Annotated in this window: 60 protein-coding genes and 1 pseudogene (1 of these 61 running past the window's edge); 38 read left to right on the plus strand and 23 right to left on the minus strand. The window is 58.0% G+C overall.

Annotation, left to right across the window (positions count from 1 at the left end; all coding sequences use genetic code 11):
• The coding region (locus ACESMW_RS02935) for an alpha/beta hydrolase (RefSeq protein ID WP_372985585.1) at positions 1 to 746 on the plus strand (746 nt) is incomplete at its 5' end.
• A gap of 24 nt (positions 747 to 770) precedes the next feature.
• On the opposite strand, the gene ACESMW_RS02940 is transcribed toward ACESMW_RS02935, so the two are convergent.
• Positions 771 to 1,391 (minus strand): TetR/AcrR family transcriptional regulator, encoded by a 621-nt coding sequence (locus ACESMW_RS02940; protein WP_372985586.1) that lies wholly within the window; start codon positions 1,389 to 1,391, stop codon positions 771 to 773.
• A 222-nt stretch (positions 1,392 to 1,613) separates the two neighbouring features.
• On the opposite strand from ACESMW_RS02940, the gene ACESMW_RS02945 reads away from it, so the two are divergent.
• The 3 genes from ACESMW_RS02945 to ACESMW_RS02955 all read left to right on the plus strand — a co-directional run bounded on the left by ACESMW_RS02945 (position 1,614) and on the right by ACESMW_RS02955 (position 3,534).
• Positions 1,614 to 2,720 carry a class I SAM-dependent methyltransferase gene (locus tag ACESMW_RS02945; protein WP_372985587.1) on the plus strand — a complete coding sequence of 369 codons (1,107 nt, stop codon included), beginning with the start codon at positions 1,614 to 1,616 and terminating at the stop codon, positions 2,718 to 2,720.
• A 93-nt stretch (positions 2,721 to 2,813) separates the two neighbouring features.
• On the plus strand, positions 2,814 to 3,248 hold the full coding sequence (locus ACESMW_RS02950; protein WP_372985588.1) for a DUF4399 domain-containing protein: 435 nt from the start codon (positions 2,814 to 2,816) through the stop codon (positions 3,246 to 3,248).
• Between the two features lie 121 nt (positions 3,249 to 3,369).
• Positions 3,370 to 3,534, plus strand: a complete 165-nt coding sequence (locus tag ACESMW_RS02955; RefSeq protein WP_175497224.1) for a hypothetical protein — start codon at positions 3,370 to 3,372, stop codon at positions 3,532 to 3,534.
• 118 nt (positions 3,535 to 3,652) lie between these two features.
• Here the strand turns inward: ACESMW_RS02955 and ACESMW_RS02960 are convergent, their stop codons facing one another.
• Entirely contained in the window at positions 3,653 to 3,859 is a 207-nt protein-coding gene (locus ACESMW_RS02960; protein ID WP_372985589.1) for a cold-shock protein, read from the minus strand.
• Between the two features lie 260 nt (positions 3,860 to 4,119).
• Between ACESMW_RS02960 and ACESMW_RS02965 the strand changes: the two genes are divergently transcribed.
• The gene (locus ACESMW_RS02965) at positions 4,120 to 4,497 is read left to right on the plus strand and encodes a nuclear transport factor 2 family protein (RefSeq protein WP_372985590.1); all 378 of its coding nucleotides are present in this window, start codon (positions 4,120 to 4,122) and stop codon (positions 4,495 to 4,497) included.
• 65 nt (positions 4,498 to 4,562) lie between these two features.
• On the opposite strand, the gene ACESMW_RS02970 is transcribed toward ACESMW_RS02965, so the two are convergent.
• Both ACESMW_RS02970 and ACESMW_RS02975 read right to left on the minus strand, forming a co-directional pair.
• Positions 4,563 to 5,054 (minus strand): hypothetical protein, encoded by a 492-nt coding sequence (locus ACESMW_RS02970; RefSeq protein ID WP_372985591.1) that lies wholly within the window; start codon positions 5,052 to 5,054, stop codon positions 4,563 to 4,565.
• Between the two features lie 2 nt (positions 5,055 to 5,056).
• Entirely contained in the window at positions 5,057 to 5,380 is a 324-nt protein-coding gene (locus tag ACESMW_RS02975) for a YqjD family protein (protein ID WP_372985592.1), read from the minus strand.
• A gap of 334 nt (positions 5,381 to 5,714) precedes the next feature.
• Here ACESMW_RS02975 and ACESMW_RS02980 point away from each other — a divergent pair, with 334 nt between their 5' ends.
• From ACESMW_RS02980 to ACESMW_RS02990, 3 genes are read left to right on the plus strand one after another with little or no spacing between them, the layout of a single operon-like run.
• Positions 5,715 to 6,728 carry a DctP family TRAP transporter solute-binding subunit gene (locus ACESMW_RS02980; RefSeq protein WP_372985593.1) on the plus strand — a complete coding sequence of 338 codons (1,014 nt, stop codon included), beginning with the start codon at positions 5,715 to 5,717 and terminating at the stop codon, positions 6,726 to 6,728.
• 59 nt (positions 6,729 to 6,787) lie between these two features.
• Positions 6,788 to 7,282: a TRAP transporter small permease gene (locus ACESMW_RS02985; protein ID WP_372985594.1), complete on the plus strand. Its 495-nt coding sequence runs from the start codon at positions 6,788 to 6,790 to the stop codon at positions 7,280 to 7,282.
• Positions 7,272 to 8,576, plus strand: a complete 1,305-nt coding sequence (locus ACESMW_RS02990) for a TRAP transporter large permease (RefSeq protein WP_343811412.1) — start codon at positions 7,272 to 7,274, stop codon at positions 8,574 to 8,576. Before ACESMW_RS02985 ends, ACESMW_RS02990 begins: the two co-directional genes overlap by 11 nt.
• A gap of 124 nt (positions 8,577 to 8,700) precedes the next feature.
• Here the strand turns inward: ACESMW_RS02990 and ACESMW_RS02995 are convergent, their stop codons facing one another.
• The gene (locus tag ACESMW_RS02995) at positions 8,701 to 9,579 is read right to left on the minus strand and encodes a patatin-like phospholipase family protein (RefSeq protein WP_372985595.1); all 879 of its coding nucleotides are present in this window, start codon (positions 9,577 to 9,579) and stop codon (positions 8,701 to 8,703) included.
• A gap of 247 nt (positions 9,580 to 9,826) precedes the next feature.
• Between ACESMW_RS02995 and ACESMW_RS03000 the strand changes: the two genes are divergently transcribed.
• Entirely contained in the window at positions 9,827 to 10,117 is a 291-nt protein-coding gene (locus tag ACESMW_RS03000; RefSeq protein ID WP_372985596.1) for a type VI secretion system PAAR protein, read from the plus strand.
• 14 nt (positions 10,118 to 10,131) lie between these two features.
• On the opposite strand, the gene ACESMW_RS03005 is transcribed toward ACESMW_RS03000, so the two are convergent.
• Positions 10,132 to 10,713 (minus strand): DUF2845 domain-containing protein, encoded by a 582-nt coding sequence (locus ACESMW_RS03005; RefSeq protein WP_372985597.1) that lies wholly within the window; start codon positions 10,711 to 10,713, stop codon positions 10,132 to 10,134.
• Between the two features lie 283 nt (positions 10,714 to 10,996).
• On the opposite strand from ACESMW_RS03005, the gene ACESMW_RS03010 reads away from it, so the two are divergent.
• The 8 genes from ACESMW_RS03010 to ACESMW_RS03045 all read left to right on the plus strand — a co-directional run bounded on the left by ACESMW_RS03010 (position 10,997) and on the right by ACESMW_RS03045 (position 16,081).
• Positions 10,997 to 11,965: a CsgG/HfaB family protein gene (locus ACESMW_RS03010; RefSeq protein ID WP_372985598.1), complete on the plus strand. Its 969-nt coding sequence runs from the start codon at positions 10,997 to 10,999 to the stop codon at positions 11,963 to 11,965.
• The gene (locus tag ACESMW_RS03015) at positions 11,962 to 12,282 is read left to right on the plus strand and encodes a hypothetical protein (RefSeq protein WP_372985599.1); all 321 of its coding nucleotides are present in this window, start codon (positions 11,962 to 11,964) and stop codon (positions 12,280 to 12,282) included. The genes ACESMW_RS03010 and ACESMW_RS03015 overlap by 4 nt, the downstream gene beginning before the upstream one ends.
• Entirely contained in the window at positions 12,275 to 12,622 is a 348-nt protein-coding gene (locus ACESMW_RS03020) for a DUF4810 domain-containing protein (protein ID WP_372985600.1), read from the plus strand. Before ACESMW_RS03015 ends, ACESMW_RS03020 begins: the two co-directional genes overlap by 8 nt.
• Positions 12,619 to 13,287: a DUF799 domain-containing protein gene (locus ACESMW_RS03025; RefSeq protein WP_372985601.1), complete on the plus strand. Its 669-nt coding sequence runs from the start codon at positions 12,619 to 12,621 to the stop codon at positions 13,285 to 13,287. Before ACESMW_RS03020 ends, ACESMW_RS03025 begins: the two co-directional genes overlap by 4 nt.
• A 367-nt stretch (positions 13,288 to 13,654) precedes the next feature.
• The gene (locus ACESMW_RS03030) at positions 13,655 to 13,978 is read left to right on the plus strand and encodes a hypothetical protein (RefSeq protein ID WP_372985602.1); all 324 of its coding nucleotides are present in this window, start codon (positions 13,655 to 13,657) and stop codon (positions 13,976 to 13,978) included.
• 113 nt (positions 13,979 to 14,091) lie between these two features.
• Positions 14,092 to 14,547: a GatB/YqeY domain-containing protein gene (locus ACESMW_RS03035; protein ID WP_372985603.1), complete on the plus strand. Its 456-nt coding sequence runs from the start codon at positions 14,092 to 14,094 to the stop codon at positions 14,545 to 14,547.
• A gap of 81 nt (positions 14,548 to 14,628) precedes the next feature.
• The gene (locus ACESMW_RS03040) at positions 14,629 to 15,324 is read left to right on the plus strand and encodes a VWA domain-containing protein (protein ID WP_372985604.1); all 696 of its coding nucleotides are present in this window, start codon (positions 14,629 to 14,631) and stop codon (positions 15,322 to 15,324) included.
• Positions 15,325 to 15,370: 46 nt separating this feature from the next.
• Positions 15,371 to 16,081, plus strand: coding sequence for a DnaJ domain-containing protein (locus tag ACESMW_RS03045; RefSeq protein WP_372985605.1), 711 nt, complete (start codon positions 15,371 to 15,373; stop codon positions 16,079 to 16,081).
• A 150-nt stretch (positions 16,082 to 16,231) separates the two neighbouring features.
• On the opposite strand, the gene ACESMW_RS03050 is transcribed toward ACESMW_RS03045, so the two are convergent.
• Positions 16,232 to 17,569, minus strand: a complete 1,338-nt coding sequence (locus ACESMW_RS03050) for a PEP-CTERM sorting domain-containing protein (protein ID WP_372985606.1) — start codon at positions 17,567 to 17,569, stop codon at positions 16,232 to 16,234.
• Positions 17,570 to 17,943: 374 nt separating this feature from the next.
• On the opposite strand from ACESMW_RS03050, the gene ACESMW_RS03055 reads away from it, so the two are divergent.
• From ACESMW_RS03055 to ACESMW_RS03070, 4 genes are all read left to right on the plus strand, one after another.
• Positions 17,944 to 18,402, plus strand: coding sequence for a DUF4112 domain-containing protein (locus ACESMW_RS03055; RefSeq protein ID WP_372985607.1), 459 nt, complete (start codon positions 17,944 to 17,946; stop codon positions 18,400 to 18,402).
• Between the two features lie 63 nt (positions 18,403 to 18,465).
• Positions 18,466 to 18,855, plus strand: a complete 390-nt coding sequence (locus ACESMW_RS03060) for a DUF2750 domain-containing protein (protein WP_372985608.1) — start codon at positions 18,466 to 18,468, stop codon at positions 18,853 to 18,855.
• Between the two features lie 55 nt (positions 18,856 to 18,910).
• Complete coding sequence (locus ACESMW_RS03065) at positions 18,911 to 19,558, plus strand: DsbA family oxidoreductase (protein ID WP_372985609.1); 648 nt, start codon at positions 18,911 to 18,913, stop codon at positions 19,556 to 19,558.
• Between the two features lie 95 nt (positions 19,559 to 19,653).
• Positions 19,654 to 20,958: an MFS transporter gene (locus tag ACESMW_RS03070; RefSeq protein WP_372985610.1), complete on the plus strand. Its 1,305-nt coding sequence runs from the start codon at positions 19,654 to 19,656 to the stop codon at positions 20,956 to 20,958.
• Positions 20,959 to 21,120: 162 nt separating this feature from the next.
• On the opposite strand, the gene ACESMW_RS03075 is transcribed toward ACESMW_RS03070, so the two are convergent.
• Positions 21,121 to 21,465 (minus strand): hypothetical protein, encoded by a 345-nt coding sequence (locus ACESMW_RS03075; protein ID WP_372985611.1) that lies wholly within the window; start codon positions 21,463 to 21,465, stop codon positions 21,121 to 21,123.
• A 286-nt stretch (positions 21,466 to 21,751) separates the two neighbouring features.
• Entirely contained in the window at positions 21,752 to 22,375 is a 624-nt protein-coding gene (gene ycaC, locus ACESMW_RS03080) for an isochorismate family cysteine hydrolase YcaC (RefSeq protein ID WP_372985612.1), read from the minus strand.
• A gap of 144 nt (positions 22,376 to 22,519) precedes the next feature.
• Between ycaC and ACESMW_RS03085 the strand changes: the two genes are divergently transcribed.
• Positions 22,520 to 23,428 carry a LysR family transcriptional regulator gene (locus ACESMW_RS03085; RefSeq protein WP_372985613.1) on the plus strand — a complete coding sequence of 303 codons (909 nt, stop codon included), beginning with the start codon at positions 22,520 to 22,522 and terminating at the stop codon, positions 23,426 to 23,428.
• Here ACESMW_RS03085 and ACESMW_RS03090 read toward each other — a convergent pair whose 3' ends face one another.
• Positions 23,429 to 24,166: a maleate cis-trans isomerase gene (locus ACESMW_RS03090; protein WP_372985614.1), complete on the minus strand. Its 738-nt coding sequence runs from the start codon at positions 24,164 to 24,166 to the stop codon at positions 23,429 to 23,431.
• Between the two features lie 157 nt (positions 24,167 to 24,323).
• On the opposite strand from ACESMW_RS03090, the gene ACESMW_RS03095 reads away from it, so the two are divergent.
• Positions 24,324 to 24,710 (plus strand): hypothetical protein, encoded by a 387-nt coding sequence (locus tag ACESMW_RS03095; RefSeq protein WP_372985615.1) that lies wholly within the window; start codon positions 24,324 to 24,326, stop codon positions 24,708 to 24,710.
• Here the strand turns inward: ACESMW_RS03095 and ACESMW_RS03100 are convergent.
• From ACESMW_RS03100 to ACESMW_RS03140, 9 genes and pseudogenes are all read right to left on the minus strand, one after another.
• On the minus strand, positions 24,691 to 24,894 hold the full coding sequence (locus ACESMW_RS03100; protein WP_372985616.1) for a DUF3185 family protein: 204 nt from the start codon (positions 24,892 to 24,894) through the stop codon (positions 24,691 to 24,693). The genes ACESMW_RS03095 and ACESMW_RS03100 overlap by 20 nt on opposite strands.
• A gap of 91 nt (positions 24,895 to 24,985) precedes the next feature.
• A complete protein-coding gene (arcC, locus tag ACESMW_RS03105; RefSeq protein ID WP_372985617.1) occupies positions 24,986 to 25,891 on the minus strand; it encodes a carbamate kinase in 906 nt (301 codons plus the stop codon).
• Positions 25,892 to 25,906: 15 nt separating this feature from the next.
• Positions 25,907 to 26,908 carry an ornithine carbamoyltransferase gene (gene argF / locus ACESMW_RS03110; protein ID WP_372985618.1) on the minus strand — a complete coding sequence of 334 codons (1,002 nt, stop codon included), beginning with the start codon at positions 26,906 to 26,908 and terminating at the stop codon, positions 25,907 to 25,909.
• 18 nt (positions 26,909 to 26,926) lie between these two features.
• Positions 26,927 to 28,156 (minus strand): arginine deiminase, encoded by a 1,230-nt coding sequence (locus tag ACESMW_RS03115; protein WP_372985619.1) that lies wholly within the window; start codon positions 28,154 to 28,156, stop codon positions 26,927 to 26,929.
• A gap of 23 nt (positions 28,157 to 28,179) precedes the next feature.
• Complete coding sequence (locus ACESMW_RS03120; protein ID WP_372985620.1) at positions 28,180 to 29,625, minus strand: YfcC family protein; 1,446 nt, start codon at positions 29,623 to 29,625, stop codon at positions 28,180 to 28,182.
• A gap of 77 nt (positions 29,626 to 29,702) precedes the next feature.
• Positions 29,703 to 30,116, minus strand: coding sequence for an alternative ribosome rescue aminoacyl-tRNA hydrolase ArfB (arfB, locus tag ACESMW_RS03125; protein WP_372985621.1), 414 nt, complete (start codon positions 30,114 to 30,116; stop codon positions 29,703 to 29,705).
• Positions 30,117 to 30,182: 66 nt separating this feature from the next.
• Positions 30,183 to 30,842, minus strand: coding sequence for a hypothetical protein (locus ACESMW_RS03130; RefSeq protein ID WP_372985622.1), 660 nt, complete (start codon positions 30,840 to 30,842; stop codon positions 30,183 to 30,185).
• A 98-nt stretch (positions 30,843 to 30,940) separates the two neighbouring features.
• A complete protein-coding gene (locus ACESMW_RS03135; RefSeq protein ID WP_372985623.1) occupies positions 30,941 to 32,374 on the minus strand; it encodes an ATP-binding protein in 1,434 nt (477 codons plus the stop codon).
• Positions 32,371 to 33,097 (minus strand): annotated as a pseudogene (locus tag ACESMW_RS03140) (response regulator). Before ACESMW_RS03140 ends, ACESMW_RS03135 begins: the two are co-directional and overlap by 4 nt.
• A 218-nt stretch (positions 33,098 to 33,315) precedes the next feature.
• Between ACESMW_RS03140 and ACESMW_RS03145 the strand changes: the two are divergent.
• The 3 genes from ACESMW_RS03145 to ACESMW_RS03155 all read left to right on the plus strand — a co-directional run bounded on the left by ACESMW_RS03145 (position 33,316) and on the right by ACESMW_RS03155 (position 35,454).
• Positions 33,316 to 33,660 carry a hypothetical protein gene (locus tag ACESMW_RS03145; RefSeq protein ID WP_372985624.1) on the plus strand — a complete coding sequence of 115 codons (345 nt, stop codon included), beginning with the start codon at positions 33,316 to 33,318 and terminating at the stop codon, positions 33,658 to 33,660.
• A gap of 64 nt (positions 33,661 to 33,724) precedes the next feature.
• Positions 33,725 to 34,249 (plus strand): cytochrome b, encoded by a 525-nt coding sequence (locus ACESMW_RS03150; RefSeq protein ID WP_372985625.1) that lies wholly within the window; start codon positions 33,725 to 33,727, stop codon positions 34,247 to 34,249.
• 95 nt (positions 34,250 to 34,344) lie between these two features.
• Positions 34,345 to 35,454 (plus strand): histone deacetylase, encoded by a 1,110-nt coding sequence (locus ACESMW_RS03155; RefSeq protein ID WP_372985626.1) that lies wholly within the window; start codon positions 34,345 to 34,347, stop codon positions 35,452 to 35,454.
• 69 nt (positions 35,455 to 35,523) lie between these two features.
• Here ACESMW_RS03155 and ACESMW_RS03160 read toward each other — a convergent pair whose 3' ends face one another.
• Complete coding sequence (locus ACESMW_RS03160; RefSeq protein ID WP_372985627.1) at positions 35,524 to 38,052, minus strand: chemotaxis protein CheB; 2,529 nt, start codon at positions 38,050 to 38,052, stop codon at positions 35,524 to 35,526.
• Positions 38,052 to 38,669 (minus strand): PAS domain S-box protein, encoded by a 618-nt coding sequence (locus tag ACESMW_RS03165; RefSeq protein WP_372985628.1) that lies wholly within the window; start codon positions 38,667 to 38,669, stop codon positions 38,052 to 38,054. The genes ACESMW_RS03160 and ACESMW_RS03165 overlap by 1 nt, the downstream gene beginning before the upstream one ends.
• Before the next feature lie 252 nt (positions 38,670 to 38,921).
• On the opposite strand from ACESMW_RS03165, the gene ACESMW_RS03170 reads away from it, so the two are divergent.
• Genes ACESMW_RS03170 through ACESMW_RS03180 form a run of 3 tightly spaced genes read left to right on the plus strand, consistent with a single transcriptional unit; the run spans position 38,922 to position 41,549 of the window.
• Positions 38,922 to 39,323: a DUF4398 domain-containing protein gene (locus ACESMW_RS03170; RefSeq protein WP_372985629.1), complete on the plus strand. Its 402-nt coding sequence runs from the start codon at positions 38,922 to 38,924 to the stop codon at positions 39,321 to 39,323.
• A complete protein-coding gene (locus ACESMW_RS03175) occupies positions 39,320 to 40,174 on the plus strand; it encodes an OmpA family protein (RefSeq protein ID WP_372985630.1) in 855 nt (284 codons plus the stop codon). Before ACESMW_RS03170 ends, ACESMW_RS03175 begins: the two co-directional genes overlap by 4 nt.
• 4 nt (positions 40,175 to 40,178) lie before the next feature.
• Positions 40,179 to 41,549, plus strand: coding sequence for a diguanylate cyclase domain-containing protein (locus tag ACESMW_RS03180; RefSeq protein WP_372985631.1), 1,371 nt, complete (start codon positions 40,179 to 40,181; stop codon positions 41,547 to 41,549).
• Here ACESMW_RS03180 and ACESMW_RS03185 read toward each other — a convergent pair.
• Positions 41,546 to 42,268 (minus strand): Crp/Fnr family transcriptional regulator, encoded by a 723-nt coding sequence (locus ACESMW_RS03185; RefSeq protein WP_372985632.1) that lies wholly within the window; start codon positions 42,266 to 42,268, stop codon positions 41,546 to 41,548. The two genes, ACESMW_RS03180 and ACESMW_RS03185, sit on opposite strands and share 4 nt — an antisense overlap.
• Positions 42,269 to 42,411: 143 nt before the next feature.
• On the opposite strand from ACESMW_RS03185, the gene ACESMW_RS03190 reads away from it, so the two are divergent.
• Positions 42,412 to 43,419 (plus strand): Acg family FMN-binding oxidoreductase, encoded by a 1,008-nt coding sequence (locus tag ACESMW_RS03190; RefSeq protein ID WP_372985633.1) that lies wholly within the window; start codon positions 42,412 to 42,414, stop codon positions 43,417 to 43,419.
• Between the two features lie 3 nt (positions 43,420 to 43,422).
• Here the strand turns inward: ACESMW_RS03190 and ACESMW_RS03195 are convergent, their stop codons facing one another.
• The gene (locus tag ACESMW_RS03195) at positions 43,423 to 44,616 is read right to left on the minus strand and encodes a multidrug effflux MFS transporter (RefSeq protein WP_372985634.1); all 1,194 of its coding nucleotides are present in this window, start codon (positions 44,614 to 44,616) and stop codon (positions 43,423 to 43,425) included.
• A 159-nt stretch (positions 44,617 to 44,775) separates the two neighbouring features.
• Between ACESMW_RS03195 and ACESMW_RS03200 the strand changes: the two genes are divergently transcribed.
• The 8 genes from ACESMW_RS03200 to yeiP form a co-directional block, all read left to right on the plus strand.
• Positions 44,776 to 47,358 carry a DUF2339 domain-containing protein gene (locus ACESMW_RS03200; protein WP_372985635.1) on the plus strand — a complete coding sequence of 861 codons (2,583 nt, stop codon included), beginning with the start codon at positions 44,776 to 44,778 and terminating at the stop codon, positions 47,356 to 47,358.
• A 37-nt stretch (positions 47,359 to 47,395) separates the two neighbouring features.
• Complete coding sequence (locus ACESMW_RS03205; protein ID WP_372985636.1) at positions 47,396 to 48,445, plus strand: mechanosensitive ion channel family protein; 1,050 nt, start codon at positions 47,396 to 47,398, stop codon at positions 48,443 to 48,445.
• Positions 48,446 to 48,801: 356 nt separating this feature from the next.
• Positions 48,802 to 49,266 (plus strand): fibronectin type III domain-containing protein, encoded by a 465-nt coding sequence (locus ACESMW_RS03210; RefSeq protein ID WP_372985637.1) that lies wholly within the window; start codon positions 48,802 to 48,804, stop codon positions 49,264 to 49,266.
• Positions 49,267 to 49,397: 131 nt separating this feature from the next.
• A complete protein-coding gene (locus ACESMW_RS03215; RefSeq protein ID WP_372985638.1) occupies positions 49,398 to 50,096 on the plus strand; it encodes a crotonase/enoyl-CoA hydratase family protein in 699 nt (232 codons plus the stop codon).
• A gap of 357 nt (positions 50,097 to 50,453) precedes the next feature.
• Positions 50,454 to 52,850 carry a M48 family metalloprotease gene (locus ACESMW_RS03220; RefSeq protein ID WP_372985639.1) on the plus strand — a complete coding sequence of 799 codons (2,397 nt, stop codon included), beginning with the start codon at positions 50,454 to 50,456 and terminating at the stop codon, positions 52,848 to 52,850.
• 142 nt (positions 52,851 to 52,992) lie between these two features.
• Positions 52,993 to 53,628 (plus strand): DUF1326 domain-containing protein, encoded by a 636-nt coding sequence (locus ACESMW_RS03225; RefSeq protein ID WP_372985640.1) that lies wholly within the window; start codon positions 52,993 to 52,995, stop codon positions 53,626 to 53,628.
• Positions 53,629 to 53,643: 15 nt separating this feature from the next.
• Entirely contained in the window at positions 53,644 to 54,408 is a 765-nt protein-coding gene (locus tag ACESMW_RS03230; protein WP_372985641.1) for a DUF2182 domain-containing protein, read from the plus strand.
• A gap of 76 nt (positions 54,409 to 54,484) precedes the next feature.
• Positions 54,485 to 54,824 carry the 5' portion of an elongation factor P-like protein YeiP gene (gene yeiP / locus ACESMW_RS03235; protein ID WP_372985642.1) on the plus strand. 227 nt of this gene lie beyond the right edge of the window, so only the first 340 of its 567 coding nucleotides appear in the window; it begins with the start codon at positions 54,485 to 54,487; its stop codon lies off the right edge, out of view.

Raw genomic sequence — 54,824 nt, forward strand, 5'->3', positions numbered from 1 at the left:
AAGAAGCCTTCTGCAAGGCGGGCTATGCGGTCTTTGCCTTTGACTACCGCCATTTTGGGGACAGTGATGGCCAGCCACGCCAGACCCTGAGCCCCAGCAAGGAAGTGGCGGACTGGCTGGCGGCACTGGATTTTGCGCGGCAGCTGGATCGTGTCGATGGAAGCCGAATTTGCCTGTGGGGTACGTCTTTTTCTGGCGGGCTTGTAATTGCTGTCGCAGCGCAGGATGGCAACGTGCAGTGCATTATCTCCCAATGCCCGATGATGGATGGTCTGGCCTCTTTGCTGGGTGTAATCGGTTATGCCGGCATCATGCAGGCGATGCGCCTGACTTGGCACGGAACGGTCGACTGGATTCGTCGTGGGCTGGGGATGTCTCCCCGCTACATCGCCTCGGCGGGCCGCCCCGGGGAGTTGGGCATGATGACGGCGGAGGATTGCCAGGAGGGTTATGTGCCCCTGTTGGCCGATAATGCGTCAAACTACGTTGCTGCGGGCGTAAGTTACACGATTCCGCTTTTCCGGCCCACCCGTTTGGCCAGCAAAGTCACCTGTCCGGCCCTGGTGCTGATCTGTGATCGCGATACGGTCGCCCCGGCGAAAGCTGCGGCCAAAGCGGCCGAAAAAATGCCGAGCGCGGAAGTAAGGCATTATCCAGTCGGGCATTTTGATGTGTATCGGGGTGACGCCTTGGCCCAGTCCATAAAGGATCAGCTTGAGTTTCTTGGGCGGCGGCTGCCGGTGTGAGTGGCACGCCTCAGGAACGCCCTGCTACCGCGAGGCGCCTGGCTCGAACAATAGCTTGATATAACTTCGAAGCAGCATCAGTTGGTGGGGCAGAAGGGCCCGCTCTCCGGTCGCCCGGCCCAGAACAAGGCCTCCCTCGATGACCGTTGACACCATGTCTGCCAACGCATCCGGGTCGATGGTATCCCGGGGTTCGTAGCGTTCGTAGATCAGGTCTATCAACGTGCGAAACCGCGCTCGCCAACTCAGGACAATTCGCCTGTTCAGTTCCCGAACATCTCGATCAAACAGGCTTTCCTGATAACAGTAGGTTGCCACCAGGCAGCCAGGATATTCATGGGGCAGGTCCTCCATGATCTCCGCCAGCAACTTCAACCCCACCAGAAATCCCTGCAAAGGGTCCTCAGCCAGTTCCCGGCCACGGGCAAACACGTCATCCAGCAGGGCATCCTCACGCGCCATATAGCGCAACAGCAATGCGTGGGCCAACGCGTTCTTGTTGGAAAAATGGTAAAGGAAGCCACTCTTGGTTATACCGGCCTCGGCAATCACTTCTTCAATGGAGGTTGCACCAAAGCCCTTCCTCAGGACGGATTTTTCGGTGATGTCCAGCAACCGATCACGGGTAGCCTGACCTTTTTCCATCTGCCTCCTCCGGGAAACCATACCCTGAGTATGGTTTCCGTGCGGGAACCCCGACCGCCAGTGCCCAAAGGCACGCTTAAGGCTCAGTATGTCATTGTTTTAAAACGACCTGGAACTTCCAGGCAAAACCATACCATGTGCTCTCTGGTTGCTTTTCGCCTCCAGGTACATCCTGTTCTTAACGGGAAACACCCCGTTAACACTAATAAGGAGGATAGCACCATGATAAGCAACGCAGAGACTCTCACTTATGACATCACCGAAACAGATCAAGCGGTGGTAGAGGCATTCGGCGACCGCATGGTTGAGACACTGAACGCGGGTGCGCTGGCTCTGATGGTCTCGGTCGGCCACCGAACCGGACTGTTTGACACCATGGCCGAGATGCCCGCCGCAACCAGTGCTCAGATTGCCGAAAAGGCTGGACTGGACGAGCGCTACGTCAGGGAAAGGCTCGGAGCGATGACTGTCGGCAACATTGTCGAGAATGATCCCGCAGGAAACACCTACTACCTGCCCAGGGAACACGCTGCCAGCCTGTGCCGGAAGTCACCGACAGACAATATAGCGGTGTTTGCCCAGTATATTCCGCTGCTTGGCTCGGTGGAGGATGACATCGTTCACTGCTTTCGCAATGGAGGGGGCGTCCCCTATGATCGTTTCGAGCGGTTCCACGAGGTTATGGCCGAGGACAGCGGTCAGTCCGTTGTTCCCGCCCTGGAAACGGATATCCTCCCGCTCGTGCCAGGCCTTGTTGAACGTCTGGATCGAGGCATTCGGGTGCTTGACGTTGGTTGTGGCAGGGGGCGGGCACTGAACAAGCTGGCCAGGCTCTTCCCGAACAGCCAGTTTACCGGGTACGACATATCCGGGGATGCCATCCGGTATGCCAGCCAGGAAGCCAGGGCACTCGGGAACGACAACACAACCTTCCAGGTATTTGACGTCAGTGACCTTGAACACAGCGATCGGCCCGGCACTTATCATCTGATCACCACCTTCGATGCCGTGCACGATCAGAGGGACCCTCTGGCAGTGTTGCGGGGCATCCGCAAAGCGCTCGCTGACGACGGTGTTTATCTGGCCCAGGACATCAAGGGGTCGAGCCATCATCACAGTGACCGGGACCACCCGATCGGCCCGTTGCTTTACACCGTTTCCTGCATGCACTGCATGACGGTTTCCCTGGCACAGGGTGGCGAGGGCCTGGGGGCCATGTGGGGGAGGGAGAAAGCGTTGGAGTATTTTCGTGAAGCGGGCTTTCGGAGTATCGACGTGCATGAGCTCGCACATGACTTCCAGAACTACTGGTATGTATGCCGCCCCTGAGCTGTTTATCAGCCAGGTTGATGTAAAGCGCCAGCAAGATTCTGAAGTGTGTCCTACAATTGAAAGACAGTCCGCTGATTCAAGGAGTGAGTCATGAGCATGATCAACAGCACACAACGATTGGTCCTATCTTCAGTTCTTGCTGCCACGCTGGTTGCCGGGGCCCACGCCGCGACGCCTGCGCCCGAAGGGGCGGCGGTGTACTTTGTAACGCCAACTGATGGGCAGACCGTAAGTTCGCCGGTGACAGTGAGGTTCGGCCTGGAGGGTATGGGTGTGGCTCCGGCGGGTGTGGAGCGCGAGCGCACCGGCCACCATCACCTGCTTGTGGATGTAGATGATATGCCGGCGATGGATCAACCGGTTCCTGCAGATGAGCGCCATATTCATTTTGGCGGCGGGCAAACCCAGACTACGGTGGAGTTGTCGCCGGGCGAGCATACCCTGCAGCTACTGGTGGGTGATCATCAGCACGTACCCCACGAGCCACCTGTGATGTCCGAGAAAATTACCATCACGGTAGAGTAATGGCGTGCCCCGCGCCCGTGTATTTGTTGGTTTGGGTTGTTTTCAGCAATTTTTCCCGGTTTCGGGTATTATGGACGATTAATATTGGCGAATAAGCCAGGATTTAACTTGGGGAAATATGATGAGCAAGAAACCTCAAAAATCTACATTAACTTCTGCGCAGATTGAGGAGCAGACTGCTGCTTTTATAAAGTCCGGCGGGTCTGTTGAGTATGTGGATAAAGGTAAAAGTGGGCAGTTTTCCACTACAGGTTCAAAGCAGATCAACCTGAAAAGTGGTCAATGATTTCTCGGAAGCCGGGGCAGGTTGGGGGATTAAATCTGTCCTGTTTTTATTCGGCTTTCGGTATTCAATAAAAAAGGCAGCCTGAGGCTGCCTTTTTTCATCACGTATTGGCTGTTATTTACAGGCCAATTACGTTCTCTGCCTGTGGGCCTTTCTGGCCCTGGGTCACGCTGAACTCAACTTCCTGACCTTCGGCCAGAGTTTTGAAGCCGCTACCCTGAATAGAGCTGTAGTGAACAAAGACGTCTGAGCCGCCTTCACGAGTAATAAAGCCAAAACCTTTTGCTTCGTTGAAGAACTTAACGTTGCCGGTAATTGTAGACATAAATAGATATCCTGAAATTAATCATTAATGTGCCGTCAAAAGATCGTTGTGATCTTCGATCAGCGATATGCGGGAAACAAAAAACGTGCAGGATCAAAAACAGGACAAGAGGTGTGACAACACAAAAGGTCTTATTCGTGAAATGCTTTGCTAAATCTTTCCAACGACATAGACAGTACGCTAATTAAGAGGCCCTGCATAGCAAAGTTTTAATTGTTTTCTGCTATACAAGGGAGAGGGATCTTGTTGGGAGCTTGTTCATGCAGCCGAAAGAGATTGTGGCTCAGTTCATCGCGGATATCCGTGCCCAGCGGCTGGATGAGGCAAAGGCCTTGCTGGCTGCCGAGGGTTTTGAATATGTGGGGCCGAACATGCGTTTCCTGAGCCGGGACGACATGCTGGCCTACCAGTTCGGTATGTTCGCCATTCAGAAAGATCTGGTCCTCCGGCAGCTCAGTGCCGACGGTGAGCATGTGTTTGCGATCCTCGATTACCGTACCTACTTCGAGCCGATCGGGGACGTGCGTCTTGCGGTCTGGTTTCGTGTGCGGGAAGGCAAAATCCAGTGCGTTGAAACTTTCTATAATGCGGCCGTGATTGAAAACATGCTGGGCGGGAGCTTGCCGTCAGCGGAGTGAAAAAAAGGCTCTGGACAGTGGGGCATAGTGGCGGGCAATCATCATCAGCACGGACCAGCGGCTCCCTATTGCCGGGTGGTCTCGCCACCCTGGGAGGCTTGGTCCGTCGATTCCTCCCCGTCCTGCGAGTCGGTCCGTTTCATGAGCTCCATGCCGCCCTGCATCAAAAGGGTTTTGAGCCGGGGGTCGGAGGTCTCAGCGACGCCAACCGCAAACGCTGTCAGGGCCGATTCCAGCGGATTTTCCCGGATGAACTCCCGCAGCTTATCGAGGCCGGAAGTCGTTCCGGCACTTTTCCGCTTGCCACGTTTTGCCGGGGAGCTGCTGGCGGTCATCCGCCAGAAGAAGGCGGCGAGAAGGAGAACACAGCCGGAACCAACCACCGCCATGGCCGTGGCCTGACCCAGGTATGGAGAAAGTGCCATGATGGCGGCCTGGATCAGGAGGTAAAATCCGGTAATCAGAAGGGCGGTAAGCAAGACCAGTCCGAGAATGAATCCTGTGATTGCCGCAACAGCTTTGCGAACCGCACCCTTGACCTGTGCTGAATCAAGCATGGTCAGCGATCGAGCAACTTGCCAACGAGAACACCCACCAGGAACATGATTATGATACTGAGGAACGGCCGCTCCTCTATCTTGTGCTCAACCTCGTTAACAGCCCTGTCACCGGCATCCTTTGCCCGGTGCAGTGCGTCGTTACCCGTTTTTTTGACCTGATCAAATGCCTCACGACTTTCCCGGCGGATTTCGTCCCGAAGACTGCTGATATTGTTTTTCTGACCCTCGGTTAAGGCGTGTGTCAGATTGGCCAGATCTTCCCGAAGCTGCTGCAGATCCTTCTGAACCTGCTTGTACTCTTCCTGACTGGATTTGGCTTCCATTTTCCATCTCCTGATCCAATGGATGTAGCGATAAAAACGCGCTCCGATAATCAGGGCATCTCTTCCATACAACTCCATGGCGGGAACTATCACGTGCCGATCGGAGATTCCTTCATAAGCGTAGCACAACGCTTTTCTTTAGCACGGGAGGGTGCAGCAGTTGGAAATGCGCGGGGTGATTTGTTTTTTAGTAGCTTACTACTACGATTGATAGAATCGTCGCGAGCAGTCGTATTCGTTGCCTCCCGCCGGTGCCATTTCTATAATCGCTGGGCGGTCCGCTGCCTGATTGCCGTTTGGCGATCTGAACAACTCCAATAAGAAGGAAATCGCTATGTCGAAACGTCGCACACTTCTGGCTGCCGCTGTGGCGGCTACGTTCCTGTTCAGTGGTGCTTCCCACGCCGAGTACAAGGATGAATACACCGTCTCAACAGTTCTCCCGTCTGCCTTTCCCTGGGGCCAGGCTGCTGACAAGTGGGTGGAGTTGGTGAAAGAGCGCTCTGACGGGCGCATCAATATGAAGATTTACAGCAACTCCCAGCTGGTCTCCGGCGATCAGACCAAGGAGTTTTCTGCCATGCGTTCCGGGCTGATCGATATGGCGGTCGGTTCTACCATCAACTGGTCGCCCCAGGTGCCGGAACTGAACCTGTTCTCCCTGCCGTTCCTGATGCCCGATTATGCCGCCATTGATGCCATTACCCAGGGCAAGGCGGGCGAGGCGATCTTTGCCGCCATCAAGAAACGCGGCGTGACCCCGCTGGCCTGGGGTGAGAACGGTTTCCGCGAGTTGTCCAATTCCAAGCTGACCATTGATGAGCCGGCTGATCTGGACGGGCTGAAAATCCGCGTTGTGGGTTCTCCGCTGTTTCAGGATACCTTTACTGCTCTGGGCGCCAACCCCACCCAGATGAGCTGGGCCGATGCCAAGCCGGCACTGACCACCGGTGCCGTGGATGGCCAGGAAAACCCGCTGTCGGTCTTTGACGTGGCACGTATCGACCAGGTTGGCCAGAAATACCTGACCCGCTGGCATTACATGGCGGATCCGCTCGTGTTTGCCGTCAGCAACCAGGTGTGGGACCAGTTCTCCGCGGAAGATCAGGAATTGCTGAAGCAGGCGGCGATTGATGCCGGCCAGTGGGAAATTGAGAAATCCCGTGGCGAAGTGGACGCGACTCTGGCCGCCATCAAGGAGCGTGGCGTGGAAGTCACCGAGTTGACGCCGGAGCAGCGCGAAGCCTTCAAAGAGGCTACGAAGTCCGTCTATGAGAAATGGACGTCGCGGATTGGTGAAGATCTCATCAAGCAGGCACAGGAAGCTGTTGCCAACCGCAACCAGTAAGTCAGACCTGCCCCGCGCCCGCCACCGTTGGCGGGCGCTTGTTCCATAACGGAGTTTCCATGCCGTCCCGTTCTCCCAAGTTTCGCCCTGAGGCCTGGCTGGCCACCATTGCCCTGATTGCGATCTGCGGGATTAGTCTGGGCAACGTGATCGTCCGCTACGCCACGGATGCGTCGTTCGCCTTCACCGAGGAGTTCTCGGTGTTTTGTCTGGTGGTGCTCACCTTTGCGGGGGCGGCGGTGGCCGCGCGCCATAACCAGCACATCCGCATCGAACTGATTGAGCACTACCTCCCGCCGTGGGCACGCCGGGTGGTTTTTGTGCTGCAATGGCTGGCTGGTGTGACCGTTGTGGGCATTATGACCTGGTACGGCAGCACGTTCGCCTGGCAGGAATACCAGTGGGAGTCCCTTTCGCCAGGGCTGGGGCTGCCCAACTGGATCTATGTGATCTGGCTGCCGCTGTTGTCGGTGGCCATCATCATCCGCATGACCCAGAACATGATCGACCGCCTGCGGGGCAAGACAGATCCGGAGGCGATTCATGAGTCCTGATCTGTTGATGATTGCCAGCTTCCTGCTGGCCTTGATCATGGGCGTGCCGGTGGCCATTGCGCTGGGGGTGGGCGGTGTTGTCGGCATTGTGGCCGGACTGCCTCCCGCCATGCTGGGTACCTTCGGTACCAATACCTACAACAGCGTGGCCAAGTACCCGTTGATTGCGATTCCCCTGTTCATTCTGACGGGGCTGATTTTCGAGCGGGCGGGTGTGGCTGCCAGCCTGGTTCGTTTCGCCCAGGCGATTATTGGCCCGCGCCACGGTGGGCTGACGGTGGTCGCGGTGCTGGTGTGCCTCATCATGGGTGGCATGAGTGGCTCGGGTCCTGCCGATGCGGCAGCGGTGGCGATGGTGATGTTGCCGAGCATGAAGAAGGCGGGGTACCCGCAGCCGTTCTCCGCCTCGCTGATTGCGGCTTCGTCGTCGACCGCGATTCTGATTCCACCTTCCATTGCGTTGATTCTTTATTCCATTGTGGTGCCCGGGGTGGATCTTCGGGCGCTATTTGCCGCCGGGCTGTTCCCCGGCATCCTGGCGGGCGTGTCTCTGCTGGCGCCGGCTTTGTATTTCTCCAGGAAGTATCGCTGGGAAGATCCGGAAACGGTCGAGCGCCCGCCGTTCTGGCCCAGCTTCAAGGCAGCCCTGCCGGCGCTGTTTGCACCGGTCATCATTCTGGGCGGGCTTCGTTCGGGGCTGTTCACTCCCACGGAGGCCGCCGTCGTCGCGGTGACTTACGGGGTGTTGGTCGGGTGTCTGCTGTACCGGAATCTGGGCCTCCGGGACCTGTGGAATCTGATGACCGAGGCGGCTGTTACCTCCGGGGTGGTCATGTTCATCATCGCGCTGGCCGGCATCTTCGCCTGGGCAGGCACCACCCTGGGGACCTTCCAGCACTTGGCGGATGCGCTGCTGTCACTCTCTGAAAACGGCTGGGTGCTGCTGGGCCTGGTGATGATTCTGGTGCTGATCGCCGGCATGTTGCTGGATGCGATTTCCATCTACCTGATCCTGATCCCGATCGTGCTCCCGCTGATGAATCATTTCGGCTGGAACCCGATCTGGTTTGGCATCCTGCTGGCGATGAACATCGCCATCGGACAGTTCACGCCACCGGTTGCCGTTAACCTGATGGTCACCACCCGTATCGCGAACATCCGCCTGGAACACACCATTGGCTGGTCGCTGGTCTTTATCGTCGCCATGGCCTCCAGCCTGCTGTTGGTGATGCTCATGCCGGGCATTGCGCTGTGGCTGCCGGAGAAGCTTGGTTATGTGGTGGGGGCCTGGTAGCTGCAAACAATTCAATGCCACGGGTTGCTTATATCAGAGGATGACTCGTCATCCGATGTGCAGTAGTCATCCTTCGCCAGGTTTTGAAGAGATGTAGCACTCCTGAATCCGGACCGATGGGATTTCAGGCGGGCCCTTGGCGTTTTAGGTCTTTGATAATCTCCGGCACCTTGAAAGGCAGCAATTTCCGGACAGCGTTCAAAAGGTAAATCGCCAGATTCATCTTCTTGTACCAGAGCAGGCGGCGAATCTTTTCCTTCATGGGGTGGTAGCCCTCCATGTAGAGCTCGTCCACACATTTGGCGTTGTTGGTGAGGCTGTATTGGCTCAAGTCCAGCGGCACCACGATGTCTGCGTTTTTCAGTTGATTGCGGGTATTGAAATCGATACCAATGTTGATGGCATTGGTAATCACGTCAAACGTGTCGTGCGGTTTCGGGTAGCGGCTGACATGGCTCAGATCAATGGCCACGGTAATGCCCGCGCCCATGCCTTCTAGTGGCGAAATTGGGACATTCTCGACCAGCCCGCCGTCCACCAGGACCCGGCCATCCACTTCCACCGGCACAAACAGGCCGGGCACCGCCATGGATGCGCAGACGGCGTCTGCCAGGTTCCCCTCTCTGAAGACCAGCTGTTCACCGGTTTCGATGTCCGTTGCACAAATGGCCAGGGGGATCTCGGCATCCTCGATCCGGCAGTCCCCCAGATCCCGATGGATCATCGCCCGGATATTATCGGTACTGAACAGGCCGCCGCGTTCGAAGGTGAAGTTGATGATCTTCGACAGGTTCAGCGTTGAACAGATCGACAGTATGGACTCTGCCGGTCGGCCGAAGGCGTAATAACTGGCGATCAGTGCCCCGGCACTGGTGCCCGAAATGCAATGAATCGGGATCTGTTCCTCCTCGAACGCCTTCAGGACGCCAATGTGGGCAATACCCTTGGCCGCACCGCCTCCGAGCGCCAGGCCAATGCGAGTGTTAAAGGGGTTGAGTTTCATGCGCGAGTGCCTGTGACTATGCTGGAGAGAATGTCGATCATGATCGTGTTCGGACTTTGCTATGGTCCGGGCGTTTGTTCAATAGTATGCCGGTGATCAGGGAGCCGTCTCCACGCTCTTTGGATTGATCGGATGTTGGTTACTTGCGCTCTTCGGGGTAAGATCTTGCACTGCATCATCGGGGCGCGGATCGCCCTGTTAATTGTGATGCAATTTCAAGGATGACAGCTAACGCCAAGGATGCGATATGAGCAAAGCAATTGTTCTGCTCGGAGACATGGGCTCCGACCACGAAGGTTTTCCTCCCACTCCGGTCATTGCCGGCTCCCCCGATGTTCTGGTTAACGGCAAACCCGCAGCCCGTATGGGGGACCCGCTGGCACCTCATTCCAAACCGAAGCATCCCCCGCATCCGCGCACTATTGCCGGTGGCTCCAGTACGGTGATGATCAATGGCAAGCCGGCAGCGATAACCGGTGGCGTGATTTGTTGTGGCGGGGTGGTTATTGGCAGCGGCAGCGTTGTTGTTGGTGATTAACATGCGCTGATGACTCACCGGCCAGGGCGGGACTCAATGTCCACAACCTGACCGTTTCTCAGGGTGACAACCTGTCGAAACTGATTGTCCGAGAAGTCATACAACCACTCCTGAATCAGCACCGGTTGCAGGGTTTGCCAGGTTTCCGAGCGTTTTCGAAGCGGGGGTGCCTGCCATTCCAGACGCTTGGATATTGGCTCGCCGCACCGGGCGATCAGTTCATATTCGGTTTTGATATGCCTGAGCATGTTGGGGGTGCACCTGGGTGAATCGGAGGTGTGGAATCCGTACCCCAAGGTGTCAACGCGGGCGAGCTTGCCGTTGCGAAAGACCAACCTTTGCATGAAGCGCTGTGGGCCGTGGTTGTAATACCAGTGCGCTTCGGTCTGTACCACGCCGAGGCCCGGTACCGTCGCGCTGGGGTATTCCGCGATGTAGTCCGCCGGCCCGCAGCTTTCCTCCACCTCGATGGGCCAGGCTCCGTCATTGACCAGCGAGCTGCCGCAGCGAAGCGCACCCTGGCTGGTCTGGGCCAGGGCGGCGAGGGTGAGCAGGGCCATAAGTCGCTTGAGGGTTGTCATGGTCTGATTTTGCATCAGTTGGGTATCTGGATCTAATACTACGCCCCGGAGTGTGCACCCGGACTCGGCAGGCGACCGGAATCAAGAATTGTAAAGATATATAGCTTTTTGATACTGGTGTATTTTTTCGGCACATCCATGTTGTAAAGTATCTGCCACGACAACATGTAAGGGATGACATCTGGTTCAAAGAGGAACCACCCTCCGCGCCTTGGTCCGCATTCCCTTTCCGCTGTCTCATCACTGTTATCACTTGTTCTTGAAACAATTGTTCCTGGCAGGTTAAGGAGCCCAATCAATGAAAAAAATCCTTCCCTGGCTGATGTTGGGGGTTCTTACCGGCTGTGCTACCCAGACGCCTCAGATGACGGAAGTCGAGCCGGCCGTTACCGCAGAGCAGCAGCGAGCTGCGCAGCAGGCCGCATTGGAAGAAAGCAAACCCCAGCAGCTGAGCCTGAAAAGAAAAATTGCGGTTGGTCGCATTTCCAATGAAACGAATTATGGTCGGAGTCTGCTTCGTTCCGACGCTGAGGATCAACTGGGTTCAAAGGTAACAGACATGTTCCTGCAGGCTTTGGCCAACAGCGAAAGCTATCTGGTTTTTGAGCGCCCGGATATTGAGCTGTTGAGCAAGGAGGCGGAGCTGTCCGGTCAGGAAGTTTCAATCATTGGCGTCGACACCCTTGTCATTGGTTCGCTGACACAGTTTGGTCGCGCTACGACAGGCGAACGAGGATTTTTGTCCTCCTCCAAGAAGCAGGAAGCCACCGCGACCGTGGATCTTCGGTTGGTTGACGTGACGACCGGAAGGGTCTTTGCCTCTGTGACGGGATCGGGTACTTCATCGACCGAACAGGCCCGCACGATGGGGTTTGGTTCTGCGGCAGGATACGACGGCAGCCTGAATGATCAGGCTATTGCCGCGGCTGTTACGGCTGCCGTGGACAAGATGACAGGGCTGTTCCTTGAAAAACCGTGGACAGCCGATGTGCTGGCCCAGGAAGGCGATCTCATTTATATCAGCGGCGGCCAGAGCCAGGGTGTCGACAAAGGGATGGTGTTTGCTGTTGAGACACAAGGCAAGAAAGTGAAATCTCAGACTACCGGGACGGTAATTACCCTGCCAGGCAAGAAAATTGCTGAACTGACGGTCGTTGGACTGTTCGGCGATGATCCTCTGGAGCAGGGGGCAGTCGGCGAAATTTCTGAGGGCTCTCTGAAAGGCCATGATCTGAGCGAACTGCGCGTCAAGGAGAAGCAACAATGAGGATTGTGCTCGCATTACTGCTCTGTTTCACCCTGACGGCCTGTGTCCAATCCCCTACACGCAATACTCAGGTTGTCGATGACCGTCCAGGTATTGCATTCGAACTGCCATCGGTGGCTTCGGAATACTATGAGCTCCGGATTGATGGGGTCTCTTATGGTTATGTAGGTCAGTACCAGGCCGGTGAAAACCTGCTGAGAATTATTGATGGCACTCATCAGGTTGAACTTCTATCTGACGGTAAGGTGGTTTATCACCAAGAGGTTTATCTCGGTGCCGGTGTTAACAGGATTCTGAAGGTAGGGACACATGACTAAGAAGTTCTTTTTCACACTGTCGATGCTTGTGTTGTTGATGGGGTGTGCCAGTAATCAGGGGTTGTATGAGTGGGGGCAGTATCAGGAAACGCTGTTTGTGGTTTATCAGGAACCCGGGCTGAAAGAGGAAGCTCTGAAAAACTACGTGGAGTTTGTCGAAACCGGGGGTACGCCTGAACATCCGATAGCTCCGGGTCTTTTTGCCGAGGCGGGCACCTTTATGCTGGAACAGGGTGAGGTTGAAGCCGCACTCAAATTCTACCGGATGGAATACGATGCATGGCCCGAGAGCCGGCCGATGCTCAGCATGCTCATCGAGAACCTGGAGGCCCGGCAATGAGAGCATTGAAGCTGTCCCTCGTGTTTTTCGTGGTCGCGTTGGTCACCGGTTGTGCCACGACAGGCAATCCAGACCGTCTTGATGCGTTCCACAATGCGTCACCCAAGTCGATTCTGGTGGTGCCTCCTGTCAATATGTCGACTGATGTACAGAGCACGACCTCACTACTGGCAACGTTACCTTTCTACCTTGCGGAGAAGGGTTATTACGTTTTCCCCGTAAACACAGTGAAAACGTTGCTGGAATACGAGGGCTATTACGAACCCGCCGAAGTCCATGCCGCACCGCCTGAGCAGCTGGCCAATCTGTTCAAGGCAGATTCGATACTGTACGTGACCATTCACGAGTGGACGTCCAGGTACATGTTGCTGACGACCACAACGGAGGTGGATTTCGAATATCGGATTGTGAATGCCGATGGAGCAGAGCTCTGGACTGCCCGCCAGAGAATGACGTACACCCCCGATAACAACAGCTCGGGTAATCCGTTGGTGGACCTTCTCGCCATGGCCGTAACGGCGGCGGTGGAAAGGGCAGCGCCGAACTATTTGCCACTGACCAGGCAGGCAAATGCGGCTGCATTCTATGGCGTGAACGGCGTTCCGCCCGGGCCTTATAGTCCGACTTACGAGCAGTACTATCAGCGGGTAAATGCCGCGAAATAGCAACGTGCTCCAGGGAAGGCTGCCCTGGTTCTCCCTGGCTGCGAGGTAGTCGAGGGGAATCCACCCTCTTCAGCCTTCCGATAGATCAAAGCCACGGAGGCTCGGGCAAGGCGACGCCGGAAAGGAATCTTATGGGGGCGTAAGTTACTTGCCCATCGGTTGAATGCCACAGAGCTCTGTTCCTGTTGTTCGTTGACTGTCCAGTCAGGCAAAGTCGTATTCTACGCCCTTTTCGAGAGCCTTCGGGTAGGCCGGTCTGGCGTGCACTCGTTGAAGGCCCGTCCTCGGGGGTGTTTTTCATTTACGCTGTGGATTGGGCTACCATGTTTGGCGTTTAAAATGTCCCGATCCCAGAGAAACTATCCCCATGCCGGAAGATCCCCTCAAAACCCTGTCCGACTTCGCCAGCGATGCCCACACCCGCATTCAGGCAACCCACCAGCACATCAATCCGGTTGTGGAGGTTCGCAGAGGTATGCGTGATGCCGGCATCCCTGCGGATGTCATGACGATTGACTGTTTGCGAACCCGCCGGCGCATTAACCTTATCCTTCATGATGAGCAGCCGGGCGTTATCCTGTACCAGTTCGTGACCATCGAGGATGAAGTGGGCAACGATTTCCAGCAGATGGCTTTGGACGATATGTCTGAGAGCAAACTGTTCGACTGGATGCAGCAGTATTTTGCCTGATCGGTGCATAACTCTGACTGACACCGGAGTAAACTCGGGGTAACCAACCCGTTACATCTACCTCTTCGCATGATGCGCGGAGGTAGCCTAATCCACAGAACAGGAGGCCGGTTATGGTAGAACAATCACTCAAGGAGCAACTGAGCAACGCGGTAAAAGACGCAATGCGGAGCAAGGATAAACTCCGGCTGACCACCCTGCGCATGGCCCAGTCTGCGGTCAAACAGATCGAGATTGATGAGCGCCGCGAGCTCAGCGATGAAGATGTTTTGAAAGTTCTGGACAAGATGCTCAAGCAGCGCCGGGATGCTGCCAGTCAGTATGATGATGCCGGTCGCGAGGAGCTGGGCGACAAGGAGCGGGCGGAAATGGTGATTCTTGAAGAATTCATGCCCGCCGCCATGAGCGAGGATGACCTGGACGCCCTGATTCGAATGGCCATCAGTTCAACGGATGCCCAGGGTATGCAGGATATGGGGCGAGTGATGAACGAGCTGCGCCCACAGGTACTTGGCCGGGTCGATATGGGTCATCTGAGCAAGAAGGTGCGGTCGGCGCTGGCGGGCTGATTGGTCGAGCCTGTGAAAGGCTTGATCTTTGCCCTAAGCTTTTAACGAGATAGTGGCCAGCCTGGGCGGTTCGGGAAGCTTATGTCCGACAAAGAGCTACGCACCAAATCCGATAAACAGTCTATCGACCAGTTTATCAATGAAGTTCGCAAGCTGCCGAAACAAGGTGGTGGGCAGGGCCGGCTGATTTTTGCCCTGGATGCCACCGCGAGCCGGGAGGCGACCTGGGATCAGGCCTGCCACTTGCAGAGCGAGCTATTCCTTGCGACGAGGGATCTGGGTGGGCTGGCCATCCAGCTTTGTTACTACCGTGGCTTTGGCGAATTCAAGGCCACGAAGTTTGTCACCGAGACCGGTCAGCTGCTGGATCTGATGAACGGTGTTTCCTGCCGGGGAGGTCTCACCCAGATCAGCCGGGTGTTGGCCCACGCTGTGAAAGAAACCCGGGCAAAGCCCGTCAGGGCGGTGGTTTTTATCGGGGATTGTTGCGAGGAACCTGTGGACGAGCTGTGCCACGCCGCCGGAGAACTGGGCCTGCTGCGAACCCCGGTGTTCATGTTTCACGAGGGTGCAGATCCTCATGCCAGGGCGGTGTTCCAGCAGGTGAGCAAGCTCTCCGGAGGCGCCTATGCACCCTTTGATCGTAACAGTCCGCAGGTTCTGAAGGATCTTATCGCCGCGGTTGCGGTCTATGCATCCGGGGGAGCCAAGGCCCTGCAGGACTTTTCCAGCCGCAGCTCCCCGGAGGTCAAGCGCCTGACCTGGCAGATCAGATAGCGCTTGTAATCATCCACCGATGGGCCAATGAGTCCGGGGTATCTGAGTGCCACTGACGCTTCTGGTTATTGTTCTGTCGGTTGTTGCCTGGCTCTGGCTGCGTAACCAGCCGGCCAGCCAACGCAAACCGGCCATTCTCAAGCTGGCCCTGATCGCGGGTATCGGGATCGTGGTTCTGCTGGCGGTTACCGGCCGACTGCACTTTGTGTTTGCCGCGTTGGCGTTTCTTTATCCGCTGTTGCGTCGAGTACTGCCGTCGCTGTTGTCCGGGGCCGGTAATGGGGGCGCAGAGGGCAAGTCGGGCAACCAGTCCCGTGTGTCCAGCGACATTCTGGAAATGAGCCTCGATCACGACTCCGGAGCCATGAGCGGAAAGATCCTGAAAGGTCCCATGGCCGGCCGGGAACTGGCGGACTTGAGTGAAAGCGAATTTCTCGAGCTGCTCCGGTACTGTCGGGCGCAGGACCAAGATTCTGCCCGGCTGCTGGAAACCTATCTGGACCGCCGGTTCGGTGACTCGTGGCGGGCGGACGACGAGGCCAGCAGTGACAGTGGAACATCCGGCGAGAGTGGCAATTCCGGCGGCCCTTTGACCGAGAACGAAGCCCTGGACATCCTGGGGCTGGAGCCCGGCGCCAGCCGGGAAGAGATCATCAGGGCCCACCGCCGGATGATGCAGAAAGTGCATCCGGACCATGGTGGCAGTAACTATCTGGCGGCTCGTATCAATGAAGCCAAAGAGTGCCTGTTGGGCTGAACAGAAGTTCCGCACTTCGCAATAGCGATGATGAGTGCGCCTCCGTTTGAGGGACGCCCAGCGGTTGGCAGAGAAACTGGCTAGTAAAGGGCGCGCTGGCAACAGACTATGTCGCCAGCGGCCCGGCTAAAAAGTGCTGATACCGTTGGCTCAGGCCGTGATGCCTTTGCGTCGGTCGGCGCAACGCCGACCCAGAAGGGCTATCAGCCCCGCTGCAAATAGTGCAAGAGTGCTGGGCTCCGGCACTGCTACCGCTACCGATCTGACAGCGCTAATGCGCAAGGTAAACGTATCCTGATCACCTAGGTCCAAATTAAAGGGATTACTGAATAGTTCCATGTTTACCGGATTGCTAAACAGGTCCAGGTTTAAGGTGTCAAGGAAGTAGCTTACGTTGAACTTGGCAAGGTCTTCAATCGCGTCGGTGCCAGCCAGGCAGGGCGTTCCGAGGACCGCCTCGTCAGGGCATGTGGCAAGCGTAAGCCCACTCACCAGTGCCTGCTCCTGCAACGCGGCCTCTACCTCAGCAATGCTGTCATACTGGGAGCCTTCGTTTCCTTCAGCGGTGGGCACGATATTACCATCGTCATCAAGCGCTCGGTTCATGATCCATTTGCCTGTGGCGGCATCGAAGTGCGCCATCAGAATAGCATCGGTTGAGGGATCGCCGTCATCGTCATAGAAGTAACCATCGGGTGCCATGGAATAGGACATCCAGTCACCGAACAGGGCTTCATAACCAAACTCGCCGCCAAACAGCCCCGTGCTCTGGAACAGGTCCTCGTTCACCAGATCCAGGCCAAAACCGCTGCGCTCACCGCTGAAGTAACCCCGGATGCGGTCATGCGTCTCGTCCACACCAAACAGCCCCTGTGCAAAGAGTGAACTGAACTGGCTGTCCTTTGGATCCTCGCCGAAGTCAACAAAACTCAAGCCGTCGCCTTCGATGGAGTACTCAAACGTGTCTCCGATCCCGAATCCCAGGCCGATGTTGAATCCGTCCAGGGTGCCGCCTGTGTTGTTGCCGTACTTTTGGAAGATCCTGTATAGCCCGTCATTGTCTTCATTTACCCAATTGCCGCCCAAATCAAATACCAGGTCGATCGGGCCAGCTTCCGTCTGGTCAAGCTTGAAGCGCTTGCCGCTCTGGAACTCGCCGTTACAGGTTGCGCTGCCAGCCGCCATGATGCAGTTATCAACCGGAGAGCCTGAAACCCCAACCGGAGCATCGTTGACGACCTTAAGTCCGGGGGCCGCACCCTCATCCAGATCGTATTTGATATAGCCGTTGGTACTGGCTGAACTATCCACGGGAGCCTTGTCGTAGATCGTGCTGAAGTAATTCCCGTCGATGTCGGGGCCAGAGGTAACCACATTGTCCAGATTCCAATCGGTAATCTGCGCAGCGAACGCAGAGCCTGTTGACAGCCCGGCGATTGCGAACGCCAGGGCCAAAGTTGAACGTAAGAAGCGATCGTATTGCTTCATGTTTAATCTCCTGTTTTCCTTCGTAGAGGTATTGCCAAATCGTTAGAAAAGAAGATTTCCCGTCTGACACGACCGATCACGCATGCTTTGAACCATTTTTCTATATATGAATAAATAACAGTTATTTGGACGAGTGATGCGGTTATCGACGCTGACGTCGGAAGGACACGCTGAACAGAGATGTAAAAGTATTCGACGCATTTACGAGGAAATGCGAACCTCCCACGGATAGCTGCAATGCTGATTGAAGTTCTTGGTGCAAGAATATCCGGCACTTGGGCGAGGAGGTGTAACCAGGCGACCTGCTGGCACCGACAGCGTAATCATTGGTGGGTTAGCCCATGCCAGCCTGATAGATGGCCAGTGGAGATTCCATGACTCAACAGCTCACCGAAGCCAGGCAGCGCGCAACACTCCGCCGCCTGGAGAAGTTCAGTCGATTTACCGACAGCAGCATTGGTCTTCCCTTCACCCGATTCCGGATCGGAGTGGAAGCTATCATCGGGCTTCTGCCAGGCGTGGGCGACATGGTTGGCCTGGTGTTGTCCGCCTATGTGCTTGTCGAGGCACAGCGCGTGGGCGCGAGCCGGGCGGTGAAGCTGCAAATGCTGCGCAACATGGGCATCGATTTTCTCGGTGGCCTGCTCCCTGTAGTGGGGGATGCGTTCGACGCCATCTACAAGGCCAATACCCGAAACACCCTGTTGCTGAAACGGTATCTGGAGGAGCAGCTGGCGGTTGAACCGCCCCCGCCTCCGTTCCCCTGGAAAATGCTGATCGGGCTGTCCATCCTTTTCGCGGTGATTACCGGCGGCCTCACGCTGATCTTGTGAAAGCTCACCTGCCGGGTTTACGGTAGACTCCTTGATCAACATCCAACTTCCCGGTGGAACTTCATGAGTGATAACCCGTTAACCCAAGCCCTCAATATGGACGGTGAGGAACGCTACGACTACTTTCTGGACGCAGTGGGCGAGGAGCGCGAGATCTGGATTCTGGTCAATGCCGACAATCACTTTCTGAAGATCGTCTCGGAAGAAGACGGCGTGGCCTATCTGCCGGTCTGGCCAAGCGCAGAATTCGCAACCGAGTACGCGAAAGGGGCAGGCGATCTTTCTCCCAAAGCGATTTCCCTGCCGGACTTCTTCAGGAAGTGGGTGCCGGGATTAACCCGGGACGGGCTCGAAATCGGGGTGTTTCCCGGTGGGCAGGGGGAACTCTGGATCACTGCGCCGGAGGAGTTGAAAGGTGACCTGCAGGAAGTATTGGCGGGTCCGGGCTTCTAGGCAAAACCATGCAGTTTTATCGGACGATCTTTCAGGTCTATTAACAGGAGCCACCATGAACAAGATGCAGATCGACATTGTTTCCGACATAGCCTGCCCCTGGTGCGCGATCGGCTACGCCCGCCTCGAGCAGGCTATGGAACAGTTGGCGCCAGAGTATGATTTCACCGTTCAATGGCATGCGTTTGAACTGAACCCGGATCACAGCGGCGAGGGTGAGCCCATCCTGCCGGCACTGGCCCGGAAATACGGGCGCAGCGAGGACGAGATGAGGGCCACCCAGAGCCAGATGATGACGATCGCAAAGGATCTGGGCCTCAACTTCGAGAAGATGCAGGAGCGATTCACCTGCAATACCTTCGATGCCCACAGACTGGTGAAATGGGCCGGCGAGCAGGGCCGGCAGACCGCGATGAAACAGGCATTGTTCGACGCCTATTTCGGCCGCGCCGAAAACGTATCCGACCGGGACGTTCTATTGAGTTGCGTGGAAAATGCCGGGCTGGACTCAGCGAAGGCCGCAGAGGTGCTTGATTCGGACCAGTTTGCCGAGGTGGTACGCAAAGACGAAGCGACCTACCAGCAGGCGGGCGTCTCGGCGGTGCCTGCGTTCATTATCAACAACAAGTACCTCATCTCCGGGGCCCAGGAGCCGGATGCGCTGGTCCGGGCGTTCCAGGAGATTGCTGCAGAATCCGAGTGAAGTCGCTTTAATCCCGCGGGGCTGGGCATTTGGCTTGATACCGGCCACAATCACGCCACGGAACTCCCTTGTATGGATCACTAGCCGAGCCGAACATGCCACCACACATGCCCCATGCCCAGTCTCCAGGCGCTCAGGAAGACAAACGCGCACTCTGGTCCTGGGCGCTCTATGACTGGGCCAACAGTGCCTTTTTCACCATCATTCTCACGTTTGTCTTTGCCCAGTACTTCAGCGTCTCGGTGGTGCAGGATAAGGTCGCCGGCACCAATGCCTGGGGTAACATCGTGGGCATCTCCGGTGTGTTCATTGCGGTCCTCGCGCCGATGCTGGGGGCCATTGCAGACCAGTCAGGGCGCCGTAAGCCCTGGTTGATCAGCTTTACCCTGCTGTGCGTGGTGTCATGCGCCATGCTGTGGACTGTTACACCAGATCAGGACCAGTTCTGGAACGCTGCGTTATGGGTAGGGCTGGGCACCCTCGGCGCCGAGTTCGCGTTCATTTTCTACAATGCCATGCTGCCGGATATGGCCAGTCAGGAGCGTACCGGCCGTTGGTCAGGCTGGGCCTGGGGGCTGGGGTACATGGGTGGTGTCACAAGCCTGGTGGTCGCGCTGTACGGCTTTATCGAGACCGACGCCAATCTCTTCAGCCTGGACCGGGATCAGGCCGAACACGTGCGCGCGACCTTCGTGCTCGTGGCTGTCTGGTATCTGGTGTTTTCGCTGCCGGCGTTTATATTCACCCCTGACCGGCCGCCCACTGGCCTGAACCTGGCGGCTGCTGCCCGTGCCGGATTCGTGCAACTGAAGGAGTCCATCGCCCATGTCCGGCAATACAAGGACATTGTGCGATTCCTGATCGCCCGCATGCTTTACACCGACGGCCTGGCGACCATCTTTACCTTCGGGGGCGTCTACGCCGCCGGTACCTTTAATATGAGTCCCACCGAAGTGCTGCAATTCGCCATTGCCCTGAACGTGACGGCAGGCCTGGGTGCGCTGGGTTTTGCCTGGATAGATGACGCCCTGGGAGGGCGTAATACCATCCTGCTGGCGTTGGTGGGACTGGGTAGCAGCGCTCTGGCTATCCTGGTGGTAGACAGCGCCACCGCTTTCTGGGTGTGGGGCATGATTCTGGGTATTTTTGTGGGGCCGCTGCAATCGGCCAGCCGTTCACATCTGGCCCGCGTGGCTCCGCCTCACCTGCAGACCCAGATGTTCGGCCTGTTCGCCTTTTCCGGTAAAGCCACTGCGTTCGCCGGCCCCTTATTGGTGGGCGCGGTGACCGCACTGACCGATAGCCAGCGTTGGGGGATGAGCACCATCCTCGTATTCCTGCTGGTAGGCTTCTTGCTTATGCTGAAAGTTCCGGCGACCGAGGCCCGGAAACCCGGCTGAGGGGACTGTCATGGCAAGGCCAACCGGAAATTCCGGTAATCGATGGATCAGGTTCTTACCGGGTTTTTCCTGGTGCTGGGTACGGCGCTGTATCGGCCGCACACGCTGAAGTCCTAGTCCAGCTCCCTGATACATACCCTATCTGCATCGCTGGAAAAGTTTTCAGGATCTGGTGACTTGGGATGCCTGGCCATAAGCCGACTGTATGGCCCAGTTACGTCCTGCCACTTTCACTGGTAGCTGGAAGACATGATGAGCGGTCGAGCCGAACGGATCGACAGCAGAATCCACATACTCGTAATGATCCGGCACCGACTTGCCCGGGCGGGCAACAATGAAGCGTCTGGTTGTGGCTTTTCCGGAAGCTACCGGAGACTGCTCTACCCAGAGATACACGCCTTTGGCGCCCACCAGATACTCGCAGAACACCACCTGGAAATCCGGCATAAGCTTGAGCGCTGTTGGTTCCTGTCCAAAGCAGAGCAGATACTTGTCGATGGTCTTCATGCGCCTCGCCTCCTTTTGGTCTGGTTTCCATCATCACGGTTTGGCGAGGCGAAGAACATCAGGCTTTTTGGGCTTTATTCTCTGGTTTTTTCGAGTAAAGAACAGGGAAAGTTAGAATCGGGAGCGGCCCCCCCCCCTACCTTGGCGCAGCATGTACCTTGTCGCTCCGGTTTCATCCACCAGGACCGCGCCGAAGGGCATCAATAACTGAGGATGGAGACGCGGTACAGTGGCGCCACCGAACATTGAAAAGGCCGGTGACGCCCCCGTAGTGATAAGCAGAATATCAGGCAGAAGTGAGTGCTGAGTAGCTGTTCATCAGGTTCCGGTAATCAGGAATATGGTCAGAGAAAAGCTGCCCGAGGCCTTCAATGTCGTTTCTCCAGTCTCTGTGCAGTTCACAAGCTACTCCGAACCAGGTAATCAGCTGTGCGCCAGCTGCGGACATTCGATCCCAGGCGGAGTCCCGGGTCAGTTCGTTGAAGGTTCCGGATGCATCGGTTACGACGAATACGTTAAAGTCCTCTGCCAGAGCGGACAGGGTAGGAAAGGCAACGCACACTTCCGTTACCACGCCGGCAATGATCAGCTGCTTTTTGCCGGTCGCTTTCACTGCCGCCACGAAGTCCTCGTTATCCCACGCGTTGATCTGACCAGGCCGAGCGATGTAGGGCGCTTCAGGGAAAGTCGCTTTGAGTTCCGGTACTAATGGGCCGTTCGGTCCATCCTCAAAGCTGGTGGTGAGAATGGTGGGCAGGTCGAAGTATTTCGCCAGGTCTGCCAGCGCGAGTACGTTGTTCTTGAAACGATCCGGATCGATGTCTCTGACCAGCGACAACAAACCGGTCTGGTGGTCGACAAGCAGCACGGCAGCATCGTTTTTATCAAGGCGAACATAGGGTTGGCTCATGTTTATCTCCATTTGAACGTGAAGGGCGAACCATCGGTGGATTCATCGATGGCAGTCAGGTTCAGGCTAAATCAGGGAAAGGCAGTCGATAAGACTGCTAAAATAAGTCGTAGCGTTCCATTTTTAGAACAATGACGGGAAACCATGCAGGATCTGAATGATCTGTATTACTTCGTTAAGGTCGTAGAGTCTGGTGGTTTCGCGCCGGCAGAGCGGGCCATCGGAACGGCAAAATCGAAGCTGAGCCGTCGTGTTGCCGGACTAGAGGACCGTCTTGGTGTGAGACTGATCCACCGGTCAACAAGGCGGTTTTCGGTAACAGAGATCGGGCAACGATATTACGAGCACTGCCGGGCGATGCTCATTGAAGCGGAGGCGGCCGAGGACGCCATTGAGCAGGTTCGGGCCGAACCCAACGGGACGATCAAGGTCACCTGTCCTGTTGGCTTGCTGCACTTTCATGTCGGTGAAATGGTGGCCGAGTTCATGGGCCAATATCCCAAAATCTCGGTGTCACTTGAGGCAACAAATCGCCGGGTTGATGTTCTGGCGGAAGGAATTGATGTGGCACTTCGGGTTCGGCCACTGCCGCTGGAAGATAGTGATCTCATTTTGCGGGTTCTCTCGGATCGGGGGCAGTGTGTTGTAGCCAGCCCTCGACTTGTCGATCAGATGGGCGGGTTGCCCGAAAAGCCCGAGGATCTTGCAAAGTGGCCTGCATTGAGCCGCTCTGGCTCGCTTGGTCAGCATGCCTGGCATTTGTTTTCCAAATCTGGGGAGAAGAGGGAAGTGGCATTTTTGCCTCGTTATGCCACAACGGATATGGAAGCCCTCAAGAAAGCGGCATTGGCTGGCGTGGGGATCGTCCAGTTACCTCAACTGATGCTTCAGGAGGAGCTTGGCAGCGGTGCGCTGATATCGCTTTTGACCGACTGGGAGCCTCGCCGTGAAGTCATTCATCTGGTTTTTCCGTCCCGCCGGGGGATGTTGCCTTCGGTCAGGGCATTTATTGAGTTTCTGGCCTCACGTTACGCGGAAATCAATGAGAATTGATCAGGGCACTTCCTCAAACAAACGCCCCAGTCCCGCTTGGGGCGTCAGCTTCCCGCATAAACGCAGCGCCTCCCAGAAACTGACCTGGTTGGCGGTGAGCACCGGTTTGCCGGTGGCTTGCTCCAGGTCAGTCAGCCAGGCGGCTGAATGGAGGGCGGTGTCGGGGATCAGCAGTGCGTCCGCGTCCTCGCGGGTATTCGCCACGGCGAAGTCGATCACCGCTTCTTTGTCCAAGGTACCCACTTCTGCAGCGGTCACGATGCCTCGGCTGGAGAGATGTACCACATCGATGTCGAAATGATTGAGGAACTGGCGGAAGCGTTGTGCGACATCCTCCGGATAGGTGGCCGCAATGGCCACTTTTTTTGCATCGATTGCTGTGATCGCCCGGGCAAACGCCATGGCGGTTGTGGATGCAGGGACGCAGAGGATTTTTTCAAGGGCGTCGATCTGCTGGCGGATGCCGTCCAGTCCCAGCACGAAGCTGGCGCTGGTGGACGTCCACATGACGGATTCAATCCCTGAGCCCGACAGGGCCTCCGCGCCTTTCGACAGCCGCTCGATGCTGCCCATTTCACTCAGCGCCTCGACGGTATGGGCATCTTCAAGAAACTCAGTGTGGATCAGATGGATTTCGGCCGGCGGGTCGATCATTTCGCCCATCAAGGGGTAATCGTCCTCGGCAGCGTGGCCGGGGTAAAGAAAACCGAGTCTCGCGGGAGGTAATGTCTGGTCCATCGCTGGCATCGAATGCGTGTTCACTCAGATGTGAATGTCACAGCGCAGTTTGCGCGACTGCCTGTCCCGGGGTCAATTCTGTCTTTGCAGGCCTTTGTCCTGGCGGTGCGGAGTCTTTATCATCGCGGACTACCTTCACAAACCTGGAAGTCCGCCGATGAAGTTCCCAACGGTCACCGTCACACTGGTGTCACTTGCGCTGATTTTTGTTCTCTGGGACCAGACCCGGGAAAAGCCTGAGCCGGTGGACGCTAGCCGCTTCGTGAATCTGGCGACCGATCCGGTTCAGCGGAGCGTGGTCGTGGACTGGCTGGTTACCCAGATTCCTGCTTTCTGTGAGCAGGCCACCGATCAGTCTGCGGGCACGGATGCACATTCGAAGTGCGTGAAAGACAGCGAGGCACGGAGCTCGGTTTGCCGCCGTGAGATGCACGACCGATTCCCGAGCATCGTGGCCTCTGATGCGGTCTTCCGGGACCTGTCCATCACCCTGATGAACTGCCTGGTCTCGCAATCCGGGCTGGTTATTTCTTCAGGAAAGTGAGGAAAGCGCCCGCCGCGGCTGCTGCCGCACCACCTACCAGGTACCACATAGTCTTATCGGTAAACCGGCCGGTTACTGTCTCAGTGAGCTGGTCACCTACGGATTGTGTGGATTGGTAACCAAAAAAGAGCAGGGCAATGCCCACAACCAGCAACACGATACCGATTAGTTTCGAGCTTCCCATTGAATGTTCCTCAGAGAATGAATGTTATGGATTTTCCGGGGTACGAACACAAGCGTGACACCTGATGGGGTGGTCGGCAAGATCCCGGGCACTAACGGATAACACTTGTTCCTGCCCGGCGTTCAAGAATTGCCAGGGCATCCTCCAGCCGGCCGATACCACTTATACCCCCGCTTTCGGCGAAATTTCCCGCTGCCGCCATTTTGGGCCCCATGGAGCCGGCCGGCAGGTCCAGCTTGCGGGCCTCGGCGAGAGTGAGTTCATGGATAGGCGTGGCAGCGTCTTTGCCAAAGTCCCGGTAGATGGCATCCACGTCTGTGAGCAGCAGTAAGGCGTCGGCCTTCAGCTGACGGGCCAGCAGCGCGCTGGCGGCATCCTTGTCGATGACGGCTTCCACGCCAACCATGCTGCCGTCGTCACGGCGAAGAATGGGAATGCCGCCGCCTCCGGCGCAGATTATGACGACGCCCTGATCTAGCAGGAGTTTGAGCACCCGAATGTCGGGGATCTCCAGAGGGGTGGGTGAGGGCACGACGCGCCGCCACTTGTCGCCGTCCCGCGCTATGTGCCAGCCTGCTGCTTCGGCCCTGGCCTCCGCTTCTTCCCTGTCGTAAACCGGCCCGACGAATTTCGTGGGCCTGTCGAAGGCGGGATCATCCTTGTCCACCAGCACCTGGGTAAGCAGGGTTGCCACTGGCCGGTCGTGGCCCAGGACATTTTCCAGTTCCTGCTCGATGATGTACCCGATCATGCCTTCGGTTTCGGCGCCCAGTACGTCCAGCGGGTAGGCTTCGTCCGGTTTGTAGGCGGCCCCTTGCAGAGCCAACAGGCCCACCTGGGGCCCGTTACCGTGAGTGATGACCAGTTGGTGGCCGGCGCGGACGATGCCGGCCAGTGCCGCTGCGGCGATCTTCACATTGGCACGCTGGGCTTCGGCGGTCAGCGGTTCACCGCGCCGCAACAGGGCATTGCCTCCCAGGGCTGCTACTACAAGCATGTCAGGCTCCTCCCATCAGTTGCCAAGAGTGGCGACCAGCACCGCCTTGATGGTGTGCATCCGGTTCTCCGCCTGGTCGAACACGATGGAGGCGGGGCTTTCGAAGACATCGTCGGTGACTTCCATGGCTTCAATGCCGAACTCTGTCTGGATGTCCTTGCCGACGGCGGTTTCGGTATTGTGGAACGCCGGCAGGCAATGCATGAATCTGGTCCGGGGGTTGCCGGTTTTTTCCATCAGGGAAGCATTGACCTGATAGGGCTGCAGCAGTTTGATTCGCTCGGCCCACTTTTCCTTGGGTTCGCCCATGGACACCCAAACGTCGGTGTAGACAAAATCCACACCCGTTACGGCGGCCTCAATGTCTTCAGTGATCATGATTCTGGCGCCGGTGGCACTGGCAATGGCCTGGGCTTCGTTCTGAATCGCCTCGCTGGGCCAGCAGGCCCTGGGGGCACACAGGCGAACATCCATCCCCATCTTCGCGCCACCGATCAGGAGGCTGTCACCCATGTTATTGGCGGCGTCCCCGATGAACACAAATGCCACGTCCCGAAGGGGTTTTTCCACGTGTTCCTGCATGGTCAGGAAGTCTGCCAGTATCTGGGTGGGGTGGAATTCGTTGGTCAGGCCGTTGTATACCGGCACGCCGGCATACTGAGCCAGTTCCTCCACAACCGCCTGGCCGAACCCCCGGTATTCGATAGCGTCATATACACGCCCCAGCACCCGGGCGGTGTCCTTGACGGATTCCTTGTGGCCGATATGTGTGCCGGTCGGCCCCAGATAGGTGACCCGGGCGCCCTGATCGAACGCTGCAACTTCAAACCCGACCCGGGTTCGGGTGGAGTTCTTTTCGAAGATCAGCGCGATGTCCTTTCCCTGTAGCTGTGGCACTTCGGTGCCGGCGTATTTGGCGGTTTTCAGATCGGCGGAAAGCTTCAGCAAAAAACTGATCTCCCGGGGGGTAAAATCCCGCAGGGTCAGGAAATGCCGGTTCTTGAGGTTAAAAGCCATGACTCTGCTCCTTCCTTGTCAGACTGCGTCCCGTATTGTCGGGCAGCTCATGCACCGCCCGCCGCCCCGGCCCCGGCCAAGTTCAGCACCGGGTATCGGAAGCACCTCGATGCCAGCCGCTTCCAGGGCGGCATTGGTATCGTCATTGCGGTCGTAGCCGATAACCACGCCCGGGCTCAGGGCCAGCACGTTATTGCCATCGTTCCACTGCTCCCGCTCCCGTTCGGCTGGCGTGTCGCCACCGGTGGCGATCACCTCCAGGGAAGTGTAGCCAAGCACATCGGCGACAACGTCAAACAGCGGCCGGGGATCCTGCTCAAATGACAGATGCTTGCCGTCCTTGCCCGGGCGCAGGTCGTAACACACCATTTCATCGGCGACTTCCTTGAAGCTTGTCACCACGTTGCCGCCACAGAAGGTGAATACGGTATCGAGGTGCATGGCTGAGCGGGTTTTGGGAATCTGGCAGGCGATCACGCGCTCTGCGGTTCCGCTATCAAAGAGGGCCTTGGCCAACTGGCCGATGGCCTGGGGTGAGGAACGCTCCCCCATGCCGACCAGGACCGCGCCATTGCCGACCGGCATGACGTCACCCCCTTCCAGGGTAGCCAGGGCATGGTCCTTGAGGGGGTCACCCCAATGCACGTTAACCTTGCCGGCGAAGGCCGGGTGGTAACGGTAGATTGCGCTCATCAGCAATGTTTCCGGTTTGCGCGCGGCCCAGTACATGGGGTTCAGAGTGACACCGCCATAAATCCAGGCGCTGTTGTCACGGGTGAACAAAAAGTTCGGCAGTGGTGGAAGTACAAATCCGTGAGGCCCCAGATGGTTGCCAAACAGCCCGGCCGGGTCGAAAGGCAGGTCTCCCACTTCCAGCCCGCCAATCAGGAACTCTGCCAGGGTCTGGCCCGGAAGCTCGTCCATCCAGGCGCGGAGGTCGGATACCATGCCCACGCCAATATGATTCCAGGTGATCCGGTGGTCCAGAATCCAGGCCCTTGCTTCGGGAATATCAAGGGTTTCTGCCAGCAGTTCGTTAACGTCCAGCACATCCACGCCCCGGGTACGCATCAGCCCGGCGAATACGTCGTGGTCTTTCTGCGCCTGCTTGACCCAGAATACATCGTCAAACAACAGTGCATCGCAGTTGGAGGGTGTCAGCCTCCGATGGGCAAGACCCGGGCGGCAGACGATGACCTGCCGGAGGGTGCCGGTTTCGGAGTGAACGCCAAGAGTGTGTTCAGCCATCCCGCATGCTCCTTTGCTTGGGGTTAGAGAAACGCGCCGATACTGATGACCACACTGATAAAGACAGTGAGGATCAGCAACAGGGGCCAGATAAACGCCAGCCAACGGTCGTAGGAGATCCGGCCAATGGCGAGGCCACCAACCACCACGGCGAAGGTCGGGTTGATCAGGTTGACCAGTCCGTTGGCCGACTGGTAAGCGGTAACCACCAGATCACGACCCACGTTGGCGAAGTCCGCCAGTGGCGCCAGAATCGGCATGGACAGCACAGCAAGGCCGGATGAGGACGGCACAAAGAAACTCATGCCTACTTCCAGCCAGAACATCACGTTGATAAAGGCCAGTTCCGGCAAGCCACCCAGGGTGGTTTCTGCGCTATGGAGAATGGTGTCGGCAATCATGCCCTGTTCCATGATCACCACTATGCCCCGGGCCAGGCCGACGACCAGTGCCACGCCCAGCAGGTCGCGGGCGCCGTCCACAAAACTGCCGGTCAGCTTCTTCTCGCCCAATCGGGCGACCAGACCGATCACGATGGCCGACCCCAGGAAAAGCGCACCCATTCTGGCCATCCACCAGCCCTGGGAGGAGACACCCCAGATCATTACAGCAAACGTCAGTGCGAAAATAACCAGGGCGATTTTATGGGTACCCGTCAGGGTAAAATCTTCAATCTCGTCACCACCCCGAAGAAAAATCTTGCGGTGAGCCTCTAGCTGTTTGGCAACCACGGAGCGGGACGGATCCGCCTTGACCCGCTGGGCATAGCGCATAACATACGCGGCACAAATGACCAGGCCACCCACAAGCAGCACAAACCGCAGCACGATGCCATCAGTAAAGGGAATCTCAGCGGCATTGGAGGCAATAACGGTGGCAAACGGGTTAATAGTCGACCCCAGCACTCCGATACCGGCACCTATAAGGATGATGGCAACCCCGGTGACGGCGTCATACCCTGCCGAAATGATCACTGGAATGAGAATGGCATAGAACGCCAGGGTCTCCTCTGCCATACCGTAGGTTGTACCCCCGATCGCAAAGAGCGTCATCAGGATCGGGATCATCCAGATCTCCCGGCCCTCCAGCCGGTGCATGGCACTGCGGATGCCTGTGTCGATAGCGCCGGTGGCATTCATGACACCCAGAAATCCGCCAAGGAAGAGAATGAACAAGGCAACATCAATAGCATTGGCCGTGTAACTGTCCGGATCGTAAAAACCGGCCCCCGGGGCCAGCATCACATCCACAAAACCCTGTGGGTTGGGATCGACCGTTTGATAGGTGCCAGGCACGGCAACCTCGCGTCCGACCTCTTCGTTCATGACCCGTTCATATTGCCCCGCTGGAATAATCCAGGTGAGTGCTGCAACCAGAATGATCAGCAGAAACAGAATGGTATAGGCGGTAGGAAAGCGAGTGGCCAGCTCTTCTTCAGGATTCGATGCGGGTTGTTTTTCGTCTGTCATGTTGCCTCCCTTGGCTTCGTGATAAGACTGTCAAACACACCCAGTATAGACCTCAGCGTCACTTGTGCAGTGCGCAATCAGGCTTTCACCTTACCGCGCAGAGACTTGATCTTCCCCTTGTGGGTTTTGCGGTCTACCCTGCGCCGCTGCGAGCCCTTGGTCGGGCGGGTTGGCCGGCGGGCCTTCTGCTGTTTTACCGCGCCCTGGATGAGTTCTTTCAGCCGTTCGAGCGCGTCCTCCTTGTTCTGCTCCAGCGTGCGGAAGGATTGCGCCTTGATCACCACAATGCCGTCTTTGCTGATGCGCTGGTCGGATAACGCCATGAGCCGTTCCTTGTAAAAGGGCGGCAGGGTGGAGTGGAGAATGTCGAAGCGCAGGTGAACCGCCGTGGCCACCTTGTTCACGTTCTGGCCACCGGCACCCTGGGCGCGGATCTGGGTGATCTGGATTTCCCAGTCTGCGAGTTCGACGGCGTTGGAGATTTTCAGCATGGTTTGGTGATGAAACCTGTTGGTGGTTTGAGTGTCGTGTTTTTCTGCGCAGGGCAACGGGGCCAGCTAGCGTCGGAACAGCCTCGGATTACGCTCGATGAATCCGTCAATCCAGCGCTCAAGAAAGGATTTTGCGTCCGGTCTTTTCAGGTACCGCCATCCCAGGAAAGAGATCACGAACGCGCCAATTGCATCCACGATCAGGTCCCACATGGTATCGGTCAGCCCCGAGGGATCGCCCAGCATGGGCTTCTGCATGTTCATGCCGAAGAGCGAGTCCATGGTGAATTCGAAGATCTCCCACAGGGCGCCCACCCCCAGGGCAAACAGGAAGGCAAAAAATGCCACGAAGCCGGGCTTCATGTGCACATGGATCTTTTCGGTTTCGTTCATGATGTGCACCAGCAGAAAGCCGATGATGCCCAGCAGGAATCCGGACATGGTGTGCAGCGCCATATCCCACCACCAGAACCGGGTGTAGTAATCGCGGATCTCGCCAAGAAATAGCGAGGCAAACACAAAGGTGATGGCCGCCAGCTGCAGCTCCGGCGGAATGTGAATCCGGAAGCGCCGCTCGAACAGCACCGGGAAAAAAGTGATCAGGATAATCATCGCGGTCAGGAACGCTGTGAACCAGCGTTGGCCCCAGACCGCAAAAATCGCTTCAGCCAGCAGGACCAGTTGCAGGGCGACTGTGATTCTCTGATGGGTAATTCGGATCCGCATCTGCAGAAGGCTCCCGTAATCGGTGGGATTACCCTAACACAACAGCTTGCGGAAATGGCGCGTGACCCGTTTGCCCGGAGGGTGTTCCGTTGGGCCAGTCAGTCAGATTTGCGGGTTACCGAGATGGGCAACATCACAGACACTCGTAATCCCTTGCCTTCCGGGCCGGTGTCGAGCTGGATCTCGCCTCCCATGCCCCGAATCAGGGTGCGTGCGATGGCCAGCCCCAGGCCGGCGCCACCGGTGTCGCGGCTGCGAGACTGTTCCAGGCGGTAGAAGGGCTGAAACACCCGGTCCCGTTCCGCCTCCGGGATGCCCGGACCCTGATCGGTGATGGTGATGATGGCCTCTTTTTCAGAGGCGTCCAGCTTCACTTCGGCCTTTTGCCCGTAATTGACGGCGTTCTCGATCAGGTTGCGCAGCGCGCGCTTGACCGCCTCCGGCTGACCCTGGAGCACGCACCGTGGGCTGTCTTCACAGTCCACCGCCAGGCCCATTTCCCGGAGATCATCACAGAGGCTTTCCAGCAGGGTGGCGAGGTCATAACGTCGGTGTTGCTCGGTGGTGCTGCCCCGAATGAAGTCGAGCGTTGCTTCCGCCAGGTGCTGCATCTCTTGCAGAGAATCGAGCAGCCGGTCCCGGTCTTCGCCTTCAGGTAGCATTTCCACCCGCAGCCGCATGGAGGTAATGGGAGTTCGCAGATCATGGGCCAGGGCAGCCAACAGGCGCTCCCTGTCTTCCTGCGCTCGGCCGACCTGGAGCTGCATCTGGTTGAAGGCGCGCGTCACTTCGCGAATATCTTCGGGGCCGCACTCCGGAATCCGGACTTTCTCACCACGACCGAAGGCATGGGCAGCCTGGCTAAGTTCGTTCACCGGTTGCAGAATGCGTCGGATTGCCAGCAGAACCGTGAGGATCAAAAGCACGGCAGTGATGCCCACACTGGTGAGGGTCGCTTTCAGCCAGAGCCAGGAAGGTGCTGGCGGCTGGGCCCGGGCGTTGAACCACTGGCCCGACGACAATGCCAGGGAAACGCCCAGAATGGGCGGGCATTCGTGGCGGTCCGCCCGGTGTTCACGGCGATCATCGTCCTCGTGATGCTCGTCGTCATCGTCGTGTTTCTCCCGGTCTTCATGGTCATCGTCATCCGGTTCCCGGCCTGGCAAGCATTCGGCCTCATCCGCTTCCATGGCTGATCGTACCTGTTCACCCGTCAGGCCCAGTTCCGTGGCCAGTTGCCGGGTCATGGCTGAGGCTTCGTCGGTGGGCAGCTGAGGCATAGGATCGATGGAAAGCTGCAGGGATGGGCTGGAAAGTGCCCGCAATATACGCTCCTGGCGCTCCGGGTCTGTGGTGTCGAGCAGGGCGTACGCGTCGGCTATCCGCTCCAGAACATGCTCAAGGCTGGCGCTGCGCAGGGCACCCTGGCGTTCTCCTGCCAGAATCGCGATGGTGATGATCTGCGCCACTACAAGCACCAGGATCAGCAACAGAGCGAGCTGTCCGCCGGCACGGCGGGGCCATAACCTCATTGTCCTGCCCCTTCCACGCTGGCAATCCACTGGTAGCCACCACCCCAGATGGTTTTGATCAGTCTGGGGTTGCGGGCATCCGGGTCAATTTTCCGGCGCAGCCGGCTGACATGGTTATCGATACTGCGATCAAAGGCATCCGCTTCCCGACCCAGGGTCAGGTCCATCAGCTGATCCCGTGACAGCACGCGACCGGCGTGTTCCAGGAAAGCCAGCAGCAACTTGTATTCGGCGGTGCTGAGGGACACTTCCACGCCATCCGGGTCGACCAGTTGGTGACGGTCGACGTCCAGGGTCCAGCCCTCGAATGACAGGCATTGCCCCGCCATGGGGCTGCGTTGGGGGGGGTAGCGCTGTGGTGCGGCGCAGGACTGCCTTGATGCGGGCCAGAAGCTCCCGCGGATTGAAGGGCTTGGTCAGGTAGTCGTCGGCGCCCATTTCCAGGCCGACGATGCGGTCGGTCTCCTCGCTCATGGCAGTCAGAAGAATGACCGGCAACTCGGTGTGCTCCCGAAGGTAGCGGCAGAGGGTCAGACCATCGTCTCCCGGCATCATGATGTCCAGCACAACCAGATCCACAGAGTGGGCTCTCAGCTGCCGCTTCATGGCATCCCCGCCATCCGCCAGCAGCACTCGAAGACCGTGTTCCTGCAGATAACGGCCGACCAGATCGCGAATGTCCCGATGGTCGTCGACTACCAGAATCGTGGGAGAAGCGCTCACTCATTACTCCGTCTGCTTGACTGTTGCACCGATTATAGGGGACATGTCGGGGCGCTTGGGCACGATGTTGTCAAAAATCATCCCGATTCCGGCACTTGCGACAATTTGCGACAAACTCGCCGCCTGACCGGGACAATTCTGCGACGTTTCCTTGGTGCAATGATTCCCGACCAGCAATGACATTTCGTCATGGGTTTCATCACACAAGGAGTTCCATCATGAAGAAAACCACCACGATTGCCGCCCTGTCCGCTGCCGCTTTGCTCAGTGCAGCCCCGCTTCTGGTGTCCGCGGACGACGATTACTGGGATGACGACCGTTACGAGCATCGCCGTGACGGCAAGCCCATGAACGCTGATCTCAAGCAGTACAGCACTGAGGAGATGCGCATCATGGCCTATGGCCAGGCTCTGCGCCGGTTTGGCCCGGGGGTGGACGTCTCCGTGGAGGAGACCAAAGACGGCACCTATCTGGTGCAGTTGCGGGATGCCGATCAGAACCTGATCCGTGAGCAGGAGTTCAACCGGTATGGCGTACCGGCTCGTGATTCGCGCCGGGATTGAGATCCGGTAGTCAGCGCGAGGGCCCGGGGAGGGCTCTCGCCACCCCTGCTGAAGGAGATAGATGATGACACTGATGGATGCTGAGAACCGTTATGGGGCCGTTTCCCGTGCCATGCACTGGATTATGGCTGTGTTGCTGCTGTTCATGCTCGCCAGTGAGGTCTGGTTCGAGGGTTTGGAAGACAGTCTCTCGGAAGCCTCATTGATGGTGTGGCACCAGAGCCTGGGCCTGGCATTGTTCGGGCTCGTACTGTTTCGTGGCCTGTGGCGATGGGTGAACCGTTCGCGCCTGAATCCGTCTGCCCACTGGGCAACGATGGCAAGGTTAGGGCATTTCGCGCTATACGCACTGATGATTCTGATGCCGCTGTCCGGACTGGTGACGTCGCTGGGGGAAGGAGACCCTGTCACCTTCTTTGGCTGGACGCTGTTTGGCTCGGGCCCGGAAATGGAGTGGCTGGAAGAAAGTGGGGAAGATGTCCATGAGGTTCTGGCCAACGTGCTCTGGCTGATGATTGGCGTTCACGTGGCCGCTGCGCTGGCGCACCAGTACCTGTTGGGTGACCGGATCATGAAACGCATGGCCTGAGTGTCGGGTATCGGTTTCATTGACTATGCTTTGATCAGCGGTGCGGGTTGCCGGGATGGCACTGGCACCTCCTGAACCAAAGCATGGAGTTAGCTGTGACTGAGCGAAGAGATGTCACCGTATTTTACGATGAAAGGGTACTCAATCACGCCCCCGATGTGAATGCGGCCTTTCTTCCCGGGCGCCTGGACAAGCGCGTCCGGGCGATCCTGGCGGGCCTGAACGTCCAGTGGAAATACCCTGAACACCCCGGGCGCATTCATGCCATTCTGGATTTATTGAAGCGTGAGCCGGTTGAGGGCGTTCGGTTTGAGCCGGGCAAGGTCGCCACACGGGAGCAGCTGGCCCGGGTTCACACTACGTCTTATCTCGATGATGTATTTTCCCTTCGTAACAAGAATGCCTGGCTGGATGTGGATACCACGGCTGTATCTCCCGGTAGTATCGAGGCTGCCGAGGTAGCGGCGGGAACAGCTATCGCAGCAGTTGAGGCCGTGATTTCAGGCAGTACCCAAAGCGCCTTTGCGCTGGTCAGGCCCCCCGGCCACCATGCAGAACCGGTGCGCGCCAGGGGCTTCTGCCTGCTGAATAACGTTGCCGTTGCAGCGGCCCATGCACTGGCAGAGCTTGGCTGCGAGCGGGTGCTGATCGTCGATTGGGATGTCCACCATGGCAATGGCACCCAGGACATATTCTGGGCCGACCCGCATGTCATGCTGTTCGATATCCATCGGGCTTCACCTTTTTATCCGGGCAGCGGTAATTTGCAGGAGGTCGGTGCGGGGATGGGCGAGGGCGCCACGGTGAACGTGCCCATGCCGGGCGGTTCCGGTGATGTGGCTTATCTCCGGGCCTTCAACGAGATCCTTGTGCCGGCCGCAGAGTATTTCAAACCTGATCTCATTCTGGTGTCCGCGGGGTTCGACGTCCACTGGTACGATCTGGCTATGAATGTATCCTTTGAGGGGTGCGCCGCCATGACCGGTGTTGTGCAGTCATTGGCAGACCGGCTGTGCGAGGGTCGGTTGGCGTTTGTCCTTGAGGGGGGCTACAACACGGAGTCACTGGCCCACGGCGTCCGCTCTGTTCTGGAGGTCCTGGCCGGCAGGGAGGTTCCGGAGCCCAAAGAATGCGGCATGGATGCGGTGGAGGAAGCCATCGCGTTTCACCTCAGTGCATTTACAGAGGATCCCGCTGACGATTGAGCCTTCGGGTCAGTGCCCTGAAACAGAATAATTGCATGCCGGGGAACCGATCAGCAGACTCCGACCGGGTCATGTCCGGGGCTGCTTCCGTAGCGACGATTCCAGCTTCTTGGTGTCGGTAATATCCACCAGGGTGATGACCACGCCGTCGATGACATTATCCAGTCGCCGGTAGGGCATGATCCGGACGGAGAACCAGCGGTCATCGTTAGTGGCAATCTGTTTTTCGCTGACCGCGAGCGTGCTCAGCGTTTTCCCGGCATCTTCCTGAAGCTCCGGATAGCGGAGACTGGTGGCCAGGTCGCTGAGGGGGCGGCCGATATCACTTTCACGCAGGCTGAAAATGGCGGCTGCGCGCTCGGTGTAGCGCCGTACATTCAGGTCCTGATCCAGGAACAGAACCGCGATTTCGATGCTGTTGAGAACATTCTGCATATCGCTCTGGGCGAGCGCGAGGTCATCCAGCTTGGTTTGCAGCTCTGTGTTGATGGTCTGCAGTTCCTCGTTCATCGACTGCATTTCTTCTTTGGACGTTGTCAGTTCCTCATTGGCCGACTGCAACTCTTCGTTGGTGGACTGAAGTTCTTCATTGGAGGCCTGCAATTCCTCCCGGGATAGCTTGGCCTGCTGCCGCAGGCTTTCGATTTCCTGCTGATACCGCTGGATCTCGGCAGCGTAGTCCGAATCGGCGGCCGGGGCGGACTTTCGGCGCCGGGACGCAGGCCGGGCAGGCGCGTCGCGGAACACCACCATGGTCATGCCCTTCAGGGCATCGGGCTCACGGAAGGATTGAATGGTCACGTCAACAGCCTGGGTGCCGGAGCCGGTCTGAACCAATAGTCCGGTCAGCTCCACCGGCTCCGGTTGAACCGATGCCCGTTTCAACGCGGAATACAGTGCTTCTCTCAGTCCGTCACGGGCCATGGCATGGATGTTCCAGTTGGCCTTGCCCGCGGCGGGTTCCAGGTACTTCCCGGTGCGCCCGCTGATGTACACGATGTCAGCATCGGCATTGAGTACCACGGCGGCGGGTGCATAAACCTGCAGCAACACGTGATCTGCAGCGGATTGCAGGTTGTTGATGGTCTCCGGTGGAGGCGCCTGGTTCGATGACACGGATTGCTCCTTGGGCAGGGTGGACATGGGAGGAAACGATTCTAGCAGGAACTCCGAGTGGCGGATGGATTCGTAGGGCTTACTCCGGTACAGGCGCATTTTCGGCTTCAGGGGAGCGAACATATGGGTCAGCCGGCCAACGGTTTCCGAGCTGCCCAACATTAACAATCCGTTCGGGCGAAGGCTGTAGTGAAACAGGGGCAGTATCCGGCGCTGTAGTGTCAGGTCGAAGTAAATCAGAAGGTTGCGGCAGGCAATCAGGTCCAGTTTGGTAAACGGCGGGTCCAGGATGACATCATGGCGGGCAAACAACACCTTGTCCCGTATCGATGGGCGTATCTGGTAATAATTATCGTGTTTGGTGAAAAAACGCGCCAGTCGGGTCTCGGAAACGGCGTCTTGAATACTGAGTGGGTATTGTCCTTTCCGCGCGATGGCAATGGCTTCCGGGCTGATGTCGGAGGCAAAAATCTGCAGGTCCGGATCCCGGTCTTGTCTGGCACGCTCCAGCGCCTCGGTAAACGCAATGGCCAGGGAATAGGCCTCTTCGCCGGTTGAGCAACCCACCACCCAGGCACGCAGCGTGTGTTCAGGCGATTGTCTGGCGAGCAGCTCGGGCAGGCCCTCTTCGATCAGGTAGTTCCAGGTGTCAGGGTCCCGGAAGAACTGGGTGACGCCGATCAACAGTTCCCGGAATAACAGCTGCACTTCCTGATTGTTGGCGGTCAGGAAGCGGGTGTAATCGGCCAGATCCGAAATGCGATGGATGGCCATGCGTCGCTCAATCCGGCGGTTCAGAGAGGTGGGCTTGTAGAGGGAAAAGTCATGTCCGGTTTGTTCTCGCAGCAAGTGGAGAATCGGGGCGAGCCGTGTCAGCGAGGTGTGGGGGTGGTGGTCATGTTCCGGGCCTTGTTTGGGCTCGGGAACGCGCCGGATATAAGCCAGTATGCGAGCCGGTAATTCGCCGGCGGGTGCCACGATATCGGCGCAGCCGGCGGCAATTGCGCTTTTGGGCATGGCATCGAACTGGGCCGACCCGGGCGACTGCACCACTGACAGCCCCCCGGTGGCCTTGATGGCCTGAAGACCGAGGGTGCCATCGGAGCCCATGCCGGAGAGTACAACAGCTATGGCCTGCTCGTTCTGTGCGCTGGCCAGGGATGAGAACAGCACGTTGATGGGGAGGCGCAAGCCGCGGGGTTCCGCTGGCTGGTCCAGCTTCAGGGTGTCATCCAACACCCGCAACTCCCGGTTTGGCGGGATGACATAAATGGAATTCGCGCGAACGGGCATGTTCTGTTCGGCTTCATACACCGGCATTTCGGTGTAGCGCTTTAGCAGTTCCGGCAACAACGCCTTCTGGGTAGGGTCCAGATGCTGTACCACCAGAAACGCCATTCCGGTATCGGAAGGCGTATTCCGGAAGAAATCTTCGAGGGATGCCAGGCCGCCTGCGGAGGCGCCGATACCAACAATACGCATCAGGAATTGATAGGGGAGGTTGTGGCTTCAGTCAGTATCATGAGAATGCTGTCTCCGCCGGCGGCGGGCCTTGCGCTGATGGTCACCCGGCTGTGATCAGGAAGCTTAACCGAATCTTTTGCTGTATCCCGGCTGCCTGACTCATGATCGCCGGAGCTTCTCAGCAGTGCGTTAACCGCGCCCTCCTGGCCCGATGCCAGAAGGGAGCCCAGTGCCTTGCCGGTAAGCTCCCCGGCGGATTCGCCAAAAAGCACGCCCGCAGCCTGATTGCCTTCAATAATCACGCCGTCGTTGGCAATGATCAGATAAGCCACAGGAGCAAATTCATAGAGCGACTTGTAATGGGCCAGATCCTCCGTGAGTTCATGTTCGTTGGCCTGAAGTTGCTCAAAAAGAATATCCAGCTCCACCTGATAGGTCTGGAGCTCATGGAGCAGTTTAAGGGCGTCGGCAGCGGATTCGGGGCTGCTCGCCCGCTGGTAAAGCAGTTGCAATGCATCCACGCTGAGTGTGCCGCCGCGGTTGGGTGGCGGGACTCCATGATCGATCAGGTCCCTGGCGCTGCGGCGCAGCCGTTCATAGCTCTCGGCGTAGGGGTAATCGCGGGTGTCGGCCAAAGTACCTCCCTGACTGTGCCTCAAAAACAGACTTCTGAGTTCCATAAATTGAGTCTACTCCACCTTGAGACACCCGAATAGCGAGCGTTAGGTGTTTTTCCAGGGGGTGGTCTTGTGTGCGTTAGCGTACGGACGTTGTCCGGGCCGAGCTCTAGTGTAGAGGATAAGGAGCGTTGCCGGACCGTTCAGGCTTGGCAGTGCACGGGCTCTTGACCGGGGCTCGGGCAGCTCCGTGGCATAAGGAGCCATGCTATGAAGATGCACGTAATTCGCCGGGCCGCCGAACGTATCGGCCTGTTCACCATCCTGTTTCTCGCAACACTGACCCTGGCCGCCTGTGCGTCTGCGCCGTTACCACCCACTGAGTCTTTGAACATGGCCAGGGATGCCATTACCAGTGCCGAGCAAGCCGAAGCCCGTCGCTACGCTGCCGCTGAACTGGAAGAGGCGAACCGGCATCTTGTGGCTGCCAATGAAGCCGTTGCGGCGGAGCGCATGACCGAAGCAGATCGCCTGGCGAAGCAGGCCAGAATTGCCGCAGAGCTGGCAATCGCGAGAACGGAAGCGGCGAAAGCCGCGGAAATCAATCGCGAAATGGAGCGAGGTGCTGAGGCACTCGACGAAGAGATGCAGCGTCAGGGAGATCCGCAATGACTATCTTATCCTTTTTGAAACCGGTTCCAGGCGCGAAAACTGGTGCCGCAGTATTGCTCTCCTCGGTACTCCTGACCGCATGTGCCATGTCTCCGACCAGCCCTGATGGTTCGGAGGATGTGCGCGCCAAGTTGACCGAACTGCAACAGAACCCCGATATGACGACTTATGCCCGCGTAGAATTGCGCGATGCGGAATCGGCGGTGCAGCTTGCCGAACAACCGCTGGATAGCGACGAGGCGGCATTGGCGGCTCACCGGATCTACATGGCCGACCGGATGATCGAAATCGCCCGGGCCAAAGGCGAGACCCGGCTGATGGAGGCCGAACGGGAACTGCTGGGCGAACAGCGCGATGCGGCCAGGCTGGCGGCACGAACCCTGGAGGCAGACCGTGCCCACGCCGAAGCCAGCTCACAGGCAGAAGCTGCCGCCCTGTCAGCCCGGGAAGCCGAGGAGCTGCAACGGCAGATTGACACCCTTGAGGCCGAAGCAACCGAGCGGGGACTGGTCCTGACCCTGGGTGATGTTCTGTTTGCCACTGGCAGTGCCGAGATTCAGGGAGGTACCAACCAGAATCTGGAAAAACTGGCGGACTTCCTCAAAAAGTACCCCGATCGCCAGGTGTTGATCGAGGGCCATACGGACAACGTGGGCAGTGCCGCCTTCAATCAGACATTGTCACGCCAGCGGGCCGAATCGGTTCAACGGTTTCTGATTAACCGTGGTATCGACAGTCGCAGACTGAGGGTATCCGGATTTGGATTTGAGCGCCCTGTCGCCAGCAATGACACTGCACTGGGTCGCCAGCAAAATCGGCGAGTTGAAGTCATTATCGAAAACAGGGAGTAAAGGTATGCTGCGGTATCGCGACTTTTTCCCGCTGGCGGCGGACAGGCAAGCCAACGCCAGCCCTGGCAAGGGTGTTTCGCTGAGCGATACCTTGCCGCTGGGTATTCTGGTGACAGACCGGGAGGGCAAATGCCTCTACAGCAATGCGGCCTATCAGAAACTCTGTGGTTGGACCGGCGATGAGTTGATCGGCTCGCATTGGAGTTCCGTCATCCATCCCCAGGATCATGGCAAGGTTGTCCGGCACTGGGATGCGGCGGTGCTGGGTCACAAGTCCTTCCTGTGTGAGGCACGGATGAAGCGTTCAAATGGAGAGGTTGTCTGGATCCGCCGTAATGCGGCCCTGCTGGCGGATACCATGCCTGGCCACGGATACGTGCATACGGTAGAAGATATCAGCACCTACAAAGCCCATGAGCGAGCACGGAAAAAGGCCGAGGAACAGCTGTTTGAAGAGAAGGAGCGGGCACAGGTCACCCTCGACTCCATTGGCGATGCGGTGTTAAGCACTGATATCGATGGGCGGGTGTCTTACATGAATGTTGTGGCGGAGACCTTGACCGGATTCAGTCGCCAGGAGGCCATCGGGCGGCCACTGGGTGAGGTTTTTCAGGTGCTGGATGCGAATTCCCACAAGCCCATGGCCGATCCTGCGCGGCGAGCCATCCGGTCAGACAGTATTGTGGCTCTGGAAGCGAACGCGCTGTTGGTGGCCAGAGACGGTGTGGAGCTTGCCATCGAAGACTCGGCAGCACCCATCCATAACCGTTACGGAGTGGTTATCGGAGCGGTGATCGTATTCCATGACGCCCGCTTCTCACGGGAAACCACCGCCCGCATGGCATACCTGGCACAGCACGATGCCCTGACCGACCTGCACAACCGCAACGCTTTTTATGAGCGATTTGAGCAGTCTCTGGCGCTGGCGCGGCGGCATGGCCAACAGATGGCCCTGCTGTTTATTGATCTTGATAATTTCAAGAGCATCAATGACGTTCTTGGTCATGAAAGCGGGGACATGATCCTGATTGCGCTGGCCGAAAAACTAAAGGCGTGTGTAAGAGCGACGGATACGGTCTGCCGCTATGGTGGGGATGAGTTTGTGGTGTTGTTGAGCGAAATTGCCCAACCCGATCATGCCTTTGCCGTTGCCGATAAAATTCGGGAAGCCGCTGCGGCTCCTATGGTAATCGGTGGACATGATGTGGCCCTGCAGCTCAGCATCGGGGTGAGCGTGTATCCTGACAACGGGGAGACCGCCGATGAGCTTCTGAAAAAAGCAGATGCGGCGATGTATCGGGTCAAGATCCTGAATCGGCGCCCCATCGCCGAACACTTGCCCCCAGTTTCGGCGGGTCGGCAACGACCGCTCTAGTATTTAGGGTTTCGAGAGACCAGGCGGTCGGTTTCCCGCTTGACCACGGCATAGCATTCACAGCAAAGCTGTTCGAGTCGTGGCCGGTCAAGTACGGATATGTGACCGCGATGATATTCGATGATGCCCAGTTTCTGAAGCTTGCTGGCGGCTTCGGTGACCCCTTCCCGCCGGACGCCCAGCATGTTGGCGATCAGCTCCTGTGTCATCGTCAGATGGTTGTCTGGCAGGCGATCAAGGGATAGCAACAGCCAGCGGCACAGTTGCTGATCGATTGAGTGGTGGCGGTTACACACTGCAGTCTGGGACATCTGGGTTATCAGTGCCTGGGTGTAGCGTAGGGTCAATACCCTCACGTCTGGATTATTGTCGAACTCAACCTTGAGGTCCGGGGCAGACATCCGGTAAGCGAACCCCTTGCTTTGCACAACCGTTCGGCTTGGGGTGCTGTCTCCGCCCATGAATACTGCGATACCTGCAATGCCTTCATTGCCCACCACCGAGATTTCGGCGGACGAGCCGTTGATCATGACGTAAAGCAGCGAAATGATGCAGTCGGTTGGAAAATAGACAAACTCAATAGGCTGGCCGGATTCGTAAATAACCTCACCCAGGTTCAGTTCAACCAGTTTGAGCCGGGGAAAAATCCGTGCTCTTGCGTTCTCCGGCAGGGCAGCCAGCAAATGATTCTGCTCGGGGGCGGTAGGAGTGTCGTTCATGGTCTCCTTCCTTGCAGAGTTGTTGTTGAGTGTAGGCTTCTGAAGCTAGCACAAAATAATCATTGTGGCTGAATCAATTTCGGGTGGAGCTGTGACGGGATAAGGATAGCTTGGCAAGAAAGGGCGTATGAGGGGGAGGACGAATGGACTACACGGATGAAGTAAAACGACTCTGGCGCCACCACGACCTCGGCAGCGGCGATGCGCGATACCCCGCTATCATTCGCTATGCCACCATGGCCGCCTCCAGCCACAATACCCAGCCTTGGCAGTTCCGGATAGAGCCGGGCCGAGTCTGGATTCTTCCGGATCTGTCACGGCGATGTCCGGCGGTGGATCCGGATGACCACCACCTGTATGCAAGCCTTGGCTGTGCCCTCGAAAACCTGCTTCAGGCCGGGCGGGCAGCTGGCCTGGAAGGGCATCCCGAATACGACCCTTCGACGACCGGAGTGAAGGTTGAATTCGAGGAAACGGCCCCTGTCCGGACGGCACTCTTCGAGGCGATTCCGAAGCGCCAATGCAGTCGGGTTGAGTTCGATGACGAACCGCTGACAGAAAAGGAAACCGAGCTTCTGACGGCAGCAGGCATTGGTGACGGTGTTTCGGTTCTTCTCATCGACAACGAGGCGCAGAAAGAGCAGATCGCCCGCTATGTGGCCGAGGGGAACCGTGCCCAGTTTGCGGACGGTGCCTGGGCCAGCGAGTTGAAATCCTGGATTCGTTTCAGCAATGACGAGGCAGCACGCACTGGCGATGGCCTCTATGGCCCGGTGATGGGCAGCCCCTCGGTGCCTCGATGGCTGGGATTGCTGGCAATGAAGTTCGGGTTCTCGGCAAAGGCCCAGAATCGCAAGGACTTCCGGAATATCCAGAGTTCCTCTGCGATAGCTGTTCTCTACTCCGAGTGTGATGACCAACGCCACTGGATTGAAGCGGGGCGGTGCTATGAACGTCTGGCGCTTCAGGCTGCGGCCCTGGGCCTGCGCACAGCGTTTATCAATCAACCGGTGGAGGTTGCTGCAATCCGACCGGAGTTTGCGCGTTTTCTCGGCATTGGTGACCGGCGGCCGGATCTTGTGGTGAGGATTGGCCACGGTCCGGAAAGCCCGCGATCACTACGCCGCCCGGTAGAGCAGGTGCTGGCCTGATGGTCAGGTTGCCGGGGCCATCTCCCGTGCGACCGCACCGGGCGCGCCCGCGGCCAGGATAACGGCTCCGGTAGAGCATGCCAGCATGCTGGCCACAATCGGCAGCAGGGCCTCGCCACCGAACAACGATGACAGGGCACTGATGCCGCCGGCGATGGTGAACTGGGAGGCGCCCAGCAGGGCGGCTGCGGTACCACCGAGATGCGGGAAGTATTCGAGGGCATTGGCCATGTTGTTGGGTATGATGCCGCCCTGGCAACCAATGGCGGCGATGATGCAGGCCGCGACCAGCCAGAATGGGCCATCCAGCAGGACGACCGCCACCAGTGCCACTAGCGCGGCAAACTGCATCGCCACCTGTACCCGCAGCAGAACGACCGATGAGAAGTGTCGTAGCAGTGGTCGGTTGATCAGGTTGAGAATCGCCATCACGGCGATATTGGCGGCGAACAGGATGGCAAACATGCCATTGGAGAGGCCGAACCACTCCTGGTAGATGAACGAGGAGTGGGTAATGAACAGTAGCATGGTGCTGAAACACAGCACCTGGATACCCACGAAGCGCATGGTGGTCCGGTGGCGGAGTACCAGAACGTAGTTGGTAACCAGGGTGCGCACCGGTGTGGTCGCCGGTGGCCTCGGTTGCAGTTTGGGGAATAACGCCAGATTCAGCGCGAATACCAGCAACACCGCGTACCCGGCCAGCACCAGGAAGATGCTGTGCCAGTCACCCAGGGCCAGCATCAGTGCGCCCATGGACGGTGCCGCGGCAGGCGCGATAAACATGATCAGACCAATGAGGCCGAACAGCCGCGCCGCTTCCTGTCCACCGACCTGATCCCGGACAATGGCCGGGACGGACACTGCACAGAAGGCCCCGCCTACGCCCTGGATGACCCGCCAGAACACCATGTTTGAAAGCGAATCGGCCAGCGAGACCATCACGGCCGCACCCGCAAAAATGGCGAGCCCGCCCACCAGGATCGGTCGCCGGCCATAGCGATCAGACAGCGGGCCGCCGACCAGCTGTGCCAGCCCCAGAGTCGCCACGTAGGCACTGAGGGTCAGTCCCACCTCGCTGTGGGCAATACCGAGGCTATCGGCGATGCTGGGGAATGCCGGTAAATAGGCATCCAGCGCCAGAGGCCCGAGGGCCACGGTCATTCCGAGTAGTAACGCTAGCTGAAAATGGGACAAAACCTACCTCCTTGGGAAGGTAGAAAGCTAATAATAATTCTCATCTGATGCAATGGGCAGTTTCCGAAAGCGTGATGGGGGGATCTGCAAGTTATTGGTTATGTGCGCATAATAGTACCCGAATAGCCGCAGCAGTTGCGCGCAACCAGGGAGACAGGTGTGGAAGTATTATTCATCGTTTTTACCGTGGGATTGGCGTTGTTCATTCCTGTTGGCTCGGTACTCGGGTTCCTGGCGTTCCGTCAGCGTGGCGCCCAGTCGAGGCGAATCGAGGGGATCGAGCGGGAAATCGCAGCGTTACGGGGAGAAATCGCCAGCCTCAGATATCGGACGGGGAGGGAAGAGGCTGCTCCTGATATATCGGAATCGCCCCAGCCGGAAACCCGGCCCGAACCCATGGAGTTCGAACCCCGTCTGTCGATGGAGTTGGAATCCCCGGCACAGGCCAGTGCTCAAGAGGATGCTCAGTGGCTCTCGGGAGAGCCGGAAGAGTCGGTCAGGGCTGGCCGTATCCTCACGGCCCTCAGGGAAAACTGGATGGTCTGGCTGGGCGGGCTGAGTGTTGGTCTGGCAGGCATCTTCATGGTCAGCCATTCCATCAGTGCCGGCCTCATCGGCCCGACTCAACAGTTCCTGCTGGCTCTCTTCAGTGGCCTGGCGTTGCATGGCGCCGCCGAATTGCTCCGGCGCCGCCAGAAGGGCGCGGATGAGGTCTTTGCGGCGCTGGCCGGGGGCGGGAGTATCACTCTGTATGCGGCGCTGCTGGCAGGTGTGCACCACTACGGGCTGATCAGCTCGATGACCGGCTTGATCGGGTTGGGGATCGTGTCACTGGGCACCATGGTCATGGCGCTGTTACACGGGCCATTGCTGGCTATCATGGGCTTGAGTGGCGCCTACCTGGTGCCCATGCTCATTGGCGGAGAGGATGGCAGCGTTACCTTCGTGCTGTCCTACAGTTTCCTCGTCACCCTGAGTTCCCTGCTGCTGATGCGCTATGTTTTCCGGGAGTGGCTCTGGTACGCCACCCTGGCGGGCGCTTTGCTGTGGTGGCTGCTGACGAGTTCTGCTGTGCCGGTTGAGGTGTCGACGGTCGGTTACCTGGCCGGGTTGTTCCTGGCTTTTGCGATTCTGCCAGGCAAGGTGCAGCAGGATGCCTGGCGATTACGCCAGGCCTTTCTGCCCTTGCTCGCACTGTGGGCTGTTTCTGTTGCCGGTCAGCCAGTAGATGCTCCGTTTTTCTGGGCCTGGCTATTGATTCTGCCAGTGGCGGCTCTGATCCCCCAAAGCCGTGGCGCGCTCTGGTTCCTCCCCTGGGGAGCTGTGCTGGCCAGTGCCGTCGGCTGGCTGGTTTATATGAGTCGCGCCAGTGCCGATGTTGTTTTCCTGGTCCAGTTTCCGGCCGGGCAGCGCGCGGCGTTCGTCACCTACCTGATTTCAGCGGCGATCCTCTCGGTTGCGCCGGCGCTTTGGCAATGGGTGCGTCATCCCGGCCAGCGGCGCTGGGCTTCGTTGATGCTGCTCTCGCCATTGGTCTGGCTGACCCTCGGCTGGCTGCTTCTGCACGGTTATGAGAGGACAACCCTATGGGCCACGGGTACGCTGATTCTGGCTGGTGTGTACGGTGTGCTGGCCTGGCAGATGGAAAGGTCTGAACGTTACCGGGAGGGTGTGGTCTGGGCCATACTGGCAGCCCATATCGGTTATTCCCTGGCTGCCGTGATGATGTTCCGCGAGGCATCGCTGACCCTGGCGCTGTCGGTCCAGTTCATCACTCTGACGTGGCTGGCGCGACGTTTTCAGATGCCTGAACTGTATATTCTGCTCAAACTGGCCCTGGCATTGGTGGTCGCAAGGCTGACTTTCAATCCGTGGCTACAGGGCTACGATGCCAGCGTTCACTGGTCGCTCTGGACATACGGCGGCGCGACGGTGGCGGCGGCAATCGCCACCCGGGTTGCAGATAAACACCATGGCATCCGGCCCTGGCTTGAGGCGGCCACCCTGCACCTGTTGGTGCTGTTCCTTGGTACCGAGCTGCGCTACTGGCTGTATGAGGGAGATATCTTCGCCCGGGAATACAGTTTGACAGAGGCCACCATCAATATGTTGCTCTGGGGTGCCCTGAGCCTGACCTACTTCTACCGGGCCAGGGTCAGTGAGTCGCTGGCCTGGCTCTACCGGTTGTTCTCGCGAATTCTGCTCGGTTTGTCCTGCCTGAGTTACCTGACTCTAATTACTGTGCACAATCCATGGCTGGGAGGCAGCGTCATCAGTCCAACGCCTGTGTTCAACATGCTGCTCCCCGCATTCGGCGGGCCGGTGCTGCTGGCACTCGTCGTCACCCGGCTGCCGGTTTTCGGCCCCCGGTCGGTTTCCCGGTGGTTTGCAGCGGGGAGCTTCCTCCTGTTCACTGCCCTTGAAATCCGGCAGCTCTGGCGTGGCAGCGATATGGCGCTGGTCTCCGGTGTCTCTGAAGGTGAGCTGTATACCTACTCGGTAGTCGGCATGCTGTATGCCATTGCGGCGATTCTCTATTCCGGCGTCAATCACAGTGTCAGGCTGTACAAGGTCGGGATGGCATTGCTCGGATTGGTGATCGCCAAGATCTTTCTCATCGATATGGCCGGCCTGCAGGGATTCTGGCGGGTTGCGGCCTTCATGGGGCTGGGGCTCGCCTTGCTGGGTCTGGCGTGGCTGTATCGGAGGACACCTCGCGCGCGTGGACCGGACATGAGCTAGTTTGATGATAATGTAGATAACCTGGTGGGGAAGTAGAGTGCTGGAACATCTGGAAGCTGGTCTGCAGGCATGGTTGTTGCCCGGGTTGTCGGCATTGCTGGCCGTGGTGGCCACCTACGTGACCTACCGGCTGGCGTTGGCGCTGGTCCGACGCTTTTCCCGATCCAGAGCCGTTCCACGCCTGTTCCTTGACGCCTCGGCGCGTGCCCTTGGCGTCGTGCTCTGCCTGTTCGTACTGGCTGGCGCACTCAAGGCGGCTCCCGAGGATTTACCCCTGGTTTACGCAGTGCGGCATGTCACAACCCTGCTGCTGGTTCTTGCTCTGACCTGGGCCGCTGTGCGACTTACCTCGGCAATCGGCGATGTGATCGTGGCACTGAATCCGGTGCTCGAGGGCCAATGGAAACGTGCCCGCAAAGTGGAAACCCAGACTCGCTTCCTGGTCCGCTGCCTGAACATACTGATTGTGATTATCGGGCTCGGGGCCGCGCTTATGACCTTCGAGTCGGTACAGCACATGGGCGCCAGCCTGCTCGCCTCGGCGGGTGTTGGCGGCATTATCCTGGGCTTTGCTGCGCGGCCGGTTCTGAGTAATCTGCTGGCCGGCCTGCAAATCGCACTGACCCAACCCTTTCGCATTGACGATGTCCTGCATGTGCAGGGCGAGTGGTGTTGGGTGGAGGAGGTCACTGCCACCTATGTAGTTCTCAGGGTATGGGATTTGAGAAGGCTGGTGGTCCCTTTGCAGTGGTTTATCGAAAACCCCTTCCAGAACTGGTCACGGAACAATTCCGACCTCTTGGGTACGGTCTTCATCTGGGTGGACTACACCATGCCGGTGGAACCGTTGCGGGAGGAGTTCAATCGCTTGCTTCAGGCTTCCAGCCAATGGGATGGAAAGCTCGGCACGGTTCAGGTGACCGACTCCAGTGATCAGGCGATGCAGATCCGTTTCCTGATGAGCGCGCCGGATTCCAGTCAGAACTGGGATCTGCGGTGTGCCGTTCGCGAAGGGCTGGTCACGTTCATTCAGAATAACTACCCGGATCACCTGCCCCGCGTTCGGGCCAGGCTGGTTGAAAGCTAGCCAGATCAATTTACCGTCATAATTGCCCGGCACTGACCCCGTGCCGCCTGGCGCCATGTTTCCTTGCTCTACTCACACAGTTATCCACAGATATTGTGGGTAAACCTGCCTGCCTTTTTTCTTCGATTTCAGCCTTTTCCGCTTTTGTTACGATTTTCTGTCGGAAAATTGACCATTTTGTAACTAGAATACCGACAAACTTCACACCCATAATCCGTCGCGTTTAACACAATTTCACAAATTCGACGATTTATTGGTGTCTATTGACTATGAAGCGCGTCATTAATACGTCAAAGGCATGGACGGCTGCAGTGTTTATGGGGATCGTGCTCACAGGGTGTGGAGGCGATTCCAGTGTGTCAGCAGGCTCGGCTGACGGCAGCAATGATACGAGCAGCTCCTACGATTCCGGCACCAAGTCCAGTGGTGAGCGAGTCAGCTCCGACTCAAGCAGCGAGGAGACCGTTGTCAGCGACAGCTCCCCGGGTGGTGAGACAACGGGGGCTGTCGATAGCGGCACAGCAGACGAGAGCCCGGTAACCAGCGAGCCGGCGGTAACCGGTACCGCCAAACTCAGCTGGGTTGCGCCGGCCACCCGTGTGAACGGCGAAGGCCTTGCCATGGGCGAGCTGGACAGTTACATCATCAGCTATGGCCAGGACGCATCCGATCTGAGCAAAACCATCGAGATCAACGACGCCAGTACCATGGAATACACCATCGACAATCTGGGCACCGGCGAGTGGTTTTTCTCGATCCAGGTGGTCGATACCGATGGCCTGATCAGTGCCCCTTCCGACGTCGTCAGCAAAACAATCTGAATAACCGTCTCGTTTTGGCGCCCAACTGTCACTTCAGGGATTGAATCTCCCGGGCGCCTCACCGACAATTCTCGTTTCTGTTAAGTTATCAAACACTCACTTTAGGGTGGTTGATCAGAAGGGAGAGGCCGGTGACCGAGCTTGTTAGTTATGAATTGAACGATGGAGTTGCAACGATTGTCTTGAACAACGGCAAGGCGAACGCCTTGAGTCACGAGGTGTTCGAGGCGCTGAACAAGGCGCTGGATCAGGCTGAGCAGGACAAGGCGGTCGTTATCCTGACGGGGCAGCCTGGTGTTTTTTCCGCCGGCTATGACCTCAAAGAAATGCAGAAGGGGCCGCAGGAGGCCGCCGCGCTGGTGAAAGTCGGCTCCACCCTGACTCGCCGTCTGGCGGCATTTCCCCTGCCGGTGATTGGCGCCTGCAGCGGTCATGCCATTGCCAAGGGCGCGTTTATCCTGCTGTCGGTGGATCATCGCATCGGCATCGAAGGGCCGTTCAAGCTGGGCCTGAACGAGGTGGCCATCGGGATGACGATGCATCATGCCGGCATCGAGATTGCCCGCCACCGCCTCAACCCGCCGCACTTCTATCGTTCGGTGGTGAATGCGGAAATCTATAATCCTGAAGGTGCCGTTGAGGCCGGTTATCTGGACGAGGTGGTCGGGCAGGACAGGCTGCTTGAGCGGGCGAATGCCCTGGCCAACCAGTTCAAGCAACTGAATATGCGCGCGCACCGTGAAACCAAGGTGAAGGCCAAGGCTGAGTACCTGGCGCTGCTGGATCGTTGTATCCAGCAGGATGCCGAGAACCTGGGCTTGAAGGGGTAAGTCAGCCCCCGGCCGGGAACACTGGCGATATTCAAGCGCCGCATGGCGTTAACAGTCCCTTTTTTTCGGTGGTGCGTGAGAGGCGGCAGTATACCCTGATCAAATTACCTTCACATTCCGTCAGGTCACACACTGGAAGGCTTACAGGCACCTGTCCTGATGTTGCCAACAAAGTTATCCACAGAATCTGTGGGAAAAGTTTTTCGTGATGCTGGTCAAAAAAACGGCATTAGACCTTCCGCGATAGGTGCCCTGGTTCACGGTGCTCTGGACCAATCTGCGGCAAACTTACGTCAGGGTGATGAATTGTTTATCCGCTCGCCCGTTTATCCGGCCACGAATGTGAGGAGAAGTGTCGTGCAAGGATCGTCATCCAGTGATTTCCGCGTGGAGTCTGCAGGTCGCATCCTGGAGGGGTTTTCAACCGAGAAGGTGTCGGAGGCGCTGGCCACCCGGTTTCGCCTGAAGCCTTCTCAAATCGGCCTGATGTTATCCAGGCGGGTCGTGATCAAGCGGGGGTTGACCGAGGACCGGGCGAAGAAGCTGGAGGCTGCACTCCGAGCATCGGGGCTGGATGTCTCCGTGCCGGAACTGAAGTCCGGGGCGGAATCGTGCGACACCCAGGCTGACCTCGAGGCCCTGTTGCCTGACTCGATCCCCGGCATGCCGGTGAGCCTGGCTTACCGTATCGGACTGATCGCTGTGATGGCCCTGAGCCTGATTGCACCGCTTTTCTACCTCGGACTGATCGCGGCTCTCGCGGTTGGCCTGATCTGGTCACTCACTTTGATTCCCGGTCAGCTGGCCGAGACCGGCTCGATAGCCGGGACACTTTTCTCCGGGTTGGCCTCCGTTGTTTGTGGCGTGGTTCTGTTGTTCCTGACGCGCCCACTGTTTACCCGGTATGCGTCGTCTCCAACGTTGCCACTGGATCGTCAGAAACACAGGCAATTCTTCGGCCTGGTTGATGGCCTGTGCCAGCGTATGGGCCTACCACCTGTGCAGGACATTCGTGTTGATAATCGCATTACCGCCTCTCTGGGGCCGAGCGAAGGTCTGCGCAGCCTGCGCCGGGGGGAGCTGACCCTGACGGTCAGCATGCCACTGTTTGCCGCTCTCGATACCCGCCAGATGATAGGTGTGGTCGGCCATGAGTTGGGCCACTTTGCCCACCCGACAGGCATGTATGCCAACTATCTGGTCAACAGTGTCAATCGTTGGCTTGCCAACCGGGCAAGGGCGGGGGATTCGTGGGACGTCCGCCTGGAACGTTGGCAGGGCAGTGCGCCCGCGCTTGTTGGTCATGGGGTTCTGCGGCCTGCCCAGGCTTTGATGACACTGACCCGCAATCTGTTCAGGGGCATGCTCCTTTTCAACCTCCGGGTCAGTCATCAGTTATCACGGAGAATGGAGTATGAAGCCGACCGTTACGAGTGCTGGCTGACGGGCAGCAAGGCGTTTGAAGTAACGGCCGAAAAGCTGCACATGTTGGCGTTTGCTGACCAGTGCGTGCAAGCGGCAAACGCCCGGGCCCGGGAAAATGGAAAGCTGATGCGGGATCTGCCGCGAGCCATCACCGAAAGTGCCGATCACCTGACAGTGGACCAGCGCCAGGCGGTTCAGGATGCCATGGGCGAGCAGCAGACGTCCCTGTGGGATGCCCACCCCGCGGATGTTGATCGGATCCGTCACGCCCTGGAGCTGGAATTCCCTGGAGCGGTACGGATTGACGAGCCGGCGGCCCGGCTGCTACCGGACTTTGATCAGCTGTGCAGGAACATCACGCGGCAAACCTATGCGGACTCTGGAATTGCGGACCTGGAGCAGTATCTCGTTGATAACGAGGAGATTCTGCAGGTCAGGAAGGTCAGTGACGAAGACGGCGAAGCGCTGGATCAGTATTTCAACGGCCACCTGACCAGGCGATTCCTCAACCTCGAGTCTGGCCGGGAGGGGCAGCAGACGCTGCAGCAGGTCATCGACACCCTGCGTAGCCGGCTGCCGGAATTGTCCGCACTTCAGGAGTCGTATGCCCGGGCTGCCCAGCTTCATGCCGATCGGACCCATGGCAGGGTCCTGCTGGCTGAAAAGGTTTCCATCCAGCCGAAGGATTTCGGGCTGACCACCCGGGAGCTCAGGGACGCGGACCGCGCAGTCGAGGAGGCATCGAAGGAATGGCGGGATCTGGGCAAGCGGCTGGGGGATATAGATCGCCTCTTTGCCCGCCGGATGCATCTGGCCATCGACGAGATGCCGGCGGACGACGCAAGGCTTGCCTCAACGGTGCTGGAGAGCCTGTCCACCTTCCCGATGCTGGTTCTGCCGATGCGCCACCTGAGCAGCTACGCCGCGACGCTGGAGGGTGTGTTGAGAGAAAATGACAGGGGCCGGCTGAAGCGAGCCGAGCCGGTGATTGAGCATGCCGCCAATCGCTGCCGGGAATCCATCATCCAGTTCTACAACGCGGCGGCCCGGGTAGCTCTGTCCCTGCCCGGTGATCAGGGCACCCTGAGGGAACAGGCGATAGCATCTGGCCTGGCGGGCAGCAGGAACGGCAGGGACCTGACGGCCCGGGAGCTTGATCCCCATGAAATCCTCCGGGTTGCGCGACAGTGTGAGGAGTTGGCAAACGACGCCTACTACCGATGCATGGCCATCATGGCGAGGCTCTGCACCGAGCAGGAGGTGCGGATGTGTGTTCGCCCGCTGAAACTGCTTCGTTTTGGCGGTGGGGCCATGGATGCCGTCGCCTGACCCCGCAGAGGATGGTCTTTAAATCCAATTCGCATATGCCTTTGTTTTTGGGTCTGGAACAGTCTAGCTGAAAGGGTGTTTCCAGTGTCGTGATGAACTAGTCTGGTCGGGTGAGGCTGCGTTACACAAAGGAGTAACGGAGATGAACAATACAGACTGGAGAATCAAGGGACTGGAGTTTGTGAACTGCAACTGTGATCCGGGATGTCCTTGCCAGTTCATGTCCCGTCCCACCCACGGGGACTGCCATGCCTTTGCGGCAGTCAAAATACAGGATGGATATTTTGGAGAGACCCGCCTGGATGGCCTGTCCTTCGCCATGACGCTGAAGTGGCCCGGCGCCATCCATGAAGGCAACGGCCAGGCCCAGGCCTTTGTCGACGAGCGGGCAACAGCCGAACAACGGGATGCCCTGATGGCGATCCTCTCCGGGGATACATCTGAGCCCGGAGCGACCTTCTTCAATGTGTTTGCCAGCACACTGACCAAGATGTATGACCCTGTTTTCTGCCCGATCGAGATTTCCTGCGATGTCGAGAATCGCAAGGCGCAGGTACGGGTGGCGGATCTGATTGAAGGCAGCGCCGAGCCGGTTATCAATCCCATTTCCGGTGAGCCGCACCGGGCCCGCATCGATCTGCCCGAAGGTTTCGAGTACGCGGTTGCGGAAGTAGCCAGCGGGCGCACCAATGCCCGGGCCGACGTACCCATGGGGTTTGATGGCACGCATTGCCACCTGTCGCACCTGGATATTGGCCCCAGCGGCGTCTACCGATAGTTTCGGGTGAGAAACATGGGGGGAATCAGCGCCCGGGGCCTGCCCCGGGCGTCACTGGTTACGCTGGCCGCGTTGCTGGCGATTGCGGGTGTTTGCTGGTGGTATCTTTTCGATATGGCGGCCGGCATGTCTGCCATGTCAGGGGGCGGTTCCATGATGCTCAGAGAATGGACGCCCGTGTACTTTATCATGATGTTCGTGATGTGGAGCGTCATGATGGTGGCAATGATGGTTCCCAGTGCTGCTCCCATGGTGCTGTTGTACCGTCAGGTGGCCAGGACCAACAAACTGGCTCGGGAAGCCCTGGGTACCGGACTGTTCTGCGCCGGTTATTTAGTTCTCTGGACACTGTTCAGCCTGGTTGCCGCGACCCTGCAATGGCGGCTTGAAGAGTGGGCATTGCTCAGTCCCATGATGCGCAGCCAGAGTGTTGTTCTTAGCGGAATCATCCTGATTGGCGCAGGCCTTTACCAGTTTTCCTCTCTTAAGCAGGCTTGCCTGAAGCATTGCCGGGGCCCCCTGTTTTTCATTACCCGTCATTGGCGCCCGGGCCTGAGCGGGGCATTCAAGATGGGCATTATCCACGGGGCCTACTGTGTGGGGTGCTGTGGCGCGTTGATGGCCCTCCTGTTTGTTGGCGGCGTTATGGATCTGTTGGTGATTGCGGCCCTGGCGGTGATCGTTCTGCTCGAGAAAACGATACCCGGTGGGGAGTGGTTAGCGAAGGGTGTGGGGGTGACGGCGATAGTCATGGGCATTGTGGTTATTGCCTCTGCCTGATTGTCGCTATCGCTTATCGTCTGAAGTCGTGGTATATCAGGCTCCCTATTTTCATTTTCTTTCGGGACCACAAGCAATGCCAAAAGCCAGTGAAATCAAAAAGAATCAGGCCGTTGAGTACGAGGGACGGGTTTACTTCGTCAAGGATATTGAGCGCTCCGTGCCCCAGGGGCGTGCCGGAGGTAGCCTGTACCGCATGCGTATGTACGATGTGGTGACCGGCCAGAAGCTGGATGAAACCTTCAAGGACTCCGACATGCTGAACCAGGCGGACCTGGTTCGCCGGCCGGCTGCCTTCTCGTACGCCGACGGAGACGAGTACGTCTTCATGGATACTGAGGATTTCACCCAGTACATGCTCAACAAGGAAGCAATCGCTGACGAGCTTCTGTTTATCAACGAGGACACTGAAGGGC

The sequence above is a fragment of the Marinobacter sp. genome, from assembly GCF_041690455.1.
Taxonomy (GTDB): domain Bacteria; phylum Pseudomonadota; class Gammaproteobacteria; order Pseudomonadales; family Oleiphilaceae; genus Marinobacter.

Bases quoted from the DNA above. Each gene is read 5' to 3' on its own strand.
- ACESMW_RS02940 (WP_372985586.1), bottom strand. From the start codon at position 1,391: ATGGAAAAAGGTCAGGCTACCCGTGATCGGTTGCTGGACATCACCGAA.
- ACESMW_RS02945 (WP_372985587.1), top strand. From the start codon at position 1,614: ATGATAAGCAACGCAGAGACTCTCACTTATGACATCACCGAAACAGAT.
- ACESMW_RS02950 (WP_372985588.1), top strand. From the start codon at position 2,814: ATGAGCATGATCAACAGCACACAACGATTGGTCCTATCTTCAGTTCTT.
- ACESMW_RS02955 (WP_175497224.1), top strand. From the start codon at position 3,370: ATGAGCAAGAAACCTCAAAAATCTACATTAACTTCTGCGCAGATTGAG.
- ACESMW_RS02960 (WP_372985589.1), bottom strand. From the start codon at position 3,859: ATGTCTACAATTACCGGCAACGTTAAGTTCTTCAACGAAGCAAAAGGT.
- ACESMW_RS02965 (WP_372985590.1), top strand. From the start codon at position 4,120: ATGCAGCCGAAAGAGATTGTGGCTCAGTTCATCGCGGATATCCGTGCC.
- ACESMW_RS02970 (WP_372985591.1), bottom strand. From the start codon at position 5,054: ATGCTTGATTCAGCACAGGTCAAGGGTGCGGTTCGCAAAGCTGTTGCG.
- ACESMW_RS02975 (WP_372985592.1), bottom strand. From the start codon at position 5,380: ATGGAAGCCAAATCCAGTCAGGAAGAGTACAAGCAGGTTCAGAAGGAT.
- ACESMW_RS02980 (WP_372985593.1), top strand. From the start codon at position 5,715: ATGTCGAAACGTCGCACACTTCTGGCTGCCGCTGTGGCGGCTACGTTC.
- ACESMW_RS02985 (WP_372985594.1), top strand. From the start codon at position 6,788: ATGCCGTCCCGTTCTCCCAAGTTTCGCCCTGAGGCCTGGCTGGCCACC.
- ACESMW_RS02990 (WP_343811412.1), top strand. From the start codon at position 7,272: ATGAGTCCTGATCTGTTGATGATTGCCAGCTTCCTGCTGGCCTTGATC.
- ACESMW_RS02995 (WP_372985595.1), bottom strand. From the start codon at position 9,579: ATGAAACTCAACCCCTTTAACACTCGCATTGGCCTGGCGCTCGGAGGC.
- ACESMW_RS03000 (WP_372985596.1), top strand. From the start codon at position 9,827: ATGAGCAAAGCAATTGTTCTGCTCGGAGACATGGGCTCCGACCACGAA.
- ACESMW_RS03005 (WP_372985597.1), bottom strand. From the start codon at position 10,713: ATGCAAAATCAGACCATGACAACCCTCAAGCGACTTATGGCCCTGCTC.
- ACESMW_RS03010 (WP_372985598.1), top strand. From the start codon at position 10,997: ATGAAAAAAATCCTTCCCTGGCTGATGTTGGGGGTTCTTACCGGCTGT.
- ACESMW_RS03015 (WP_372985599.1), top strand. From the start codon at position 11,962: ATGAGGATTGTGCTCGCATTACTGCTCTGTTTCACCCTGACGGCCTGT.
- ACESMW_RS03020 (WP_372985600.1), top strand. From the start codon at position 12,275: ATGACTAAGAAGTTCTTTTTCACACTGTCGATGCTTGTGTTGTTGATG.
- ACESMW_RS03025 (WP_372985601.1), top strand. From the start codon at position 12,619: ATGAGAGCATTGAAGCTGTCCCTCGTGTTTTTCGTGGTCGCGTTGGTC.
- ACESMW_RS03030 (WP_372985602.1), top strand. From the start codon at position 13,655: ATGCCGGAAGATCCCCTCAAAACCCTGTCCGACTTCGCCAGCGATGCC.
- ACESMW_RS03035 (WP_372985603.1), top strand. From the start codon at position 14,092: ATGGTAGAACAATCACTCAAGGAGCAACTGAGCAACGCGGTAAAAGAC.
- ACESMW_RS03040 (WP_372985604.1), top strand. From the start codon at position 14,629: ATGTCCGACAAAGAGCTACGCACCAAATCCGATAAACAGTCTATCGAC.
- ACESMW_RS03050 (WP_372985606.1), bottom strand. From the start codon at position 17,569: ATGAAGCAATACGATCGCTTCTTACGTTCAACTTTGGCCCTGGCGTTC.
- ACESMW_RS03055 (WP_372985607.1), top strand. From the start codon at position 17,944: ATGACTCAACAGCTCACCGAAGCCAGGCAGCGCGCAACACTCCGCCGC.
- ACESMW_RS03060 (WP_372985608.1), top strand. From the start codon at position 18,466: ATGAGTGATAACCCGTTAACCCAAGCCCTCAATATGGACGGTGAGGAA.
- ACESMW_RS03065 (WP_372985609.1), top strand. From the start codon at position 18,911: ATGAACAAGATGCAGATCGACATTGTTTCCGACATAGCCTGCCCCTGG.
- ACESMW_RS03070 (WP_372985610.1), top strand. From the start codon at position 19,654: ATGCCACCACACATGCCCCATGCCCAGTCTCCAGGCGCTCAGGAAGAC.
- ACESMW_RS03075 (WP_372985611.1), bottom strand. From the start codon at position 21,465: ATGAAGACCATCGACAAGTATCTGCTCTGCTTTGGACAGGAACCAACA.
- ycaC (WP_372985612.1), bottom strand. From the start codon at position 22,375: ATGAGCCAACCCTATGTTCGCCTTGATAAAAACGATGCTGCCGTGCTG.
- ACESMW_RS03085 (WP_372985613.1), top strand. From the start codon at position 22,520: ATGCAGGATCTGAATGATCTGTATTACTTCGTTAAGGTCGTAGAGTCT.
- ACESMW_RS03090 (WP_372985614.1), bottom strand. From the start codon at position 24,166: ATGGACCAGACATTACCTCCCGCGAGACTCGGTTTTCTTTACCCCGGC.
- ACESMW_RS03095 (WP_372985615.1), top strand. From the start codon at position 24,324: ATGAAGTTCCCAACGGTCACCGTCACACTGGTGTCACTTGCGCTGATT.
- ACESMW_RS03100 (WP_372985616.1), bottom strand. From the start codon at position 24,894: ATGGGAAGCTCGAAACTAATCGGTATCGTGTTGCTGGTTGTGGGCATT.
- arcC (WP_372985617.1), bottom strand. From the start codon at position 25,891: ATGCTTGTAGTAGCAGCCCTGGGAGGCAATGCCCTGTTGCGGCGCGGT.
- argF (WP_372985618.1), bottom strand. From the start codon at position 26,908: ATGGCTTTTAACCTCAAGAACCGGCATTTCCTGACCCTGCGGGATTTT.
- ACESMW_RS03115 (WP_372985619.1), bottom strand. From the start codon at position 28,156: ATGGCTGAACACACTCTTGGCGTTCACTCCGAAACCGGCACCCTCCGG.
- ACESMW_RS03120 (WP_372985620.1), bottom strand. From the start codon at position 29,625: ATGACAGACGAAAAACAACCCGCATCGAATCCTGAAGAAGAGCTGGCC.
- arfB (WP_372985621.1), bottom strand. From the start codon at position 30,116: ATGCTGAAAATCTCCAACGCCGTCGAACTCGCAGACTGGGAAATCCAG.
- ACESMW_RS03130 (WP_372985622.1), bottom strand. From the start codon at position 30,842: ATGCGGATCCGAATTACCCATCAGAGAATCACAGTCGCCCTGCAACTG.
- ACESMW_RS03135 (WP_372985623.1), bottom strand. From the start codon at position 32,374: ATGAGGTTATGGCCCCGCCGTGCCGGCGGACAGCTCGCTCTGTTGCTG.
- ACESMW_RS03145 (WP_372985624.1), top strand. From the start codon at position 33,316: ATGAAGAAAACCACCACGATTGCCGCCCTGTCCGCTGCCGCTTTGCTC.
- ACESMW_RS03150 (WP_372985625.1), top strand. From the start codon at position 33,725: ATGACACTGATGGATGCTGAGAACCGTTATGGGGCCGTTTCCCGTGCC.
- ACESMW_RS03160 (WP_372985627.1), bottom strand. From the start codon at position 38,052: ATGCGTATTGTTGGTATCGGCGCCTCCGCAGGCGGCCTGGCATCCCTC.
- ACESMW_RS03170 (WP_372985629.1), top strand. From the start codon at position 38,922: ATGAAGATGCACGTAATTCGCCGGGCCGCCGAACGTATCGGCCTGTTC.
- ACESMW_RS03175 (WP_372985630.1), top strand. From the start codon at position 39,320: ATGACTATCTTATCCTTTTTGAAACCGGTTCCAGGCGCGAAAACTGGT.
- ACESMW_RS03180 (WP_372985631.1), top strand. From the start codon at position 40,179: ATGCTGCGGTATCGCGACTTTTTCCCGCTGGCGGCGGACAGGCAAGCC.
- ACESMW_RS03185 (WP_372985632.1), bottom strand. From the start codon at position 42,268: ATGAACGACACTCCTACCGCCCCCGAGCAGAATCATTTGCTGGCTGCC.
- ACESMW_RS03190 (WP_372985633.1), top strand. From the start codon at position 42,412: ATGGACTACACGGATGAAGTAAAACGACTCTGGCGCCACCACGACCTC.
- ACESMW_RS03225 (WP_372985640.1), top strand. From the start codon at position 52,993: ATGAACAATACAGACTGGAGAATCAAGGGACTGGAGTTTGTGAACTGC.
- ACESMW_RS03230 (WP_372985641.1), top strand. From the start codon at position 53,644: ATGGGGGGAATCAGCGCCCGGGGCCTGCCCCGGGCGTCACTGGTTACG.